34 protein-coding genes and 1 pseudogene (2 of these 35 cut by a window edge) are annotated in these 57,671 nt (G+C 73.6%); 23 read left to right on the forward strand and 12 right to left on the reverse strand.

All coding sequences use genetic code 11. The annotated features are described in order from the left end of the window. The 6 genes from ACQEU6_RS45285 to ACQEU6_RS45310 all read right to left on the reverse strand — a co-directional run. A protein-coding gene (locus ACQEU6_RS45285) for a GMC oxidoreductase (protein ID WP_499339977.1) crosses the window boundary here: on the reverse strand, window positions 1-1,305 show its 5' portion. It extends 1,143 nt beyond the left edge of the window; the window shows 1,305 of its 2,448 coding nt (coding positions 1-1,305); the start codon lies at window positions 1,303-1,305; its stop codon lies beyond the left edge, outside the window. Window positions 1,306-1,308: 3 nt separating this feature from the next. Next, on the reverse strand, window positions 1,309-2,403 hold the full coding sequence (locus ACQEU6_RS45290) for an alpha/beta hydrolase (RefSeq protein WP_499339978.1): 1,095 nt from the start codon (window positions 2,401-2,403) through the stop codon (window positions 1,309-1,311). A gap of 134 nt (window positions 2,404-2,537) precedes the next feature. Continuing rightward, window positions 2,538-5,471, reverse strand: a complete 2,934-nt coding sequence (locus ACQEU6_RS45295) for a helix-turn-helix transcriptional regulator (RefSeq protein ID WP_499339979.1) — start codon at window positions 5,469-5,471, stop codon at window positions 2,538-2,540. A 252-nt stretch (window positions 5,472-5,723) separates the two neighbouring features. Further along, complete coding sequence (locus ACQEU6_RS45300) at window positions 5,724-7,157, reverse strand: rhamnulokinase (protein WP_499339980.1); 1,434 nt, start codon at window positions 7,155-7,157, stop codon at window positions 5,724-5,726. Between the two features lie 103 nt (window positions 7,158-7,260). Then, the gene (locus tag ACQEU6_RS45305; protein WP_499339981.1) at window positions 7,261-7,881 is read right to left on the reverse strand and encodes a LutC/YkgG family protein; all 621 of its coding nucleotides are present in this window, start codon (window positions 7,879-7,881) and stop codon (window positions 7,261-7,263) included. Continuing rightward, window positions 7,878-9,299, reverse strand: coding sequence for a LutB/LldF family L-lactate oxidation iron-sulfur protein (locus ACQEU6_RS45310; RefSeq protein WP_499340564.1), 1,422 nt, complete (start codon window positions 9,297-9,299; stop codon window positions 7,878-7,880). The genes ACQEU6_RS45305 and ACQEU6_RS45310 overlap by 4 nt, the downstream gene beginning before the upstream one ends. A gap of 152 nt (window positions 9,300-9,451) precedes the next feature. Here ACQEU6_RS45310 and ACQEU6_RS45315 point away from each other — a divergent pair, with 152 nt between their 5' ends. Then, window positions 9,452-10,660, forward strand: coding sequence for an RNA-guided endonuclease InsQ/TnpB family protein (locus ACQEU6_RS45315; RefSeq protein WP_499339982.1), 1,209 nt, complete (start codon window positions 9,452-9,454; stop codon window positions 10,658-10,660). A gap of 13 nt (window positions 10,661-10,673) precedes the next feature. Here ACQEU6_RS45315 and ACQEU6_RS45320 read toward each other — a convergent pair whose 3' ends face one another. Both ACQEU6_RS45320 and ACQEU6_RS45325 read right to left on the reverse strand, forming a co-directional pair. Beyond that, window positions 10,674-11,387 (reverse strand): (Fe-S)-binding protein, encoded by a 714-nt coding sequence (locus ACQEU6_RS45320; protein ID WP_499339983.1) that lies wholly within the window; start codon window positions 11,385-11,387, stop codon window positions 10,674-10,676. Continuing rightward, window positions 11,384-12,466, reverse strand: coding sequence for a LacI family DNA-binding transcriptional regulator (locus tag ACQEU6_RS45325; protein ID WP_499339984.1), 1,083 nt, complete (start codon window positions 12,464-12,466; stop codon window positions 11,384-11,386). Before ACQEU6_RS45325 ends, ACQEU6_RS45320 begins: the two co-directional genes overlap by 4 nt. A gap of 301 nt (window positions 12,467-12,767) precedes the next feature. Between ACQEU6_RS45325 and ACQEU6_RS45330 the strand changes: the two genes are divergently transcribed. From ACQEU6_RS45330 to ACQEU6_RS45400, 15 genes are all read left to right on the forward strand, one after another. Then, on the forward strand, window positions 12,768-14,306 hold the full coding sequence (locus ACQEU6_RS45330; protein WP_499339985.1) for a sugar ABC transporter ATP-binding protein: 1,539 nt from the start codon (window positions 12,768-12,770) through the stop codon (window positions 14,304-14,306). 4 nt (window positions 14,307-14,310) lie between these two features. Beyond that, window positions 14,311-15,399 (forward strand): ABC transporter permease, encoded by a 1,089-nt coding sequence (locus ACQEU6_RS45335; protein WP_499339986.1) that lies wholly within the window; start codon window positions 14,311-14,313, stop codon window positions 15,397-15,399. After that, window positions 15,396-16,385 (forward strand): ABC transporter permease, encoded by a 990-nt coding sequence (locus tag ACQEU6_RS45340; RefSeq protein WP_499339987.1) that lies wholly within the window; start codon window positions 15,396-15,398, stop codon window positions 16,383-16,385. Before ACQEU6_RS45335 ends, ACQEU6_RS45340 begins: the two co-directional genes overlap by 4 nt. A gap of 81 nt (window positions 16,386-16,466) precedes the next feature. Next, window positions 16,467-17,552: a rhamnose ABC transporter substrate-binding protein gene (rhaS, locus tag ACQEU6_RS45345; RefSeq protein WP_499339988.1), complete on the forward strand. Its 1,086-nt coding sequence runs from the start codon at window positions 16,467-16,469 to the stop codon at window positions 17,550-17,552. A gap of 7 nt (window positions 17,553-17,559) precedes the next feature. Then, entirely contained in the window at window positions 17,560-17,889 is a 330-nt protein-coding gene (locus ACQEU6_RS45350) for an L-rhamnose mutarotase (protein WP_179847793.1), read from the forward strand. Window positions 17,890-17,918: 29 nt separating this feature from the next. After that, complete coding sequence (gene rhaI, locus ACQEU6_RS45355; RefSeq protein ID WP_499339989.1) at window positions 17,919-19,085, forward strand: L-rhamnose isomerase; 1,167 nt, start codon at window positions 17,919-17,921, stop codon at window positions 19,083-19,085. Further along, complete coding sequence (locus ACQEU6_RS45360) at window positions 19,082-22,315, forward strand: family 78 glycoside hydrolase catalytic domain (RefSeq protein ID WP_499339990.1); 3,234 nt, start codon at window positions 19,082-19,084, stop codon at window positions 22,313-22,315. Before rhaI ends, ACQEU6_RS45360 begins: the two co-directional genes overlap by 4 nt. Window positions 22,316-22,380: 65 nt before the next feature. Further along, complete coding sequence (locus tag ACQEU6_RS45365; protein ID WP_499339991.1) at window positions 22,381-24,432, forward strand: bifunctional aldolase/short-chain dehydrogenase; 2,052 nt, start codon at window positions 22,381-22,383, stop codon at window positions 24,430-24,432. A gap of 147 nt (window positions 24,433-24,579) precedes the next feature. Beyond that, entirely contained in the window at window positions 24,580-27,105 is a 2,526-nt protein-coding gene (locus ACQEU6_RS45370) for an alpha-L-rhamnosidase-related protein (RefSeq protein WP_499339992.1), read from the forward strand. Between the two features lie 11 nt (window positions 27,106-27,116). Further along, the gene (locus tag ACQEU6_RS45375; RefSeq protein WP_499339993.1) at window positions 27,117-29,321 is read left to right on the forward strand and encodes an alpha-L-rhamnosidase-related protein; all 2,205 of its coding nucleotides are present in this window, start codon (window positions 27,117-27,119) and stop codon (window positions 29,319-29,321) included. Window positions 29,322-29,334: 13 nt separating this feature from the next. Then, window positions 29,335-30,753, forward strand: a complete 1,419-nt coding sequence (locus tag ACQEU6_RS45380; protein WP_499339994.1) for an arabinose isomerase — start codon at window positions 29,335-29,337, stop codon at window positions 30,751-30,753. A gap of 163 nt (window positions 30,754-30,916) precedes the next feature. Next, window positions 30,917-32,974 carry a family 43 glycosylhydrolase gene (locus ACQEU6_RS45385; protein WP_499339995.1) on the forward strand — a complete coding sequence of 686 codons (2,058 nt, stop codon included), beginning with the start codon at window positions 30,917-30,919 and terminating at the stop codon, window positions 32,972-32,974. A 59-nt stretch (window positions 32,975-33,033) separates the two neighbouring features. After that, window positions 33,034-36,996: a family 78 glycoside hydrolase catalytic domain gene (locus ACQEU6_RS45390; protein ID WP_499339996.1), complete on the forward strand. Its 3,963-nt coding sequence runs from the start codon at window positions 33,034-33,036 to the stop codon at window positions 36,994-36,996. Next, complete coding sequence (locus tag ACQEU6_RS45395) at window positions 36,993-40,715, forward strand: glycosyl hydrolase (RefSeq protein ID WP_499339997.1); 3,723 nt, start codon at window positions 36,993-36,995, stop codon at window positions 40,713-40,715. The genes ACQEU6_RS45390 and ACQEU6_RS45395 overlap by 4 nt, the downstream gene beginning before the upstream one ends. Before the next feature lie 117 nt (window positions 40,716-40,832). After that, a complete protein-coding gene (locus ACQEU6_RS45400) occupies window positions 40,833-43,556 on the forward strand; it encodes a family 78 glycoside hydrolase catalytic domain (RefSeq protein WP_499339998.1) in 2,724 nt (907 codons plus the stop codon). Here ACQEU6_RS45400 and ACQEU6_RS45405 read toward each other — a convergent pair. After that, window positions 43,531-43,749, reverse strand: a complete 219-nt coding sequence (locus tag ACQEU6_RS45405) for a hypothetical protein (RefSeq protein WP_499340626.1) — start codon at window positions 43,747-43,749, stop codon at window positions 43,531-43,533. The genes ACQEU6_RS45400 and ACQEU6_RS45405 overlap by 26 nt on opposite strands. Here ACQEU6_RS45405 and ACQEU6_RS45410 point away from each other — a divergent pair. From ACQEU6_RS45410 to ACQEU6_RS45435, 6 genes and pseudogenes are all read left to right on the forward strand, one after another. Further along, window positions 43,727-43,948 (forward strand): annotated as a pseudogene (locus tag ACQEU6_RS45410) (glycoside hydrolase family 78 protein); the annotation flags it as partial. The gene ACQEU6_RS45405 and the pseudogene ACQEU6_RS45410 sit on opposite strands and share 23 nt — an antisense overlap. 56 nt (window positions 43,949-44,004) lie before the next feature. Then, window positions 44,005-46,752 carry a family 78 glycoside hydrolase catalytic domain gene (locus ACQEU6_RS45415; protein WP_499339999.1) on the forward strand — a complete coding sequence of 916 codons (2,748 nt, stop codon included), beginning with the start codon at window positions 44,005-44,007 and terminating at the stop codon, window positions 46,750-46,752. Between the two features lie 41 nt (window positions 46,753-46,793). Continuing rightward, window positions 46,794-49,988 (forward strand): family 78 glycoside hydrolase catalytic domain, encoded by a 3,195-nt coding sequence (locus tag ACQEU6_RS45420; RefSeq protein ID WP_499340000.1) that lies wholly within the window; start codon window positions 46,794-46,796, stop codon window positions 49,986-49,988. A 160-nt stretch (window positions 49,989-50,148) separates the two neighbouring features. Continuing rightward, a complete protein-coding gene (locus tag ACQEU6_RS45425) occupies window positions 50,149-50,940 on the forward strand; it encodes an aldo/keto reductase (protein ID WP_499340566.1) in 792 nt (263 codons plus the stop codon). Window positions 50,941-51,071: 131 nt separating this feature from the next. Beyond that, the gene (locus ACQEU6_RS45430; RefSeq protein ID WP_499340001.1) at window positions 51,072-51,245 is read left to right on the forward strand and encodes a hypothetical protein; all 174 of its coding nucleotides are present in this window, start codon (window positions 51,072-51,074) and stop codon (window positions 51,243-51,245) included. Window positions 51,246-51,283: 38 nt separating this feature from the next. Next, window positions 51,284-52,189: a ribokinase gene (locus ACQEU6_RS45435; RefSeq protein ID WP_499340002.1), complete on the forward strand. Its 906-nt coding sequence runs from the start codon at window positions 51,284-51,286 to the stop codon at window positions 52,187-52,189. A gap of 223 nt (window positions 52,190-52,412) precedes the next feature. Here the strand turns inward: ACQEU6_RS45435 and ACQEU6_RS45440 are convergent, their stop codons facing one another. Next, a complete protein-coding gene (locus ACQEU6_RS45440; protein WP_499340003.1) occupies window positions 52,413-52,841 on the reverse strand; it encodes a PH domain-containing protein in 429 nt (142 codons plus the stop codon). A gap of 65 nt (window positions 52,842-52,906) precedes the next feature. On the opposite strand from ACQEU6_RS45440, the gene ACQEU6_RS45445 reads away from it, so the two are divergent. Next, window positions 52,907-53,836 (forward strand): Ppx/GppA family phosphatase, encoded by a 930-nt coding sequence (locus ACQEU6_RS45445; RefSeq protein ID WP_499340004.1) that lies wholly within the window; start codon window positions 52,907-52,909, stop codon window positions 53,834-53,836. Between the two features lie 21 nt (window positions 53,837-53,857). Here the strand turns inward: ACQEU6_RS45445 and ACQEU6_RS45450 are convergent, their stop codons facing one another. Beyond that, complete coding sequence (locus ACQEU6_RS45450; protein ID WP_499340005.1) at window positions 53,858-55,864, reverse strand: protein kinase domain-containing protein; 2,007 nt, start codon at window positions 55,862-55,864, stop codon at window positions 53,858-53,860. A gap of 129 nt (window positions 55,865-55,993) precedes the next feature. After that, window positions 55,994-57,671: the 3' portion of an error-prone DNA polymerase gene (locus ACQEU6_RS45455; protein ID WP_499340006.1), read on the reverse strand. The gene runs 1,592 nt beyond the window's last position; 1,678 of the gene's 3,270 nt are visible here — the last part of the coding sequence; its start codon lies beyond the right edge, outside the window — the gene reads right to left on this strand; its stop codon occupies window positions 55,994-55,996.

Here is a 57,671-nt window from a genome sequence, read left to right on the forward strand (position 1 = left end):
CAGCGGCAGCGAGCTGACCGTCAGCGCCCCGTCGCCGATCAGGTCCGACAGCTCCTTGGACAGGTTGGTGTCCGGCGCGTCCTTGAAGAACTCCCGGAAGCGGCCCCACAGGAACTCGACGGCGCGCTCGAACTCGCCGCGGACGTCGAAGCCGTTCACGATCCAGTCGGTGAACCCGGGGTAGCCGCCGTCCTGGATGTAGGCGCCGCGGCCCGCGCCGGGCACGCCGTCCAGGTCGTCCGGCAGCCGGATCGCCGTGGTGATCACCGGTCCGCGGCTGGCGTTCAGCGGCCGGACCCGGTTGCGGTCCTTGGCGCGCAGCAGGAACGTCAGCAGGTCGCCGTTGCCGCAGAACCGGGTGCCGAGCGCGGAGCTGAGGCCGGGGAACGCCTTGCGCGACTTCAGCAGCAGGTACGTGGTGCCGTAGGTGCCGGCGCCCAGCACCAGCCGGTCGCACGTGATCGTCCGGACGGGCGGCCGGCGCTTCTTGGCGGTCAGGTCGGTGTGGTGGACGTAGTCGACCTCGTACCCGCCGCCCGGCCGCGGACGGATCGCCTTCACCTCGTGGGAGGTGCGGATGTCGGCGCCGTGGTGCGCCGCCGCCGACAGGTAGTTGTGGTCGAGGCTGTTCTTGGAGCCCTCGTTGCAGCCGATGTCGCACTCGCCGCACAGCTTGCACGTCCGGCGGCGGGCGCCGTGCAGGTTGCCGTACGCCGGGTCGATGATCGGCAGGCTCACCCCGGGCGCGCCGCCCGGCTCGGCGGCGAAGCTGACCGCGAGCGGCGGCAGCGTGCTGTGCAGGCCGAGCTCGGCCGCCGCGTCCTGCATCGCGTGCGTCTTCGGGGTGTCGTCGTAGGGGACCTGGTCCAGCGGGTACGGCGTCGCGCCCATCATGCGCTCGACGGCGTCGTAGTGCGGGTCCAGGTCGGCGCGCGAGACCGGCCACGGCGCGTGCCCCCCGGCGGCCGCCGGCCGGTCGTGCACGAACCAGTGCTCGTCCTTGCGCAGCAGCACGTTCGCGTAGATCAGGGACCCGCCGCCGAGGCCGGCGGACACGACCGAGTCGCAGCCCTTGAACCCCCACACGTCGTACATCCCGTACAGCCCGGCGGCCGGGTCCCAGAACGCCCGGCCCATCTCGGCGGGGGAGCGGGGGAAGCTGCCGGGCGGGTACGGCTGCCCGCGCTCCAGCAGCACGACCCGCTGCCCGGCCTCCGCCAGCCGGTACGCGGTGACGGACCCGCCGAATCCGGATCCGACCACCACCGCGTCGACGTGCTCGGCCGCGCCGCTGCCTCCGGTCATCGCTCAGCCCGCCTTGCGCTTGAGGAAGTCCACGACCTGCGGGAAGACCTCCGTGGCGGAGGAGGCGCCCATGAACGGGTCCTGGTGGCCGTAGCCGGGCAGGACCGCCAGTTCGTGCAGCCCGGGAGTGATCTTCTCCAGCGTGCGGTGGCAGACGATGTTGGAATCGGTGAACACGTGGTTGCGGTCTCCGGTGAGGAACAGGATCGGCGTCGTGACCGCGGCGGCGCGCGACAGGTAGTCGTCCGGCAGCGCGGCGGAACGGGGATCGCGGGAGCGGTGCTTCACCGCGCGGCCGGCCTTCACCATCGCGTGGAGGTGCCGGTAGTAGTTGACGTTGCAGGCCCCGAACAGGTCGGGCAGCCGCCCGTGCGTGACCGGCGACATCTTGGCGTGCGTGAAGATCGGTTTCCCGCCGCCCCACATGAAGCTGAGCATGTGGCAGGCGGGCTCGCCGCACTCGCGGTGGAACGGGGCGACGGCCTTGGCGAGCATCCAGCCGCGCGTCAGCACCGGAGCGTTCGCGTACCGGGGGTCCAGGTGGCAGGGCCCGAGCACGTACTCCATGAGGGCCGGCCCGTATCCGAGCTTGATCCTCGACCAGCGCGGGGCGCGCGGGGTGAGGGAGACGCTGTTGCAGACCAGGCTGGTGACGCCGGTGACGGTGCCGGCGAACAGCGCCATCGAGAACGAGATCGCGCCCACGCAGTGGGAGATCACGTGGACCCGCCGGTCCCCGACGTGGCGCCGGAGCTCGGCGAGCACCGCCGGATGGTCGTGGAGCGCGATGGCGTCCAGATCGTGGCGCGTGGCCTCGGCGTTGTAGGGGAAGCGGCCGCTGATCCGCAGGTCGACCGCCCAGACGTCGCCGAATCCGGCGTCGTGCAGGTGGTTCACCAGGTTGGCGTGCTCCGGCATGATGTACATGTCGCTGGACGTGGTCAGCCCGTGCACGAGGAGGACGACGTCGTCGCAGTCGCTCCGCCGGAACCGGGTCAGGTTCAGGCCGAGGCCGTCATCGGTCGCGAAGGGGTGCGCGGACACCTCGGCGTCGGCGACGCCCGCGTGCGTGAAGCGCGCGATCCGCTGCTGCTCCATGTCCATCTCCTCCGCTTCCTGACGCTCCAACCCTGCCAAACGCGAATATCGTCGCGGCATCGTGGAGAACCCGTACTTACGGGTGCGGGCGCACCCGCTCGACGTACGGGACGTACGTGAAGTAAGAGTCGGATCTACTCGGAACGGTTCATCGCGGTCGCGACACCGACCCGGGAGGACACGCCGATCTTGCCGAAGACGCGGGAGAGGTGGGTCTCGACCGTCCGGACGCTGAGGTACAGCCGCTCGGCGATCTGCTGGTTGCTGTTGCCCTCGGCGACCAGCAGCGCGATCTCGTGCTCGCGCGGGGAGAGCCCGAACGGCAGGTCCTTCCTGCCCTTGGCGCTCCTCGCCGGCGTCCCGGGGGTGGGCACCCGGACGCCGAGCCGGCGCTGCTCGCGGACGACCTGCGCCAGCAGCCCCTTCATCCCGCACGACTCGAAGACCTCCGCGGCGGCGCGCAGCCGGTCCCGGGCCCGGGCGCGGTCGCCGGCGGCGGCGTGCGCGAGCCCGGCGGCCAGTTCGGCGCGGCCCGCCTCGGGTCGCCGACCGGCCTTGGCGAGCAGGTCGGCGGCCTCCGCCGCCAGCGCCGCCGACCCGGCCGGGTCGGCGTGCCGGAGCGCGTGCGCGCGGGTCAGCCGGGCCAGGCCGGCGTCGCCGGTCAGCAGCGGGTCGGTGATCGCCTCGGCGATGTCGGCCCAGTTCGCGGCGTCGGCGGTGTTCTCCTGCGCGGCGCGGACCGACGCCAGCGCCTCCGCGCAGATCACCAGCGTGCTGAAGTCCAGGCCGAGGGTGCCGTCGCCGCAGGCGGCGATCAGGGCGGTGGCGCCCTCCTCCAGCCGGCCCTCGTTGATCACGGCGATGGCGCGGGCGACGTGCGCCATGTGCGTCCACCACTCGCCCGACCCGGTGTCGTTGGCGACGGCCTCGTCGCCGGCCCGCAGCGCCCGCTCGTGGTCGCCCGTCCAGGACGCGGTCAGGCACTGCTGGATCAGCCCGTAGGCCAGCACCTCCTGCGAGCGCAGGTCGCGGCCGACCGCGGTCGCCTCGTCGGCGACGGCGGCGGCCTCCTCCAGCCTCCCCATCTGGGCCAGGATGCGCGACTGCCCGGACAGCATGTAGCCGAGCACGAACGTCTGCCCGGTCGTGCGGGTGATCGACACCAGCCGCTCGGCGTGCCGCAGCGCCTCGTCGTACATGCCGAGGAACGACTCGGCGAACACCAGCCAGGCGAAGCAGTCCAGGCAGTCGGCGAAGTCGTTGTCGGACGCCGCGGAGAACAGCCGGTCGGCGGTCCGGGCGCGGTCGATCGCCTCCGCGATCTCGCCGCGCCCGTAGGCGACCATCGGGCGCATCGCCGCGACCGCCGCCGTCAGGCCGGGGCCCCACCCGGGGGCGCTGTCGGGGATGGTCTCCAGGATGGCGTGCGAGCCGCGGGTGTCGATCCGCTGGATCCGGTCGGCGACGAGCCGGATCCGCAGCAGCACCGCCTCGGGGGTCTGCCGGTCGGTGCTGCGGCGCAGCTCGTCCAGGACCAGGGCGCGGGCCTCGTGGATCCGGCCGAGCTGCCGCTCCATGATCGCGCACATGTGCACGGTGCGGGCGCGCCGGACGGTGTCGTCCTGGGGCAGCAGCCCCAGCAGCGCGCGGGCGGTCTCGCGGCCCTCCTCGGCGTGCCCGCTGACGGCCTGCACCTGGGCCAGCTCGACCAGCAGCTCCACGCGGTCGGGGTAGGCGGCGTCGCCGGTGCCGGGCATCAGGTCCAGCGCCGCCTGCAGCCAGTACGCGGCGGTCGCGGGCGCCTGCTGCGCGACGGCGCGGGCGGCCTCCAGCAGCGTCCGGATGGCCTCCGCGTCGCCGAAACGCGCCGACCGCACCACGTGGTGGGCGCGCACGGACGCCGAGGCGCCCAGCTCGGCCAGCCGCTCCGACACCCGCGAGTGCGCGGCGATCCGCCAGCCCGCCGCCGTCGAGGCGTAGGCGACGTGCCGCACCAGGGGATGCCGGAACCGGAACCGGCCGCCGGGCGCGGGACGCACCACGTCGTGGCCGGTCAGCACGTCCAGGGCGGCGAGCGCGGCGTTCTGCTCCATCTCCGCCGCGACCGAGGCGAGCGCGGGCTCGAACACGTCCGCGGCCACCGCGGCGCCCTGGGCCATCAGCAGCGCCCGCGGCGGCAGCGCGCTCAGCTCGACCTGCAGCGCCGCCCGCACCGCCGGCGGCACCTCGGTCAGGTTCGCGACGCCCTTCTCCCAGTGCCGGTCCAGGCCGGTACCGGCCGTGGGCGCGGTCCCGCCCGCCATCTTGGCCAGCGCCTCAAGGTAGAACGGGTTGCCGCCGCTGGCCTTGAACAGGGCCTCGCACCGGGCGCGGCCGACGTCCGGGCCGAGGAACTCGCGGACCTCGCTCTGGGAGAGCGGATCGACCGCCACCCGCGCGCCCTGCGGGCCCGCCGCGTCCACCAGCGCCGCGAGCCGCGGCGACGCCTGCGCGGGGCGGTAGGCGACCGCCAGCAGCACCCGGGCCCGCGGCGGATGCCGGACCAGGTGGTCCAGCAGCTCGATCGTCGCGTCGTCGGCCCAGTGGAGGTCGTCCAGGATCAGCACCAGCCCGGACGGCTCGGCCAGCGCCTCCAGCAGGTGCCGGACGGTGCGGTGCAGCTGGTAGCGCGCCACCCGCGACTCGGGTGAGGCCGCGGGCGGGTCGCCGGACAGGTCGGCGAGCGCGGGGAACACCGTGCCGAGCAGGCGCAGCGCGGCCGGCGGCAGGTCGAGGACGTGCTCTTCGAGGCGGTCGTCGAGCGCGTCGACCACGGCGCCGAACGGCATCTCCTGCTCGAACTCGGCCGCGCGCCCCGCCGCGAACGGCAGCTTGCGGGCGTTCGCCCCGTCGGCGAGCTCGTTCAGCAGCCGCGTCTTGCCGGCGCCGGGTTCGCCGACCAGCGCGACGAGGCCGTAGCCGCCCTCGACCGCGTCGAGGGCGCGGTCGATCTTCCGCAGCGCGTCCCTGCGCCCCACCAGCGGAGCGTTGCCGGGACCCTCGGCGGCATGGGCCGCGCGACCCTCCATGTCCACACCCCAACAGCGACAGGCGGCCGATACGCCGTGACCATGCTTCTTGTTGTGGTACCTCTGAACGAGCGGGGTTTACCTTATCGGGTGGAACGTCAATAAGGCAGGACAACACGCCCTGCCTGCGTCTTGCCCGCCCGCGACGGCGTCCTCCGGACCGTATGTACATAGCTATGAACGGCCCTGGCGCGTCCCATGTCAACATCGGGAGGGTAAAGCGTCCCGGGACCGTGACATTCCGCCGCCGGGTCAGCCCTCCAGACCGAGGCGGGCGGCGGCCTCGCTCCAGCGGGCCTCGTCGCCCGACGGGGTGTAGCGCCGCAGGTCCTGGGTGGCGGCGACCAGGCCGCGCGCCTCGGCCAGGTCCGCGACGGCGCCGTGCGCGCGGGCCTGCGCGAGGACGTTGCCGAAAGCGGTCGCCTCGACGGGCCCGGCCACCACCGGCAGCCCGCTGGCGTCGGCGGTCAGCCGGCACAGCAGCTCGTTGCGGCTGCCGCCGCCCACCAGGTGGACGACGTCGATCTCCCGCCCCGACAGGCGCGCCGCCTGGCGGAGCGTGACGCGGTGCGCGAGGGCGAGGCTGTCGAGGATGCAGCGCACGGTCTCGGCGGGGGTGGCCGGCTCGGGCAGGCCGCGGCGGCGGCAGTGCGCGGCGATGCGGCCCGGCATGTCGCCGGGCGGCAGGAACTCGGGGTCGTCGGGGTCGATGAGGCAGCGCAGGCCGGGCACGTCCCCGGCCGCGGCGAGCAGGGCCGGCAGGTCCGCCTCGCCCCAGGTCCGCAGGGACTCCTGGAGCAGCCACAGGCCCATCACGTTGCGCAGGTAGCGGACGGTCCCGTCGAGACCGCCCTCGTTGGTGAAGTTGGCCTTGCGGCTCTCCTCGGTCAGCACGGGGGCGTCCAGTTCCACGCCGACCAGCGACCAGGTGCCGCACGAGATGTAGGCGAAGCGGTCGGTGGCGGCGGGGACGGCGGCTACGGCGGAGGCCGTGTCGTGCGAGCCGACGGCCGTGACGCGCAGGGCGCCGTGGCCGGTCTCGGCCGCCGCGTCCGCGCGGAGGGTCCCGATGTCCGCGCCGGGGTCGTGCAGCGGCGGGAAGATCCGCGCGGGGAGCCCCAGCCGGGCGATGAGGTCCGCGGACCAGCCGCCGCCGCGGACGTCCAGCAGCCCGGTGGTGGAGGCGTTCGTGCGCTCGGCGCCGATCTCCCCGGTGAGCCAGTAGGCCAGCAGGTCGGGGACGAGCAGCAGCGTCGCGGCCCGGGACAGGTCGTCGGCCGCGAGCTGGTAGATCGTGTTGAACGGGAGGAACTGCAGGCCGGAGGACTGGTAGAGGAGGTCCTCGCCCAGTTCGGCGCGCACCCGCTCCATCACGCCGTCGGTGCGGGCGTCGCGGTAGTGGACGGGGTTGCCGAGCAGGGCGCCGCGCTCGTCCAGCAGCCCGTAGTCGACGGCCCAGGAGTCGATGCCGACCGAGGCCAGGCCGCGGGGGGCGGAGCGCAGCCCGTCGAGGACGTTGCCGTAGAGGCCGAGGATGTCCCAGTGCAGGGTGCCGTTGACCCGGACGGGCCGGTTGGGGAAGCGGCGGATCTCCTCTAGGGCGAGGGTGCCGGGCCCGACGCGCCCGGCCATCACCCGCCCGCTGGACGCCCCGAGATCGACGGCCGCGAACATCGCTTCGCTCATGCTGTGTCCTTGTGGGGGGCGACCCCCCACGCCCCCCGGTTCGCTTCGCTCATGCTGTGTCCCTGTGAGGGGGCGACCCCCCACACCCCCCGGTTCGCTTCGCTCATGTGAGGACCAGTACCTCCAGAGTCCGTGGCCCGTGCACGCCCTCCACCCGCGACAGCTCGATGTCGCTCGTCGCGGACGGGCCCGACACGAACGTCAGCGGGCGCCGCGGATCGAGCCGTTCCAGCGCCTCGGGCACGTCGGCGGCCACCTGGCCGGCGAGCACGACGATCAGGTGGTAGTCGGGGACGAGCGACAGGGCGCGCGGCCCCTGCCCGGCGGTGTGGTCGAGCACGATCGTGCCCGTCTCCGCGATCGCGGCCGCGCAGCCGGTGACCGCCCCCGCCAGACCGTCGAGGGAGGCGGCCGACGGGTCGCGCACGAGCTCCGCGCCCGCCGCGGACGTCCACTCCTCCGGCAGGCCGGAGGGGACGCCGTAGGCGCCGGGGCGGGCCGCGAGCCGCTCGGCGACGGTCGCGGCGACCTCGGACGCGGCGACGCGCAGGACGGTCGCGCGGTAGTCGGCGACCCGCTCGGCGAACAGGTCGAGGATCGCGTCCTCGTGGTGGCGGCGCCGGTAGCCGCGGTCGATCCGGCCGTAGGCGGCCGCGACCTCGGCGGCCGGGCGGGCGGGCGCCGCCCGCTCGATCCGGCGCAGGATCTCCTCGCGCGCGTTCACCGTTCCCCCTCCTCGCGCCCGCCGCCGGTCCGGGCCCACCAGGCGCGGAACGACTCGGGCGGCGGCGCGGGCGCGTCCCGCGTCTCGGTCCAGGCGCCGAGCGGCCCGGGCAGCCGGCGGATCCGGCCGCCGCGCGCCACGGCGCGGCGGCTCGCGGACGCGGCGCGCTGCGCGAGGGCGAGCCGGGTGGGGGAGCGCAGCGTCCACCCGGCCGCCGTCATCGCCACCCGCTCCAGCGGGTGGCGGGGACCCTTCTCGACGGCGCGGGCCCGCAGGTGCACGAGCACCTCCGGGATGTCGATGGCGACGGGACACGCCTCGAAGCAGGCCCCGCACAGCGTCGACGCGTACGGCAGCGACGCGTCCACCTCCGAGCCGATGCCCCTGATCTGCGGGGACAGGATCGCGCCGATCGGCCCGGGGTAGGGCGAGCCGTAGGCGTGGCCGCCGGCGCGCTGGTAGACCGGGCACACGTTCAGGCACGCCGAGCAGCGGATGCAGCGCAGCGCCTGCCGGCCGACCTCGTCGGCCAGGGTGGCGGTGCGGCCGTTGTCCAGCAGGACGAGGTGGAAGTCGCGGGGACCGTCGCCGGGGGACACGCCCGTCCAGGTCGAGGTGTAGGGGTTCATCCGCTCGGCGGTGGACGAGCGGGGCAGCAGCTGCAGGAACACCTCCAGGTCCCGCCAGCTCGGCACGAGCTTCTCCACGCCCATCACCGAGATGAGCGTCTCGGGGAGCGTCAGGCACATCCGGCCGTTGCCCTCCGACTCCAGCACGACGAGCGTGCCGGTGTCGGCGACGGCGAAGTTCACGCCCGACACCCCGACCTTCGCCGACAGGAACTTGGCGCGCAGGTGCCGCCGCGCCGCCTCGGCCAGCTCGGCGGGGGCGTCGGTGAGCCCCTCCGGCGCGTCCTCCATCGCGCGCAGGAAGATGTCGCGGATGTCGGAGCGGTTGCGGTGGATGGCCGGGACGAGGATGTGCGACGGCCGGTCGTCCCCGAGCTGGACGATCAGCTCCGCCAGGTCGGTCTCGTAGGCGGTGATCCCCTCCTCGGCGAGGAACTCGTTGAGGCCGATCTCCTGCGTCGCCATCGACTTGACCTTGACGACCTCGGTCTCGCCGGTCGCCTTCACCAGGTCCGCGACGATCCGGTTCGCCTCGGCCGCGTCGCGGGCCCAGTGCACCGTCCCGCCGGCCTCGGCGACCCGCTCCTCCAGCAGCCGCAGGTAGTGGCCGAGGTTCGCCAGGACATGGTCCTTGATCTGCTTGCCCGCCTCGCGGAGCGCGGGCCAGTCGTCCAGCTCCGCCACGGCGGCGGCGCGGCGTCCCCGGATCGTGGTGGTGGCGTGCGCGAGGTTCCCGCGCAGCCGCGCGTCCGCCACCGCGCGGCGCGCCGCCTCCGGAAACGACGGCATCCCGAGATAGGTCGGCATCGCCTGCGGGGTCATCGGTGTCCCTTCATGGATTCCCCCGCCTTCCGGCCAGGGAGGAAGAAACTCCCTGCGGCGCAGGACAAGGAAAGCCGAATGCACTCTTGGATCACGCCGAGGCCGCTAGGGTTTGAAACGTGGCGCGGCAGGTCATGCGGGCGTTCAAGTATCGCTTCTACCCGACCGACGAGCAGGCGGCCGAGCTGTCGCGCACGTTCGGCTGCGTCCGGCTGGTGTACAACAAGGCGCTGGAGGAGCGCACGCGAGCCTGGTGTGGGGAGCGGCGCCGGATCTCCTATGTGCAGTCGTCGGCCACGCTGACGCAATGGAAGAAAACCGCGGAGTTCGCCTTCTTGTCGGAGGTGTCGTGCGTTCCGCTGCAGCAGGCGCTGCGGCATCTCCAGACGGCGTTCGCCAACTTCTTCGCCAAGCGCGCCGCCTACCCGCGGTTCAAGTCGCGCAAGAGGTCGCGTGCGTCGGCCGAGTACACCCGCAGCGCCTTCACCTGGCGCGACGGGCACCTCACCCTGGCGAAGATGGCCGCGCCGCTGGACATCCGCTGGTCGCGTCCGCTGCCCGAGGGGGCCGAGCCGAGTTCGGTGACGGTGTCGCGCGACAGCACGGGCCGCTGGTTCGTCTCGATGCTGTGCAAGGACACCGTCCCCACCGCTCCCGCCACGGACGCGGCGGTCGGGGTGGACGCCGGGATCACTTCGCTGGTGGTCCTGTCGACCGGGGAGAAGATCGCCAACCCCCGGCCCGAGCGCCGTGACCGCGTCCGCCTGGCCAAAGCGCAGCGCAGTCTGGCCCGCAAAGCCCCCGGCTCGGCGAACCGGGACAAGGCCCGCCGCAAGGTGGCCCGCGTGCACGCGCGGATCGCCGACCGGCGCCGCGACCTGCTGCACAAGCTGTCGACGCGTCTCGTCCGTGAGAACCAAACGGTCGTGATCGAAGACCTCGCTGTCGGCAACCTGCTCAAGAACCGCACGCTCGCCCGCGCCATTTCGGATGCGGCGTGGCGGGAACTGCGCTTCATGCTTGAGTACAAGTGCGCCTGGTACGGCCGCGACCTGGTCGTGATCGACCGTTGGTTCCCCTCCTCCAAGCTGTGCGGGGACTGCGGCGCGGTCCGCGGGACGCTGCCGCTCCACGTCCGCGTATGGACGTGCGGCTGCGGCAGTATGCATGACCGCGACGTGAACGCGGCGCGCAACATCCTGGCCGCCGGGCTGGCGGTGTCCGCCTGTGGAGACGGTGTAAGACCTCACCGGGACACCTCCCGGACGAGGCGGTCGTCGGTGAAGCAGGAAACCCAGCGGGCGACCGCTGGAGTTCCCCGGTTATAGGCAGGGAAAGCAGTCAAGCGGGCTCCTCCTCCGTCGAGGCGAGGATCTCGGCCAGGTGGACGGTGCGGACCCCGGCGCGGGTGCGGGTCAGGGCGCCGCCGATGTGCATCAGGCAGGAGTTGTCCGCCGCGCACAGCGCCTCGGCCCCGGTCGCCCGGACGGCGGTGACCTTGTCGGCGCACATCGCGGCCGACACCTCGGCGTTCTTCAGCGCGAACGTCCCGCCGAACCCGCAGCACTCGGCCGCGTCCGGGAGTTCGACCAGGTCGATGCCGCGGACCTCGCGCAGCAGCCGCAGCGGGCGGTCGCCGACGTGCAGCATCCGCAGCGAGTGGCACGTGGGGTGGTAGGTGACGCGGTGCGGGTAGTACGCGCCGACGTCGGTGACGCCGAGGACGTCCACCAGGAACTCCGTCAGCTCGTGGACGCGGGAGGCGACCCCGGCGGCGCGCGGGGCGAGCCGGGGGTGCCAGTCGCGGATCATCGCCCCGCAGGACGCGGACGGCGTCACGATCGCGTCGTAGGGCTCGAACGTCTCCGCGAACCCCTTCACCAGGGGCAGCGCCTGCCGCCGGTAGCCGGTGTTGAGGTGCATCTGCCCGCAGCACGTCTGCGACTCGGGGAACTCGACGTCGTGGCCGAGGCGCCGCAGCAGCCGCACCACCGCCCGGCCCGTCCCCGGATACATCGTGTCGTTGACGCAGGTGAGGAACAGCGCGACTCTCACAGTGCCTGCCTCCCGGGGGCGGGGCCGCCCAGGGCGGAGCGGCTGGACTCGCGGACGACCAGCTCGGGCTGGAACATCACCTGCTGGTGGGCGTGCCCGCCCGTCTCGTCGCACTCCTCCAGCAGCAGCTCGGTCGCGATCCTGCCGAGCTGGTAGGTGGGCTGCCGCACCGAGCTGAGCGGGACGGCGGCCGCGGCCGAGAACTCGATGTCGTCGTACCCGATCAGCGCGACGTCATCCGGCACCTTGATCCCTGCCTGGAGCAGGACGCGCAGCACGCCGAGCGCGAGCAGGTCGTTCGCGCAGAAGATCGCGTCGGGCAGCGGCGGGCCCGCCTCCAGCAGCCGCCGGGCCGCCTCCTGCCCGGACCGGGCGTTCATCGCCCCCACGGCGACCTCGCGCATCGCGTCCCGGGGGAGCCCGGCGGCGCGCACCGCCCGCAGCGCGCCCTTGCGGCGGTCGACGCACTGGCGCAGCACGGCCGGCCCGGTGACCAGCGCCAGCGTCCGGGCGCCCGCGTCCAGCAGCTCGGCGGCCGCGAGCTCGCCGCCCGCGACGTCGTCCACGGCGACCGAGCACTGGTTGGCGCGCGGCGTCGGGTGGTCGAGCAGCACCACGGGGACGTTCCGCTCGCGCAGCCGGTCGGCGGCCTCGCCGTCGTCGCCGACCGGGGTCAGCAGGACGCCCCGGACGCGCTGCTCGGCGAACACCCGCAGGTTGCGCTGCTCCCGCTCGTCCGACTCGCCCGAGGAGGACAGGATCACCGCGTAGCCGCGCTCGCTGGCGATGTCCTCCACGCCGCGCGCCACGTCGGTGAAGAACGGGTTGGCGAGGTCGAGGACCATCAGCCCGATCGTGCTGCTGTGCCCGGCGCGCAGGGTGGACGCGGAGCCGTTGCGGACGAAGCCGAGATCGCGGATCGCCTGCTCGACGCGGGCGCGGGTGGCCTCGGCGACGCGTTCGGGCCGGTTGAGCACGTTGGACACGGTGCCCGGCGAGACGCGGGCGTGCGCCGCGACCTGCTTGATGCCGACCGTCCGGCCCGGCGGCGCGGAGCGGCCGGTGTCGTCTGCGCCCAATCTGTGTGCCCCCGAGTCGTCCGCTGGTGTGTCGCCGCTCACTTTGGGTCATCCGATTAAAACGTGTCAACCCGAAGGCGGGGGCCATCGGCGGCGAGACCGGGACGGCCGGTCCCGGCCGCGAGCGGATTCTGAATGTCCCCGGCCCTTGTGGGGAAGGGCTTTCCGCAGCATTGGGCGGGGGTGTGGGCGAGGTCACCTCTTGACGGGTGCTCCGGGTCACATCTAGCGTCCTCCGCAACATCTAGTTAAAACGTTTTTCATCTGTTCGTTACGGACGTCCCCCGCGAGGAGGGCCGCGATGGGTGCACCGGGCCGGTCGGCGCCGCCGACATTGGCACTGGTCAACGTGAGTAAGTCGTTCGGCGCGGTCCGCGCGCTGCAGGGGGTCACCCTGGAGCTCCACGCGGGCGAGGTCCACGCCCTTGCGGGGGAGAACGGCGCCGGCAAGTCCACGGTCGTAAAAACGTTCGCAGGCGTGCACCGGCCCGACGCGGGCGAGGTGCGGGTGGACGGCGAGCCGGCGGCCTTCCACGGCCCCGCCGACGCGCAGGCCGCCGGCGTCGCGGTGATCTACCAGGAGCCCACGCTGTTCCCCGACCTGTCGGTCGCGGAGAACATCTTCATGGGGCGCCAGCCGCGCGGCGCGCTCGGCCGCATCGACCGCCGCGCCATGCACGCCGAGACGGCTCGGCTGTTCGAGCGGCTCGGCGTCGCGCTGGACCCGCAGCAGCCCGCACGCGGGCTGTCGATCGCCGACCAGCAGGTCGTCGAGATCGCCAAGGCCATCTCCCGGGACGCCCGGGTGCTGATCATGGACGAGCCGACCGCGGCCCTCACCGGCCAGGAGGTCGCCCGCCTGTTCGCCGTCACCCGCAACCTCCAGGAGCACGGCTGCGCGGTGCTGTTCATCTCACACCGGCTGGAGGAGATCTTCGAGCTGTGCCGGCGGGTGACGACGCTGCGCGACGGCGCCTACGTCGGCACCGACATGGTCGCCGACATCACCCCCGACGACCTCGTCCGCCGGATGGTGGGCCGCGACCTCGACGCGCTCTACCCCAAGCAGGACGTGACGCCCGGCGAGGTCGCGCTGAAGGTGAGCCGGCTGACCCGCGAGGGCGCCTTCACCGACGTCTCCTTCGAGGTCCGCCGCGGCGAGATCGTCGCGCTGGCCGGGCTGGTCGGGGCCGGCCGCAGCGAGGTCGCCCGCGCCGTCTTCGGCGTGGACCGCTGGGACGCCGGGACCGTCGAGGTCGGCGGGCGCGCGCTCCCGGCGGGCAGCCCCACGGCCGCGATGTCGGCCGGGCTGGCGCTCGTCCCCGAGGACCGCCGCCAGCAGGGCCTCGTCATGGACATGTCCATCGAGCGGAACATGGGCCTGACCCAGCTGCGGACGCTGCGCCGCGAGAGCGGGCGCGGGGGCCTGATCTCCCGGAGGGTGGAGCGGGACCGCGCCGCCGACTGGGGCCTGCGCCTCCAGCTGAAGTACGCGCGGCTCGGCGACGCCGTCGGCGTCCTGTCGGGCGGCAACCAGCAGAAGGTCGTGCTCGCCAAGTGGCTGGCCACCGAGCCGGCCGTGCTGATCGTGGACGAGCCGACCCGCGGCATCGACGTCGGCACCAAGGCCGAGGTGCACCGGCTGCTGTCGGAGCTGGCCGCGCAGGACCTGGCGGTGCTGATGATCTCCTCCGACCTGCCGGAGGTGCTCGGCATGGCCGACCGGATCCTCGTCATGCACGAGGGGCGGCTGACCGCGCAGATCGCCCGCGCGGACGCGACCGAGGAGAGCGTGATGGCCGCCGCGACCGGCCGCCCCGGCAACGGAAAGGCGGCCTGAGCCGATGACCGTCCTCACCCAGTCCCCGGCCAGGCCGGAGTCGGGCGGCCCGCCGGGCGGCGGGCGCCGCCTCGTCGAGATGGTGCTGCGCGCCCGCGAGATGAGCATCCTCGGCGCGCTGGTCGTGCTCGTGCTCGGCACGACGATCGCCAACCCGCGGTTCCTGTCCGGCCAGGGCGTCAAGGACATCTTCCTCAACGCCTCGATCCTGGTGCTGCTCGCCGTCGGGCAGAGCATGGTCGTCGTCACCCGCAACATCGACCTGTCGGTCGGGTCCGTCGTCGGGCTCGTCGCGTTCAGCGCCGGGAAGTTCGCCTCCGGCGGCGACCGCAACGTCGTGCTGGTCGTGCTGGTGGGCGTCGGCATCGGCCTGGTCTGCGGGCTCGTGAACGGGCTGCTGGTCAGCTTCTGCCGCGTGCCCGCCCTCGTCGTCACCCTCGGCACGCTGTACGTGATCCAGGGGCTCGACTACCGCGTCGCGCACGGCGACCAGATCGGCGCGGCGGACCTGCCGTCCTCCGTGCTGAGCCTCGGCAACGACGGGATCCTCGGCGTCCCCTACCTGCCGATCATCACGGTGGTCGTGATGCTCGGGGTCGGCTACTACCTGCGCTCCTACTCCTCCGGGCGCGAGTACTACGCGATCGGGTCCAGCCCGGAGGCCGCGATGCTCGCCGGCGTGCCGATCCGGCGCCGCGTCCTCACCGCCTACCTGGTCAGCGGCGCCCTCGCCGGGCTCGCCGGGGTGCTGTGGCTCGCCCGGTTCGGCACCGTCGTCGCCGACGCCGCGCACGGCTGGGAGCTGAAGGTCGTCAGCGCGGTCGTCGTCGGCGGCGTCGCCATCACCGGCGGCGTCGGCACCGTGTACGGGGCCGCGCTCGGCGCGCTGCTGCTCACCACCATCGGCAGCGTGCTGGTGGTGCTCAAGGTCAACTCGTTCTGGCAGGACGCGATCACCGGTGTCCTGCTGCTGCTGGCCATCAGCGTCGACCGGCTGCTGGCGCTGCGCGTCACCCGGGCGCTGAAACAGCGGTCCCTGGCGTCGGCCGCGCACCGCGCCGCCGCGCCGCAGAGCAAGGAGGGACGGTCATGAGCCGCCTGATGCGGTGGGAGACCGCCGTCACCGCGCTGCTGGTCCTGGTCTTCGCGGGCGGCGCGGGGTTCTCGCCGGACTTCGCCAACAACGACAACCTCTCGTTCGCCTTGGACGACCTCAGCGAGATCGCGCTGATCGCGCTGCCGATGACGCTGCTGGTCGTGTGCGGGCAGGTGGACCTGTCGGTCGCCTCGATCCTCGGGTTGTGCAGCGCCCTCACCGGCAAGCTGTGGGACGGCGGCATGTCCATCGAGATGATCATCCCGCTGGTGCTGGTCGTCGGGATCGTCTGCGGGCTGGTGAACGGCCTGCTGGTGACCAGGCTCGGGCTGCCGTCCCTCGCCGTGACGATCGGCACGCTGACCCTCTACCGGGGCCTGGCGTACGTGACGCTCGGCACCGGCGCGATCTCGGAGTTCCCCACCGCCTACACCGACCTCGCGACCTCCTCCATCCCCGGCACCCCGATCCCGTACCCGGTCGCGCTGTTCGCCGTGCTCGCCGCCGTCACCGGCGTCGTCCTGCACGCCACCGGCGTCGGGCGGTCGCTGTTCGCGATCGGCGCGCAGGAGGACGCCGCCTACTTCGCCGGCATCCGGGTCAAGCGGCTCAAGCTGATCCTGTTCGCGGTGTCCGGACTCGTCGCCGGGTTCGCCGGGATCGTCTACACGCTCCGCTACGGCAGCGCCCGCGCCGACAACGGCCTCGGCCTGGAGCTCGCCGTCATCGCGGCGGTGCTGCTCGGCGGCGTCGACTTCGACGGCGGCAAGGGCACCCTCGGCGGCGTCATCGCGGCCGTGCTGCTCATCGGCCTGCTCCGCAACCTGCTGATGCTCAACGACGTCTCCACCGAGGTCCAGTCGATCGTCACGGGCCTGCTGCTCATCATCAGCGTCCTCACGCCGCGGCTGATCGCCGTGGCGCGCGAGGCCCGAGGCCGGCGGCGGGGCGCGAGACCCGCGGTCCCCGCCGCCGCACCCTGACTCCCACCGCACGCCCCCTGAGACCCCCCGCCGCACGTCCACCCACCCCGTAGCACGACCAGAACTGTGAAAGGCACCCTGATGACCATTCGTATGCGCGCCCCGCGCCGGCTTGCGGCCGTCGCCACGGCGAGCGCCCTGGCCCTCAGCCTGGCCGCCTGCGGCGGGACCACCAAGGACTCCGCGTCCGGCTCGGGGGACGCCAAGGCCGGGGGGAACGCGTCCGCGGACCCGAACGCGCCGCTGAAGAAGGGCCTGAAGCTGGCGTTCCTGCCCAAGCAGGTCAACAACCCCTACGAGACGATCGTCGACAACGCAGGCATCGCGGCCGCCAAGGAGTTCGGCGGCGAGGCCAAGGAGGTCGGCCCGTCCGACGCCTCGGCGTCCTCGCAGGTCTCCTACATCAACACGCTGATCCAGCAGCGCCACGACGCGATCCTCATCGCCGCCAACGACGAGAACGCGGTGTGCGGGCCCCTCAAGCAGGCGAGGTCCAAGAACATCAAGATCGTCGCCTACGACTCCGACACCAACCCCGCCTGCCGGGACGTGTTCATCAACCAGGCCAGCTCGGAGGAGATCGGCCGCAGCGAGGTCAAGCTGCTCGCCGAGCAGATCGGGAGCGAGGGCGAGATCGCGATCCTGTCGGCGACCGCGAACGCCACGAACCAGAACACCTGGATCAAGTTCATGCAGGACGAGCTGAAGAAGCCCGAGTACTCCAAGATGAAGCTCGTCAAGGTGGCCTACGGCGACGACGACGACCAGAAGTCGTTCCAGCAGACCCAGGGCCTGCTCCAGGCGTACCCGAACCTGAAGGGCATCATCTCGCCCACGACGGTCGGCATCGCCGCCGCCGCCCGCTACATCTCCGGCTCCAAGTACAAGGGCAAGGTCGCGCTGACCGGCCTCGGCACCCCCGACCAGATGCGCAAGTTCGTCAAGGACGGCACGGTCAAGGGATTCGAGCTCTGGGACCCGAAGAACCTCGGCTACCTCGCCGCGTTCGCGGCGGCGGCGCTGTCCTCGGGCCAGATCACCGGCGCGCAGGGCGAGAAGTTCAAGGCCGGCAAGCTCGGCGAGCGCTCGATCGGCGCCAACGGAGAGGTGATCCTCGGCCCGCCGACGGTGTTCGACGCCAAGAACATCGACCAGTACCACTTCTGATTCTGAGATGTCCGGAAGCACGAAGCGCGTCTGCTTCCTGCTGAAGGTCAGGCAGGACCGCCTGGAGGAGTACAAGCTGCGCCACCAGGCGGTCTGGCCCGACATGCTCAGCGCTCTGCGCGACACCGGCTGGCACAACTACTCGCTGTTCCTGCGCGAGGACGGCCTCCTCGTCGGCTACCTGGAGACCGACGACTTCGAGGCCGCGCAGGAGGCGATGGCCCGCACCGAGGTGAACGCGCGGTGGCAGGCGGAGATGGCGCCGTTTTTCGAGGACCTCGACGGCCGCCCCGACGAGGGGATGCGGACGCTCCCCGAGGTCTTCCACCTGGACTGACCAGGTGACCGGAAAGAAGAGAGGCAAGCGTGAACGACACCAGCGCGGTGAAGGACGCCCTGCGCCGCCAGCAGATCGAGACTCCCTCGTGGGCGTACGGGAACTCGGGGACGCGGTTCAAGGTCTTCGCCCAGCGGGGCGTGCCGCGCACGCCGCGGGAGAAGATCGACGACGCCGCGCAGGTGCACCGGTTCACCGGCGTCGCGCCCCGGGTGGCGATCCACATCCCTTGGGACCGGGTGGACGACTACGCCGCGCTGGCCGCCCACGCCGAGGATCGGGGCGTGCGGATCGGGGCGGTGAACACCAACGTCTTCCAGGACGACGACTACATGCTCGGCAGCGTCACCAACCCCGACCCCGCCGTCCGCCGCAAGGCCCTCGACCACCTCCTCGAGGCGGTCGACATCATGGACGCCACCGGGTCCCGCGACCTGAAGCTGTGGTTCTCCGACGGCACGAACTACCCGGGGCAGGACGACATCCGCGACCGGCAGGACCGGATGGCCGAGGCTCTCGCCGCCGTCTACGAGCGGCTCGGCGACGACCAGCGGTTCCTGCTGGAGTACAAGCTGTTCGAGCCGGCGTTCTACACGACCGACCTCCCCGACTGGGGCACCTCCTACGCGCACTGCCTGAAGCTCGGCCCGAAGGCGCAGGTCGTCGTGGACACCGGCCACCACGCGCCCGGCACCAACATCGAGTTCATCGTCGCCTTCCTGCTGCGCGAGGGGAAGCTCGGCGGGTTCGACTTCAACTCCCGCTTCTACGCCGACGACGACCTGATGGTGGGCGCCGCCGACCCGTTCCAGCTGTTCCGGATCATGTACGAGGTGGTGCGCGGCGGCGGCTACGACGCCGAGACGGGCGTGGCGTTCATGCTCGACCAGTGCCACAACATCGAGCCGAAGATCCAGGGCCAGATCCGCTCGGTGATGAACGTCCAGGAGGCCACCGCCAAGGCGCTCCTGGTGGACGCCGCCGCCCTGCGGTCGGCGCAGGCCTCCGGCGACGTCCTGGAGGCGAACGCCGTGTTCATGGACGCCTACAACACCGACGTCCGGCCGCTGCTCACCGAGCTGCGCGAGGAGATGGGCCTGCACCCGGACCCGGTCTCCGCCTACAAGGCGTCCGGCTACTACGAGCGGATCGCCGAGGAGCGCAAGGGCGGCCAGGCGGCCGGTTGGGGCGCATGAGCACGCCGCGCCGGCCCGCCGTCCTCGCGGCGGCCTCCGGGCTCGTCCTGGTCGCGGCCGTCCCCGCGCACGCGGTGGAGAGCGCCGCCCTGCGCGTCGGCGGCCTGGAGACCGAGCACGCCACGACCCCGAACGCGGTCTCGGCCGCGCAGCCGCGCTTCGGATGGGTGCTGAGCGCGGGGGAGCGCGGCCAGCGGCAGACGGCCTACCGGCTGTCCGTCGCCGCCGACGGGGGCCGCGCCGTCTGGGACTCGGGCGCGGTCGCCTCGGCGCGCGGCTACGACGTGCGCTACGGCGGCCCGGCGCTCAGTCCCGCCACCCGCTACACCTGGCGGGTCAAGGTCGCCGACGCCCGCGGGCGCTGGACGCGCTGGAGCGCGGCGACCTGGTTCGAGACGGCGCTCGGCGCGGGCGGCTGGCGCGGCTCCTGGATCGGCGCCCCCGAGAACGCCGCCTCCACCCCCGACCTGCGCGGCACCAGCTGGATCTGGTACCCCGAGGGCGACCCCGCGACCGGGGCGCCCGCCGGCTCGCGCTACCTGCGCGGCGCGTTCGACCTGGCCGCCGTCCCGGACGGCGCCCGCCTGGTCATGACCGCCGACGACGGGTTCACCGCCTGGGTGAACGGCGCCGAGGTCGGGGGACGCGACCCCGAACCCACGGCGGAGAACTGGCGCCGCCCCATCGTCGTCGACGTCGCCGGCCACCTGCGGGCCGGCCGCAACGTCGTCGCCGTCAAGGCGACCAACGGCAAGGCCAGCCCCGCCGGGCTCCTCGGACGACTCGAACTGCCCGGCCAGGACCCGAAGCAGTTCGACACCGGCGCGGCCTGGCGGGCCGCGAACGAGGAACCGTCCGGGGACTGGAAGGCCGCGGACTACGACGACGCGGCCTGGCCCCAGGCGAAGGTGCTCGCGGCCTGGGGCGGCGCTCCCTGGGGCGAGGTGAACCCCGAGAAGCCCACCCTCCCCGAGCCGCTCCTGCGCCGCGACTTCACCGTCGCCGGCAAGAAGATCGCCAAGGCGCGGCTGTACGCGGCGGCCGGCGGCTACGCCGAGCTGAGCCTGAACGGCCGGCGCGTCGGCGACGAGGTCCTCCAGCCCGGGTTCGTCCGCTACGACAAGCGCGTCGAGTACGTCACCCGCGACGTGACCCGCATGCTGCGGCGCGGCGGCAACGTGATCGGGGCGCGGCTCGGCCGCGGCTTCTACGGCATGACCCAGAAGAACGCCTGGAACTGGAACGCCGCCCCGTGGACCGGCGAGCCGCGGCTGATGGCCCAGCTCGTCGTCACCTACGACGACGGCGCCACCCAGACGATCGCGACCGACGGGGGCTGGCGCTACGCCGAGGGCCCCGTCCGCTACGACTCCCTCTACGGCGGCGAGACCTACGACGCCCGCGAGGAGGAGCCCGGCTGGGACCGCCCCGGCTTCGACGCCTCATCCTGGAGGCGGGCGGCGACCGTCTCCGCCCCGACCGCCACCGTGGTCCCCGAGGAGCACGAACCGATCAAGGTCGCCCGCACCCTGCGGCCCGTCGCGGTCACCAACCCCAAGCCCGGCGTGTACGTCTTCGCGATGCCGCACAACACCGCCGGGTGGGCCCGCATCCGGACCCGCGGCCCGAAGGGCGCGACCGTCGGCCTCAAGTACGGCGAGCGGCTCAACGCCGACGGCACCGTCCTGTCCGCCAACGGCCTGGTCACCGGACGCTTCCAGACCGACGAGTACGTCCTGGCCGGGCGCGGGACGACCGAGACGTGGGAGGCCCGCTACAGCTACAAGGGCTTCCAGTACGTCCAGGTGACCGGCTGGCCGGGGGAGCCGCCCACCGCCGACGACCTCGACGGCCGCGAGGTGCACAGCGACCTGCGCTCGAACGGCGCGTTCCGCAGTTCCAACGACCTGTTCAACACGCTGGAGACCATCACCCGGCAGACCGTCGTGAACAACTGGCACGGCATCCCGACCGACACTCCGATGTACGAGAAGAACGGGTGGACCGGCGACGCGCAGCTCATGGCCGAGATGGAGATGGGCCGCTTCGACCTGCGCCGGCTGTTCGCCAAGTGGATGACCGACCACCGCGACAGCCAGGGCCCCGACGGGACCGTCCCGGGGATCGTGCCCGACAACGGCTGGGGCCTCGGCTCCTACGGCCAGGCGCCGCCGTGGCACGCCTCCCTCACCGAGATCCCCTGGCAGATGTACCAGCGGTACGGCGACCGCGACGTCCTCGCCGCGAGCTACCCGGCGATGCGGGCGTACCTGGACGGGTGGCTCAAGCGCGCCGACGGCGAGGGGCTCTACCCGAGCAGCCTCAACGACTACCTCGCCCCCGGCTACAACGGCAACACCCCCGAGGACGGGCGCCTGCACGGCACCGCCTACACCTACTCCAACGCGATGATCATCGCCGACGCGGCGGAGGTCCTCGGGCACGGTGACGACGCCGCCCGGTACCGGGCCGCCGCCGCCCGCGCCAAGGACGCCTTCAACAAGGCGTTCCTGCGCGGCGACGCCTACGTCACCAGGTCCGACCCCGGCTACCGGCAGACCAGCGCGCTGCTCGCCCTGGCCCTCGGGCTCGCGCCGCAGGAGGCGCAGAAGGCCGTCACCGACCGGCTCGTCCGGGACGTGGAGGAGCGCGGCGGCCACCTCAACACCGGGGCGCTCGGCTCCAAGTACCTGCTGACCGAGCTGACCAGGCGCGGCCACGGCGACCTGGCCTACCGCGTCGCCGACCAGCGCACCTACCCGGGCTGGGGGTACTGGGCCGCGAACGGCGCCACCACGCTGTGGGAGCGCTGGGACCTGGACTCGCGGTCCCGCGACCACGTCTTCCTCGGCGGCGCCATCGGCGAGTGGTTCACCGAGGACCTCGCCGGGATCACGCCCGCCGCGCCCGGATTCGACCGGGTGAGGGTCGCGCCGCAGCCGGTCGGCGACCTGACCTCGGTGACCGGCTCCACGCCCACCCCGCACGGCCCGGTCGCGGTCCGCTGGACGAGGTCCGGCTCCGGATTCGACCTGCGCGTGAGCGTCCCCGTCGGCGCCACCGCCGAGATCGAACTGCCCGCCGCGGCCGCGGACCGGGTCAGCGAGAGCGGCCGGCCGCTGACCGCCGCCCGCGGCGTGCGCGTCCTCGGCGCCGGGCAGGGCCCGGCCGGGAGCGTCGTCCGGGTGGAGGCCGCGTCCGGCGCCTACACCTTCCACGCACGTCCATGAGGCCACGCACGCCCATGACCCCACGCACGTCCACGAACCCGCGCACCCACATGAGGAGATATCCGATGACCGCCACTCCACCCGAGGTGGAGCACCTGCTGGAACGCGCCAACACCCTTGGCTCGGACCCGCGCAACACCAACTACGCGGGCGGGAACGCGTCCGCGAAGGGCACGGTCACCGACCCCGTGACGGCCCGCGACATCGAGCTGATGTGGGTGAAGGGCTCGGGCGGCGACCTCGGCACCCTCACCGAGCAGGGCCTGGCCGTCCTGCGGCTGGACCGGATGCGCGCCCTCGTGGACGTCTACCCGGGCGTCGAGCGCGAGGACGAGATGGTCGCCGCGTTCGACTACTGCCTGCACGGCAAGGGCGGCGCCGCGCCGTCCATCGACACCGCCATGCACGGCCTCGTGGAGGCCGCGCACGTCGACCACCTGCACCCCGACTCCGGCATCGCGATCGCGACGGCCGCCGAGGGCGAGGAGCTCACGCGGCAGATCTTCGGGGACCGGGTGGCGTGGGTGCCGTGGCGGCGCCCCGGCTTCCAGCTCGGCCTGGACATCGCCGAGATCAAGCGCGCCAACCCCGGCGCCATCGGGGTGGTCCTCGGCGGGCACGGCATCACCGCGTGGGGCGAGACGAGCGAGGAGTGCAAGGCCAACTCCCTCGACATCATCCGCACCGCGGAGGCCTACATCGCCGAGCACGGCAGGTCCGACCCGTTCGGCGAGGTCGTCCACCCGGCGCTGCCCGAGGACGAGCGGCACGCACGCGCCGCCGCGCTGTTCCCGCTCGTCCGGGGCCTGGCGTCCACGGACCGGCCGCAGGTCGGGCACTACACCGACGGCGAGGCGGTCCTGGACTTCGTGTCCCGCGCCGAGCACCCCCGGCTCGCCGCTCTCGGCACGTCCTGCCCGGACCACTTCCTGCGCACCAAGGTCGCGCCGATGGTGCTGGACCTGCCGCCGGACGCGCCTCTCGACGACGCCAAGGCGCGCCTGAGGGAACTGCACGCGGCCTACCGCGAGGAGTACGCCGCCTACTACGACCGGCACGCCGGCCCGGACTCGCCGCCGATGCGCGGCGCGGACCCGGCGATCGTGCTGGTGCCGGGCGTCGGAATGTTCTCCTTCGGGGCGAACAAGCAGACCGCGCGGGTCGCCGGCGAGTTCTACGTCAACGCGATCAACGTGATGCGCGGCGCGGAGGCGCTGTCGTCGTACGCGCCGATCGACGAGGCGGAGAAGTTCCGCATCGAGTACTGGGAGCTGGAGGAGGCCAAGCTGCGCCGGATGCCGGCGAGCAGGCCCCTCGCGGCCCGCGTCGCGCTCGTCACCGGCGGCGGCTCCGGCATCGGCGCGGCCACCGCCCGCCGCCTCGCCGCCGAGGGCGCCTGCGTCGTCGTCGCCGACCGGGACCTCGCGGCGGCCGAGAAGGTCGCCGCCGAGATCGGCGCCGCCGCGCTCCGCGCCGCCGACGTCGCCGTCGCCGCCGGCGCGGACGTGACCTCCGAGGACGAGATCGCCGCGGCCGTCCGGGCGGCGGTCCTGGCGTTCGGCGGCGTGGACCTCGTCGTCAACAACGCCGGCCTGTCCATCTCCAAGCCGCTGCTGGAGACGACCGCCGCCGACTGGGACCTCCAGCACGACGTCATGGCGCGCGGCTCGTTCCTGGTCTCCCGCGAGACCGCCCGCGTCATGGTCGAGCAGGGGATGGGCGGCGACATCGTCTACATCTCGTCCAAGAACGGGGTGTTCGCCGGGCCGAACAACATCGCCTACGGCGCGACCAAGGCCGACCAGGCGCACCAGGTGCGGCTGCTGGCCGCCGAGCTCGGCGAGCACGGCGTCCGCGTCAACGGGGTCAACCCGGACGGGGTCGTGCGGGGCTCCGGGATCTTCGCCGGCGGCTGGGGCGCCAAGCGCGCCGCCGTGTACGGCGTCGAGGAGGAGAGGCTCGGCGAGTTCTACGCCCAGCGGACGCTGCTCAAGCGCGAGGTGCTGCCCGAGCACGTCGCCGCCGCCGTCTTCGCCCTCACCGGCGGGGACCTGACCCACACCACCGGCCTGCACGTTCCCGTCGACGCCGGCGTCGCCGCCGCGTTCCTGCGCTGAGGAGGACCCGCTCGTAAGAAGAAGGCCGGCCGGCGGCCCGGACCGCGCGGCCGCGGCGCTCACCCCGCCGCGTCCGCGCCGTCCCCACCCGGGCCGCCGGCCGTCCCTGTTGGGCCCGCTCGACCAAGTGAACCCGAAGGGATAACGATGCCGCCGACCGAGAAGTTCGCGCGCTCCTACGTGTCCGTCGTCACCTCTCTGGCCCTGGGCGCCGCCGCCCTGGCCGCCGTCCAGCCCGCGCCCGCGTCCGCTGCCGAGCGGGACCCGCTCGGCCTTCCGCCCCTCGCCCGCGCCGACCGCTACGTCCTCGCCCCCTCCGGCCGGAACGTCCCGCCCGTCCGGGCCGCGGAGTCGTACGGGGTCAACGGCGACCACGTGACCGCCGCCTCCGGGACGTCCGAGAAGGCGCACGACCTCGACGCCGGCTCGTCCACCGCCGCCAAGGCCGACGGCGTCATGACCCGCCAGACCGGCGGGGACGCGGGCGCGGCCTTCGGCTACCGCCTGCGCGTCACGCCCGGACACGCGGTCACCCTCCGGGTCGAGGAGGCCGGCAGCGCCACCGCGCACTACGAGGTGCTCGTGAACGGCGCGGTCGTCCACGAGCGCGCACCGGACCCGGCCCAGGCCGGGGTGTGGAGCGGCGACAAGGCGGGCCTCGTCCACTACGACGTGACCGTCCCGGCGCACCTCGTCGGTTCGTCAAAGGACATGCGGGTCACGTTCCGCAACACCGGCAAGCCAGGGCCCGGCGCGCGCGTCCACGCCGTGTGGACGCTCTACAAGGACGGCCAGGCCCCCGCGGCGCCCTACGGCGGGACGGTGCGGAACCCGTCCGGCGCCTTCCGGAACGGCACGACCACGCTCAGCTCCAACGAGTACGGCCGCCCCTACGTCGTCTACGACTTCGGGAAGGAGGTCGGCGGGCAGATCCAGGTCACCGCCGACGCCCGCAAGGGCTCGCCCAGGCTCGGCCTGGCGTTCAGCGAGAGCCCGCAGTACCTCACGACCGCCTCCGACTACAGCCAGGACCCGGTCGGCCTCGCCACCGAGACCCACTACCTGGAGACGAGGAGCGGGCGTTCCGCACTCACCGATCCCGTCATCCGCGGCGGGTTCCGCTACCTCATGGTCTTCCTGGACGGCCCCGGCGAGGTGCGGCTGTCCGACCTCCGGCTCCGGTTCACCGCCGACCCCGCCAACCCCGACCTGGACGGCTACAAGGGCGCGTTCCTGTCCAGCGACGACACCCTGAACCGGCTCTGGTACTCCGGCGCCTACACCGTCCAGATGGCGACGATCGACCCGGCGACCGGTCGCCCCTACCCGGGCCAGGAGGGCCCGGTGCGCAACGACGCCATCGTCGGCGAGGGCGACAGCGTCGTCAGCGACGGCGCCAAGCGCGACCGGATGATCTGGGGCGGGGACAACGCGGTCGCCGACCCGGTCGCGTACCTGTCCACCGGGCAGGCGGGTCCGGCGGCGAACGCCGTCGGGTTCATGGCCAAGGGGCAGGCCGCCAGCGGCCAGATCCCCGGCCTCTACCTGACCGACAAGCTCGGCTACAACATGGGCTGGGGCGAGTACGCGGCCTGGTGGGTCCACAACTACTGGACGCACTACCTGTACACCGGCGACCAGGCGTTCTTCGACAAGTGGTACGACGCCATGAAGAGGAACGTCGCGTGGCTGGAGTCGAACGCGGGTGACGACGGCCTCCTGACCATGAAGGGCGCCGGCGGCACCTGGGGCTACGGCAACGACGCGGGCGGCGCCTACGTCTCCTCCCTCTACGTCAAGGTGCTCGGCCAGGCGGCGCAGGCGGCCGAGGCCAAGGGCGACACCGGGCTCGCCGGGACCTACCGGGAGCGCGCGGCCCGCACCGCCAAGGCGGTGAACGACCGTCTGTGGGACCCCGCCGCGGGCGCCTACAAGGTCAGCCCGTCCGACGGGAACCACCCCCAGGACGGCAACGCCATGGCGGTCGTCGCGGGCGTCGCCACGGGCGACCGCGCCGCGTCGGTGCTGAGGTTCTTCGGCGACAGGCTGGCCGACCCGCACGGCGACCTCACCGTGGACAAGGCGGGCGGCGCCGTCCCGCAGTACATCAGCCCGTTCGTGTCCGCGCAGTCGCTGCTCGCCCACTCCTCCCAGGGCGACGCGGCCGGCGCGATGTCGCTGCTGCGCCGCACCTGGTACCCGATGCTCGGCAAGGCCCAGCCCGGCACGCTCTGGGAGAACGTCAGCCGGGCGGGCGCGCCGCAGCTCGGCTCGTACACGAGCCTGGCGCACGGATGGGCCGCCGCGCCGACCTCCTTCCTCACCAACCAGGTCCTCGGGGTCGCCCCCGCCTCCGGCGGCTTCGGGACGTTCACCGTCCTGCCGCATCCGGCGAGCGGGCTCCGCTGGGCGCAGGGACGCGTGCCGACGCCGCACGGCGACATCACCGCCGCCTGGAAGCGGGAGGGCGGCAGGTTCACGCTGCGCGTCGCCGCACCGCGCGGAACGACCGCGACGGCCGGCGTCCCCTCGCAGGGCGCGTCCGAGGTCCGCGTCGGCGGGACGGTCGTCTGGCGGAACGGCGCCGCCGTGAGACCCGGCGTCACCGTCCGGGACGGCCTCGTCCAGGTGCCCGGCCTCACCGGCACGTCCGTCCTGACCGCGTCCCGCTGACTGGAGTGATCATGGTTCCCCCCACTGCCCGGCGCTCCCTCGCCCGCGCCGCCGCGGCCGCCGCCCTCTCGGTCACGAGCACCCTCGCGCTCGCCGTCCCCGCCGTCGCCTCACCTCCCGCCGGGGACCCCTGGCAGGACTCCTCCTACACGCCGCGCCCCGGCCAGTGGCGGCCGTACGTCCTGGCCCCGTCCGGCCGGGAGGTCCGTCCGGCCGGGGTGTTCAGGGCCGACCCGCGCCAGGGCGCGATCGACGGCGACCCGCGCGGCGCGCTGCGGCGGGGAGGCGGCACGGTCCGCCTCACCGGCGCCGCCGACCGGACGGGCTCCCCGCTGCTGATCGTCGACTTCGGCAAGGAGGTCGCCGGGCACCTCAGGGTCCGGGTGAAGGGCGCCTCCGCCGACCGGCCGAAGCTGCGCGCCTGCTTCTCCGAGTCGGTCGAGTACATGGCCCTCGCCCCGGACGCCAACGACGGCCAGGGGAAGATCGCGCCCGGCTGCGACACCGCCAACATCTGGAACGGCTTCCCAGGCCAGCCCTACACCGCGGACACCGACAGCCACGACCTGCCGCTGGACGGGGTTAGCCTGCCGGGCACCGTCCGCGACAAGGAGCTGCGCGGCGGATTCCGGTACGCGACCCTCTTCCTGGACGGCCCCGGGCACGTCGACGTCGACGAGATCTCCCTCGACTTCACCGCCGCGCCCGACCAGCGGGACCTGGACGGCTACCGCGGCCACTTCCTGTCCAGCGACGACCGGTTGAACAAGATCTGGTACGCGGGCGCGTACACCGTCCAGATCAACACGGGCGCGTCGAACACCGCGAAGAAGTGGCCCTACCAGCCGGGGGAGGGCGACCACGCCGACGCGCAGGTCCCGCACGCCGACCCGCGCACCTCCGTGATCTACGACGGCGGCAAGCGCGACCGGATCGTCTGGCAGGGCGACCTCGCCGTCCAGGCCCCCGTCGCCTACGTCAGCACCCACGACCTGGGCTCGGTCGCCAACTCGCTGTCGTCGCTCGCCGCCCAGCAGCTCCCGGACGGCTACATGCCCGCCGCGAGCCTCGTCGGGCAGCACAACCAGAACGAGCTGCGCACCTACGGCGAGTACGTCACCTGGTTCGTGTCCAACATGTACGAGCACTGGTGGTACACCGGCGACCGCGCCTACCTGGACCGGTGGTGGCCCCAGCTCACCCGGGCGACCGCCTGGCTGGAGTCCGTCCGCGCCGCCGACGACGGCGGCCTGATCGGCTTCAAGGACTCCGGGTCGTGCGGCCACTACGGGTACTCCGACTGCGGCCACGAGACCTACGTCAACGCCCTCTACGCCCGCAACCTCGACCAGATGGCCGCGATGGCGAAGGCGCGGGGCGACGCCTCCGCCACGGCCTACGCGGACCGGGCCGCCGCCGTGAAGCGGGCCGTCAACGAGCAGCTGTGGGACGAGAAGGCAGGCGCGTACCGCCTGTCCAGGGAGATCCCCGGCGCCTACCCGCAGGACGGCAACGTCACCGCCGTCCTCACCGGCATCGCCGGCGGCGACCGCGCCAAGCGGGCCCTCGCCTACCTGCGCGCCCGCAACTGGACGGACATCGGCTCGCTCACCGTCTCCCAGTCCACTCCCAATGCCAGCCTTCCGCCCTTCTACGCTCCGCTGCCGAGCGGGTTCGAGGCCGACGCGCGGCTGGAGACCGGCGACGCGTCCGGCCTGGAGCTGATCCGCCGCTTCTGGGGCCACCAGCTCAGGCAGGACCCGGGCTCCACGTTCTGGGAGCACCTGCAGCCGGACGGCACGCCCAACCTCAAGCAGTTCTCCAGCCTGGCGCACGGCTGGGCCGCGCAGCCGACCGTCACGCTCAGCACCAGGGTCCTCGGCGTGCGGCCCGCCGCCCCGGGGTACGAGTCCTGGTCCGTGGTCCCCTTCACCGGGGACCTGGCGTGGGCCGAGGGCACGGTCCCGACGCCCCACGGAGACATCGCCGCGTCCTGGCGCAGGACGGGCCGCGGCTTCGAGTTGAAGGTCACCGCGCCGCGCGGCACGCACGGCCGCCTCGCCGTCCCGATCACACCGTCCACCCGCCGGGTCACCCTCGACGGCCGGACGGTCTGGGCCGGCGGGAAGGCGACCGCGCCCGGCGTGTCCGGCGACGGCGGCCACGTCTACGTGGACGGGGCGCCCGCCGGGCGCCACACCCTCACGGCCCGTTAGGAGAGGACAAGCAATGGCAGACACCACAGCGCCGCCGCCGGTGAAGGTCGGCCTCGTCGCCGGCGGGCTCGGCGCCTACTGGCCGCAGTTCCCCGACCTGCTGCCGCAGCTCAGGCGGTCCGCGGAGCGCGTCTCGGAGCGGATGCGCGGGCTCGGCGCCGAGGTCGTCGACGTCGGGTTCATCTCCGACGCGCAGGAGGGCGCGGCGGCGGCCGAGCGGCTGCGGGCGGCGGGCTGCGACATCATCGTCGGCTTCCTCACCACCTACATGACCGCGACGATGCTGGTCCCGGTCGCGCAGCGGGCCGACGCGCCCGTCCTGCTGATCAACCTGCAGCCGACCGAGTCGATGGACCACGCCTCCTTCGACACCGGGCAGTGGCTCGCCTACTGCGGCGCCTGCCCGCTGCCGGAGATGGCGAACGCGTTCGCGCGCTGCGGCGTGCCGTTCCGCTCGGTGTCGGGCTACCTGGAGGACGAGCGCGCCTGGGAGCGGATCGGCCGCTGGGTGCGCGCCGCCGGGGTCCGCGCGGCCCTGCGGCGGGGCAGGCACGGGCTGATGGGCCACCTGTACCCGGGCATGCTCGACGTCTCCACCGACCTCACGCTCGTCAGCGCCAACTTCGGCGGGCACGTGGAGGTGCTGGAGTTCGACGACCTGCGGGTGCGGGTCGAGAAGGTCACCGACGCCGAGACGGCCGCCAAGAAGGCCGAGGCGGAGAAGACCTTCGAGCTGGACGCGTCCGTCAACGACGACGACCTGACCTGGGCGGCCCGCGTCTCGGTCGGCCTCGACCGCCTCGTCGAGGACTTCGGGCTCGACAGCCTCGCCTACTACCACCGCGGACTGGACGGCGAGGTGCACGAGCGGCTCGGCGCCGGGATGATCCTCGGCGCGTCGCTGCTCACCGCGCGCGGGATCCCGGCGGCCGGGGAGTACGAGCTGCGCACCTCCCTGGCCATGCTGATCGCCGACCGGCTCGGCGCGGGCGGCTCCTTCACCGAGTTGCAGGCGCTCGACTTCCACCGCGGCCACGTCGAGATGGGCCACGACGGGCCCGCGCACCTGGCGATCAGCGCCCGCCGCCCGCTGCTGCGCGGCCTCGGCGTCTACCACGGCAAGCGCGGCTACGGCGTGTCCGTCGAGTTCGACGTCAGGCACGGCCCGGTCACCGCGTTCGGGATCATCCAGCGCCGCGACGGCCGGTTCGCGTTCGCCGCGTCCGAGGGCGAGACCGTGGACGGGCCGCTGCTGCGGATCGGCAACACCACCTCCCGCGTCGACTTCGGCTGCGACCCCGGCGAGTGGACCGACGCGTGGTCGGCCACCGGCATCTCCCACCACTGGGCCCTCGGCACGGGCCACCGCGTCGCCGACCTGAAGGCCCTCGCCGACCTCCTGGAGATCGAACTGGTCGAAGTGAACCCCTGACGGTACGACTCTCTCTGGCGTGATCGGGGGATCCGCTCCCAGGCGATGACGGGCGAATGCCCATGGCCGTCCCGCGCGGCCATCGGCTCTGCTCGCCATGCCCGGAAAGGGACGCGCCTCATCCCACCCCTCCCCGCGCAGTTTCGAAAGGGCGTTCCTGTCCATGCGCAGAATCCCCCCGAGCCGCGCCGTCCTCCTGGCGGCGCTCACCTCCCTCCTGCTCGCCCTCCTGACGGCCCTTCCCGCGCGGGCCGAGGTCGTCAGCGACCTCGTCAACTTCGGCCCGGGAGGGGAGCAGACGGTCCGGTTCGACACCGACGGCAACGCCGTGGACGCCCACGACGGCGCGATCCAGCGGTTCGGCGACACCTACTACCTGTACGGGACGAGCTACGACTGCGGTTACCAGTGGCAGGTCAACACCTCGTTCTGCGGCTTCAAGGTCTACTCGTCGCCGGACCTCGTGCACTGGACCGACCGCGGAAACGTGGTCCAGCCCCGGGACTGCAAGTTCTGCTTCCGCCCGCACGCCGTCTACAACGAGACGACGCGCAAGTACGTCCTGTGGGTCAACGACCAGGAGGCGGCGGACAGGTTCCGGGTCTACACCGCCGACCGTCCGACCGGGCCGTTCACCGAGCAGCCGGTTCCCGACCTCCCCGGGGGGACGCACTGCACCGCCGACCTCGACGTGTTCGTCGACGACGACGGCAGCGGCTACCTGGCGTGCAGCAACGCGGGGTGGCACGTGGCGGTCATCAAGCTCACCTCCGACTACCTGCGCGCCGCCGGGCCCTACGACGTCACCGGCGTGACGCGCGTCGAGGCGCCCTCGATCTTCAAGCGGAACGGCGTCTACTACCTGACGATGTCCGACCCCAACTGCGGGTACTGCACCGCGACCGGCACGTCCTACCTCACCGCCACGAGCCCGCTCGGCCCGTGGACGGGCCGTGACGCCTGGTCGGCCGCCGACGGCGTCCTCACCGCCAAGGGCGGCCTCTACGGCCTGTCGCAGCAGGGCGAGGACTGGACCGACTACACCTACTCGTTCGACGTCGCCCCGCTGCCGGCGGCGTCGGGGACGTTGACCCAGGCCGGGTTCTCGGTCCGGATGAACCGCGACGACTACGGCTACCTGTTCCTGCTGAGCGGGACGGGCACGGCGAACGGCAAGCTGACCGTCCTGCGACGCGCGGGCAAGACCACGGCCAGCCACACCGTCACCCTCGACAAGCCCATCGTCGCGGGGGAGTGGCACCACGTGTCGGTCGCCGCGGCGGGCTCGACGCTGACGACCTCGATCGACGGCGTGCAGGTCGACACCTACACCGACACGACCTACCCGGCGGGCAAGGTCGGCTTCCGCGAGTGGAACGGCGCCAACCTGGAGACCGCGAAGTTCGACAACGTGCGGGTCACCTCGCCCGCCGGGCAGGAACTGCTCGGCGACGACTTCTCCGGTGACCTGTCGAAGTGGGTCGTGCCGACCGCCGGGACCCCGATCACCGACGACTCCTGCGGCGGCCAGCCCGCACATGTCGCGACGCTGCGGCAGCGGGACGGCGAGCCGACGTACCTGTACTTCAGCGACCTGTGGAACTTCCACACCAACGAGGCCCTCGCCAACTACTACTGGCAGCCGCTGGAGTTCGGCGACGACGGCGCGATCGCGCCGATCGAATGCGGCAACGCGCGGGTGCGGCTGGACCCGGGTCATCCGGGGCACCAGCGGGCCGTCCCCGGCCTCGACCAGAGCAGCGGCGTGACCGGGTTCCGCACCGGCTGCGACATCGCTGGCGTCGTCCACCGGGAGCAGTCGTTCACCGTGGGCCGCCGCGGCCGCCTCGGCTCGCTCGCCGTGACCGTCTTCAAGGACGGCACCGAAGAGGGACGGGTCGAGCGCACGCCTCCCACCGGACCGCTCACGATCGAGATCGCCGACGAGACCCGGACCGTGTGGTCGGAGTCGATCCCGGCGGACCGCATCGGCTGGTCGGCGCGGAACCTGACCGTCCACCCGGACATCCGGGTCGAACGGGGCGGCCGGTACACGGTCCGGCTCGGCTCCACGACCGGCCAGGGCTGCTACGGCGTCGCCTACTCCGACCACGACCCGTACCGGGGCGGGACGTCGGCCGTCAGCCGTGACGGCGGAGCGACGTTCACTCCCGAACCCGGCCGCGACCTGAAGTTCCTGACCAGCGTACGGAAGGCCTGAAACGCGTGGAAACCGTGCGATGCGCGGTGTCGCGCCCGACGACTAGGACGTTCCCGTCCATGCGCAGAATCCCCCCAAGACGCGGCGCCGCGTGCGCCGTGGCCCTGTCCCTGGCGTTCACCGCCGTCGCCGCACCGCCCGCCCGCGCCGACACCTCCGGGCTGCGGGCCACCGGGCTGCGGACCGGCGCGCTCGACGCCCCCATCGGCATCGACGACGTCGCGCCCACGCTGAGCTGGCGCCTGTCGGCCGCCCGGCGCGACTCCGCGCAGACCGCGTACCAGGTGGTCGCGGCAACGTCCCGCGGCAACCTCGGCAGCGCCGACCTCTGGGACTCCGGCAAGGTGCCCTCGGCCGCCGCGAACGCCGTCTACCGGGGCGCGGCGCTCGCCTCCCGCCGCCAGGTGTGGTGGCGGGTCCGGGTCTGGGACGGCTCCGGGCGCCCGTCCGGCTGGAGCGACCCGGCCCGGTTCGAGACGGGCCTGCTCGCCAAGGACGACTGGTCCGCCAAGTGGATCGGCGACGAGCGCTGGCTGAACCGGGCGCCGACCCCCGCCGCCGTCGCGCTGCCCGCCGGGACCAGGGCCCGCTATCTGCGGCTGGACGTGACGAAGCTGGGCCTGCCGGTCAAGGAGGGCGGTTCGCTGCTGTCCAGGCTCCAGCTCGCCGAGATCGAGGCCCTTGACCCGTCCGGCGCGAACGTGGCGAAGGGAGCGAAGGTCACCGCCTCCGAGGTCCGCGAGTACCCCGGCAAGTGGATGCCCGAGTTCGTCACCGACGGAGCGCTCAGCACGCAGCAGGCGCCGTTCGGATACACGAGCCCGGCCTACGGCTCGCAGGACCCCGGCCACCACATCTGGCTCCAGCTCGACCTCGGGGCGGTCAAGGACCTCGCGTCGGTCAAGCTGTACCCGCGCACGGACCTGATGACGAGCGACGGCAGGACGCCCAACTTCCCCGTCGACTACACGGTGCAGACCTCCGACTCGGAGGACGGCCCGTTCGCCGCCGCCAAGACCGTCACCGGCCAGGAGCCGCCGCCCGCCTACCAGACGGACCTGCCCCGGCTTCCCCTGCTCGCCCGGCAGTTCTCGCTGAAGGACAAGGTGCGGTCGGCGCGGCTCTACATCACCGCGCTCGGCATCTACGACGCGACCGTCAACGGCCGCCCGGTCAGTGAGGCCGTCCTCGAACCGCCGAACACCGACTACCGCAAGCGCGCCGAATACGCCGCCTACGACGTGACCGGGCTGCTGAGGCGCGGCGGCAACGCGATCGGCGTCCGGCTCGGCAACGGCGCCTACAACGTCACCTCCACCAGCGACCGCTACACCAAGTACGTCGGGGCGCAGGGCGCGCCGAAGCTGCTCGCCCAGCTGGAGGTCACGCTCGCGGACGGGACCACCGCCCGGGTCGCCACCGACTCGTCCTGGCGCACCGACCTCGGCCCGACCACGTTCACCCACTGGTACGGCGGTGAGGACGAGGACGCCCGCCTCGCGCGCGAGGGCTGGGACACGCCGTCGGCGGACCTGGCGTCCTGGCGCCCGGCCGCCGAGGCACCCGACCCCGGCATCGCGCTCACAGCGCGCATGTCGCCCGCGATCGTGCCCGTCGGCCGCCGCGCGACCGTGAAGGTCACGCAGCCGAAGAAGGGCACCTACGTCTTCGACCTCGGCGAGAACATCGCGGGCTGGCCGCAGATCCGGGTCCGCGGCCCCCGCGGGACGGAACTGGCGCTCAAACCGGGGGAGCGGCTCGGCGCGGACGGCCTCGTCGAGCAGGGCACGATGATCGCCGGCGGCGCGCAGCGCCCCCCGACCGAGGACCACTACACCCTCGCCGGGAAGGGCACGGAGACCTGGCACCCCCGCTTCGTCTACCACGGCTTCCGCTACCTCCAGGTGACGGGCCTGCCCTCCGCGCCGGACGCGGACGCCGCGTCGGCCGTCGTGCTGCGCGCGGGCAACGCCTCCGCCGGATCGTTCGAGAGCTCCGACCTGCTGCTGAACGGCATCCACACGATCATCGACCGGTCGATCCAGGGCAACATGTTCAGCATCCTGACCGACTGCCCCGACCGGGAGAAGCTCGGCTGGCTGGAGGAGACCCAGCTCGTCCAGGGGTCGGTCACCCGCAACTACGACGTCGCGGCCTACTACCCGGCGCTGCTGCGCAACATGGCCGAGGCGCAGACCTCCGACGGGCTCGTGCCCGACATCGCGCCCGAGTACGTCCAGTTCTCCGGCGGCGTCCGCGACGACCCCAACTGGGGCAGCGCCATCATCCTGGCCGCCTGGCAGCACTACCGCACCTACGGTGACACCCGCCCGCTGCGCGACTTCTACCCGAACATGCAGCGCTACCTGGACTACCTGACCTCCAAGGCGAAGGGGAACCTGCTCGACTACGGCCTCGGCGACTGGGCCGCCGTCGACAAGACCACGCCGCGCGGGATCGCCGCCACCTACGGCTACCAGCGCAGCGCCGCCGCGCTCGCCTCCATCGCCGGGCTGCTCGGCAAGGACGACGACGCCGCCCGCTACCGCGAGCTCGCCGCCGGCATCGCCGGCGCCTTCAACGCCGAGTACCTGGACGAGGCCGGGCACACCTACGGCTCGGGAAGCCAGGCCGGGGACGCGTTCGCGCTCGACCTCGGCATCGTCCCCGCGGCGCAGCGGCAGGCCGTCCTCGACCACCTCGTCGCCTCGGTCAAGAGCAAGGGGTACCACCTCACGGTCGGTGAGATCGCCCTGCCCGCGCTGTTCCGGGTGCTGTCGGCGGCCGGGCGCGACGACGTCATCCTCACCGTCGCGCAGCAGGTCACCGACCCCAGCTACGGCTACCAGGTCGTGCACGGCGCGACCGCGCTCACCGAGTACTGGGACGGCCCGACCGGCTACGGCTCCCAGAACCACTTCATGCTCGGCGCGATCGACGAGTGGTTCGGCGCGGGCCTCGCCGGGATCGGCCAGGCCGGCGACTCGGTCGCCTTCGGCAAGCTCGTGATCCGGCCCGCCGTCGTCGGTGATCTGACCCGCGCGTCCTCCTCCTACCGCACGCCGCGCGGCACGGTCTCCAGCGCGTGGCGCCGATCCGGGAACGACCTGCGGCTCGACGTGACCGTCCCGCCGGGCGCCCCCGCGCGCGTGGAGGTGCCGCTGCTCGGCGCGTCCGGCGCCACGGCCCCGGCCGGCGCCGAGCCGCTCGGCGTCCAGGACGGGCGGGCCGTGTACGAGGTCGGATCCGGGGCCTGGACGTTCACCGTCCGCACCCCCGGCTCCGTGCGGCAGGACCCGGCGCAGCTCGCCGTCGAGCCGCCGTTCGGCGCCGACATCCCCCTCGTCGAGGGAGAGTCCGCGAAGACCCGGTTCCGCGTCACCAACCTGGAGCGCCGCGCCGTCACCGTCCCGGTGAAGGCCGCCGCGTCGGACGGCTTCACCGCCGCCGCCCCGGGACGGGTCACGATCCCCGCGGGCGGCTCCACCGAGGTCCCGGTCACGATCGGGCGCACCGGCGCCGCGACGGACGGCGCCGTCACCCTCACCGTCGACGACGAGAGCGTGCGGGCGCCGGTGCGCGTGACCGGCGATCTCGTGCGCGTCGCCGAGATGTCGGCCTCCAGCACCCACAGCGGCTCGTCGCCCGCGTGGACCAACGACGGGGGCACCGACTCCGGCGTCTGGCTCAACGGCGTCGGCGGCTGGAACGACGACACCGCCGGGGACTTCCCCGACACCCTCACCGCCACCTGGGACGAGCCGCGCCGCGTCGGCCGCGTGAAGGTCTTCACGCTCGACGACCCGGCGCACCCGGCCGCCAAGACCGGCATCCGCGACTACGACGTCCAGGCCCGGGTCGACGGGACGTGGACCACGGTCGCGACCGTCACCGGCAGCACCGCCGGGACGGTCGAGAAGACCTTCGCGCCCGTCCAGGCGTCGGCGCTCCGACTCCTCGTCCACGACTCCAACGACCACAACTACAGCCGCGTCATCGAGCTGGAGGGCTACTCCTCATGACTCATTCCAAGGCCCGGCTCCTCGCGGCGCCGGCGGCCGCGCTCCTGGCCCTGTCCGGGCTCGCGGTCGCCGGGGCGGCGGAGGCCGCCCCGGCGTCCGGGCCGGACGTCCCGGCCCTGACCGCCGGAACCTTCGCCGACCCCCCGGCGTCCGTTCGGCCCAAGTACCGCTGGTGGCAGCCGCTCGCCCACACCGACGACAAGGAACTCGCGGCGGAGCTCGAACAGATCAGGAAGGCGGGCGGCGGGGGAGCCGAGGTCGCGCCGTTCAGCGTCGAGGGCACCGGGAACAACTCCCCGGAGTTCCTCAAGACCTACGGCTGGGGCACCCCGCTGTGGGCCCAGAAGACCCGGACGATGCTCGCCGCGGCCAAGGCCAACGGGCTCGGCCTGGACTTCACCATCGGCCCGCGCTGGCCCGCGACCGTTCCCACCGTGAACGACGTCAACGATCCGAGCGCGCAGCAGCAGGTCGTCTTCTCCCACGAGTTCCACAAGGGCGGCACCAGCAGGTCGGGCGCGCTTCCGGCCAACTTCAACGTCGCGCCGCCCGCCGGCGCCGAGAAGACGCTCATCGCCGCGCTCGTCGCGAAGTGCTCCGACGCGGACTGCGCCGCCTCCGGCGGGCCGCGGATGCTGGAACGCTCCGACGTCACCGACGTCACCGCGAAGGTGGACGAGCGGGGCGGCCTCACGGTCGACTTCCCCGGCGACGACGCGAGCACCTACGCGCTGATCGCCTTCTACCAGACGCCCAGCGGGCAGTCCCTGTCCGGCTACACCGCGACCGGCACCAACTACGCGCTCGACCCGTTCAGCGAGGCCGGGGCGAAGGCGACCACGGACTTCTACGACGAGCACATCCTCACCCCCGACGTGCGCAAGCTGCTCGCCCAGATGGGCGAGTCCGACCTGTTCGAGGACTCGCTCGAACTGGGCACCACCCAGAAGTGGACGTCCGAACTCGTCGACCAGTGGACGAAGCGGCGCGGCTACTCCCCGGTCGAGGTGCTCCCCGCCCTGGCCGGCGCCGGCGACCAGGGCATCACCGACCGGCCGTTCTTCGACTTCGGCGGCGGCGTCGGCGCCCGGGTGCGCACCGACTACCGGCAGACCCTCAGCGACCTCTACATCCGCAACCGGCTCGACGTGCTGCGCGAGTGGGCCCACAAGCACCACATCAGCACCCGCATCCAGCCCTACGGCATCCCGGTGGACGTCGCGGAGGCCGCCTCCCACGTCGACGTTCCCGAGGGAGAGTCCCTGGCGTTCGGGCAGTCGGTCGGGGCCTACAGCAACGTGCAGGACTACCGGGTCGTCGCCACGGGCGCGCACGTGTCCGGCCGGGCGGTGGTGTCCGACGAGTGCTGCGCCTTCTCCGCCTCGGTGTGGGGCTCGACGGCCGGCGCCGGATCGGACGCCTCGAACCTCCAGGCGGTCTACCGGGGTCTCGCCGGCGGCGTGAACCAGGTCGTCTGGCACGGCTTCCCGTACCTGAGCAGGGGACCCGCGGGCGCCGGACCGCAGTCGGCCTGGCCCGGCATGACCTACGGCGGCAACACCTCCTACTCGGAGGCGTTCGGCGACAAGGGCGGCCCGAACTGGGCCGACTACCGTGCGGTCAACGACAACCTGGCCCGGATGCAGCTCGTGCTGCGGCAGGGCAAGCCCCGCTTCGACCTGGCCGTGTACTGGCAGGACTTCGGCATGAACGGCACCGGCACCACCGGGAGCGGGGCGAACAAGCTGATCCAGAGCTCCTCGGCGCTGGCGTCGGCCGGCTACACCTACGAGTACCTCAGCCCGGCGCTGCTCCGCCGCAAGGACGCCTCCTTCTCCGGCGGCGCCCTGTTCGGCGACCGCTCCGCCTACCACGCGGTGCTGCTGAACGACCAGAAGACGATGCCGGTCGACGCCGCGGAGAAGCTGCTGCGGCTGGCGCGGCAGGGGCTGCCGGTCGTCATCGTCGGGGACGTGCCGAGCGCGGTGCCCGGCAACGGCGACACCGCGCGGCAGGACGCGCGGCTGAAGTCGGTCGTCTCCGAACTCGTCCGGCAGCGCGGCGTGGTGCGGGTGGCGAACGAGGCGGACGCGCCGGACGCGCTGCGGCGCCTGCGCGTCACGCCGGCCGCCGCGCCGCACGACGGCTCGGGCGCGATCCTCGACGTGCGCCGCCAGGCGGGCTCCACCGACTACTACTACCTGTACAACCAGACGAACACGACGACCGCGCAGAAGGTCACCCTGACCGGCGACGGCGTCCCCTACCGGCTGGACACCTGGACCGGGAAGATCACTCCGATCGACGACTACACGTCGGGCCACGGGACCGTCACCGTCCCGGTCCGGCTGGCCGCGAACGACGCCGCGGTCATCGCGGTCACGCCGCGGCACGACTCCACCTTCACCGGCCGCCCGCACGGCGCCCGCCCGGCGGGCGGGCAGCGCGCGGCGGCCGTCCCGCAGCCGGTGAGGCTCGACGAGTGGTCGCTGTCGGTCGACGCGTGGGGCCCCGGGCCCTCCGGCAGGCCCGGCGACACCGCGCACAGGGCGCTCGGCCCGGTCACGGTGAAGGCCGGGGCGGGCGGCGCGCTGCCCGCCTGGTCGGCGATCACCAAGGCCGGCGGGTACCCCGTGGACCTCGCGGACGTCTCGGGCGTGGGCACCTACACCGCGCACGTCACCCTGGACGACGGCTGGAAGGGCGTCGACGGGGCCGAACTCGACCTCGGGACACCGGTGGACACCGTCCGCGTGAACGTCAACGGGCACGACCTGCCCCCGCTGAACCAGGCCGACCTGCGGCGCGTCCAGGTGGGCCGGTACCTGCGGCCCGGCGACAACACGATCACCGTGCGGGTCGCCTCCACGCTGCTCAACGCGGTCCGCGCCGCGCCAGGCACCGGGGCCTCGTCGCGGGCGCCGATGGACTACGGGCTGTTCGGCCCGCTCACCCTCACCCCGTCCGGCGGCGACCGGCCGGTGCTGACCGTCGAGGCCCTCGAACGGGAGCTGCCGCTGGCGGACGGCGGCTACAACCGCGCGACGGTGCTGGTCACCAACGCCTCCGGCCGCGCGGCGAACGTGACGGTCGCGGCGTCCGCCGCCGACGGGATCGGCGCCGAGCCGGAGCGGGGCCGCGTCACGGTGCCCGCCGGAGGATCGGTGACGGTGCCCGTCGGGCTCCGCGACAAGGGCGTCGCGTCCGGCGCGACCACCCTGAAGGTGACCGCGCGCAGCGACGCCGGGCCGTCCGCCGCCGCGGAGGTGACCCTGCGGCACTCCGGCGACCTCGCCCTCAACCCGGGCGGCACGCCGTTCCCGCGGGTGGTCGCCGACGCCGGCCAGGACCGGTACCCGGCCAAGCTGGCCGTGGACGGCTCGCCGAGCACGTTCTGGGTGTCGTGGGGCCGCGCCGCCGGCCAGGGGCCGACGCCCGCCGACCCGGTGCGCTACGGGGTCGACTTCGGCGCTCCCGTCGAGTTCGGCTCGGTCGTCGTGGGCGGGCGCTCCAACTACGGGCCGCGCGACTACGGCGTCCAGGTCTCCTCGGACGGCCGGACCTGGCGCACCGTGGCCACCGCCGCGGACACGCCCAAGGAGGGCGGGACGACGTCCTTCGCCAAGGTCAGCGCCCGCTACGTGCGCCTCGACATCACCAGGAGCTGGGACGGCGTAGGCGCCAACGTCCAGATGAGCGGGTTCTCCGTACGGCCATAGGCCGGAGGGGCCGGGGCGGACGACGCCCAGGGCGGGCGCTGCCCGCCCCGGCCCCTCCGGCGGGTCCTGGAAGCCGCAGTAACGAACTGGAGGTCGCTTCACATGATTCGCCGTGACATGACCCGTTCTTCCGAGCGCCGTACGGTCCTCGTCGCCGCGGCCACCGTGGCGGCGACGGTCGTCGCCGGACTGCCGGGGACGGCGCAGGCCGCGTTGGAGGCCGGGCACGCCCCGCGGTCCCCGGCCGGGCTGACCGTGGGAGACCAGGCCCGCCCGTTGAGCGTGGAGGGGGCGCCGCTGTTCGGCTGGACGCCCCGCGACCGCGACCCGGGCGAGGTGCAGACCGCCTACGAGATCGTCGTGCGGGAGCCGTCCGGCAGGACGCTCTGGGACAGCGGGCGGGTCCGGTCGGGGAGCCAGGAGTACGTGCGGTACGCCGGGCCGTCGCTCGCGCCGGAGACGTCCTACACGTGGACGGTCCGGACCTGGGACGGCTCCGGAAAGCGCTCTCCGTGGGCGCGGCCCGCCGCGTTCGACACCGGGCTCTCCGACCGGGACTGGCAGGCCACCTGGATCCGGCGCACCACCGCGGAGGCCGACGACTACACGCTCGCCCGCAAGGACTTCACGGTCGGGGGGTCGAAGGTCGTGCGGGCCCGCGTGCACGTCGCGGCCGGTCAGCAGTACGCGCTGCACCTGAACGGCGAGACCGTCGACCGCGGCCCCGCCTTCGAGTACGCCGACGACGGCTTCTACAAGACCGTCGACGTCACCTCGAAGGTGAAGGCCGGGCAGGCCGCCACGATCGGCGCGCTCTACCACTGGTACGGGTCGGGGCAGGGACGCCCGAAGGGCGAGCCGGGCCTGCTCGTCCGTCTGGTCGTCGACCATGCCGACGGGACGCGGCAGGTCGTCGTCACCGACGGGACGTGGAAGGTGACGCGCGCCCCCTGGAAGAAGGCGCCGAAGCGCAACGGGGACGCCGGCGACTACGTCGAGGACATCGACGGCACCGCCGACCCGCTCGGCTGGGACGCGCCGGGGCACGACGCGTCCGCCTGGCAGGACCCCCAGGTCGTCGGGGTCCATCCGACGTCCGGGTTCAAGCACCTGCACGGCCAGGAGACCGCGCTCACGTACGGGGCCGTCCGGCCGGTGAAGGTCACGCGGCTGGACTCGGGCGCGCTGGTCGCCGACTTCGGGAAGGTCGTCCCGGCCGTGCCGGTGGTGCGGTTCCGGAACGGCGTCGCCGGCCGCCACGTCGGCATGCACGCCTCCTACGCCCTCAACGAGGACGGAACGGTCTCCCGCTCCAAGGACGACAACCAGGACACCGATCTCAGCTACGGCTACACCCAGCGCGACGGCGACCAGACCTTCCGGCCCCTCACCTACGTCGGCTTCCGCTACCTGGAGATCGCGCCGGACTCCGGGGCCGACGCCGACGGCGTATCCGCCGTCCTCCAGCACGACGAGGTGACCCGCCGCGGCGGCCTCCGCACGTCCGACGCGGGGGTGAACGCGGCCTACGACCTCATGGCGCGGTCGGCGCTGTACGGGTCGCAGTCCCAGTTCCTCGACACGCCGACCCGGGAGAAGGGGCAGTTCCTCGGCGACTCGGTCGACACCTCGATCGCCATGATGGGCGCCTACGGGGAGCGGCGGCTGACCCGGCAGGCGATCCGCGAGTTCATCGCGTCGCAGGCGCGGTACTGGCCGGACGGGCGTCTCAATGCCGTCTACCCCAACGGCGACGGCAAGCGCGACATCCCCGACTACACCGAGATGTTCCCCGGCTGGATCTGGGACTACTACGAGCAGTCCGGCGACGCGTCCACCCTGGCGGAGGCGTATCCCGTGATGAGCGCGGTCGCCGGATACGTCCGCCGCTACATCGCGGAGGGGACGGGCCTGGTCACCGACCTCGAAGGGGGCTCCGGGCAGTACAGGTACGGCATCATCGACTGGCCCGCGACCATGCGCTACGGCCACGACATGGACACCGCCGCCCGCACGGTCGTCAACGTGCTCGGCGTGGACGTCCTGAACGCCACCGCCCGCGCCGCCGACGCGCTCGGCAAGACCGGTGACGCGGCGGCCCTGCGCGAGGACGCCGGGACGCTCACCGGCAACATCAACTCCAGGCTCCGCCGCCCGGACGGCGTCTACGTCGACGGCCTGAAGAGCGACGGCGCCCAGAGCGCGCACGCTTCCCAGATCGCCAACGCCTACGCGCTCGCCTACGGCGTCGCCCCCGCCGAAGGCCGCGGCGAGGTCGAGGCGTACGTCGCCGGGCTCGGCATGCAGATGGGGCCGATGACCGCGCACCGGCTCCTGGAGGCGCTCGGCGGCCGCCCCGCGGACGTCGTCACCCGCCTCACCGACACGAAGGGCCCGGGCTGGGGCGACATCCTCGCGCGCGGCGGCACGTTCACCTGGGAGTCCTGGGACGCCCCCGAGACAGGCCAGAGCTTCTCCCACCCGTGGGGCGCGACGTCGCTGGTCGAGGTGCAGCGGACCCTCCTCGGCGTCTCCGTGACCGCCCCGGCCTCGTCCGCCGTCCGGATCAGGCCGCCGCTGACCGGGCTGGACCGCGCGTCCGGCGCCGTCCCGCTGCAGCGCGGTGACGTCGGCGTCGCGTGGAAGCGGGCCGGCCACGGCTTCTCGCTCGACGTCGACGTCCCCGTCAACGTGCGCGCCGAGATCCACGTCCCCGCGCGTTCGGCCGGCGACGTGCGCGTCTCCGGACCGGGCGGCGCCCGCTTCACCGGCATGGGGGACGGCTACGCCGTCTTCGAAGCCGGCTCCGGCCACCTCACCTTCCGTTCCGACCGCCCCTGAGGAGCACGGCGATGACCGAGAGATCGAGCGGGATGAGCCGGCGGGGCTTCCTCGGGGCGTCGGCGGCGGGGGTGGCGGGCACGGTCGTGCTCGGCCCCGCCGGGGGCACCGCGTCGGCGGCCCCGGTGGCCCCGGCGGCCCGGACGCCGTCCGGGCTGCTGACCTCCCTGATGCCGGACGGGCTCGGCGTCACGGCCCGGCCGAGGCTGAGCTGGCAGGTCGCCGACCTCGGCCCGGGGACGAGGCAGACGCACTATCAGGTGCAGTTCGCCGCCACCCCGGCCCGCCTGGAGCACGGCCCGCGCACGTGGGACAGCGGGAAGGCCGCGTCCGCGGCGTCGGTCGCCGTGCCGTACGGCGGCCCGGCGCTGTCGCCGCGAACGGCGTACTGGTGGCGGGTCCGGACGTTCGACGGCCCCGGGCGTCCCGCTGGTCGGAGCCCGCCCTGGTGGCCACGGGCGTCGGCGCGTGGTCCGCCGAGCCGATCTGGGCGAAGGCCGCGCGGGCGCCCGGCGACGGCGTCCTCCGGGTCCGCGTGCAGATCACCTCGGTCGCGGCGAGCCTCTGGTTCCGGGCGTCCGGGACGAGCGCCAACTACCTGTGGCAGCTGCGCGCCGGATCTCCGGGCGTCCTGAAGAAGCACGTCTGCGTGAACGGCGCCTATCAGGTGCTGGAGGAGAAGCGGCTGCCGATCCCCGTCGAGACGGGACGCTGGTACGACGTGGCGGTCGAGATGGCGGGCTCCACCTTCCGGACGTCGATCGACGGCGCCGAGGTCGACACCGCGACCGACGCCACGTACCGGACGGGCACGGTCGGGATGCGCAACGGCTCCACCGAGGCCAACGTGTGGGACCGCGTCACCTTCACCGGACCGGACGGCGAAGCGGTCATCGACGAGGACTTCGCCGAGGGCCGCGGCACCTTCGGCGCCGGCACGGTCGCGGGCGGCGCCCTGACCCTCGCCAGGTGGCAGTCGACCCTGTCCTCGGCCGGATCGCCCGACGACGACTGGGCGCTGCTGCGCACCGAGTTCGTCCCGGAACGCAAGCCGATCGCGGCCGCCGTGCTCCATGTCGCCGCCCAGTCGCCCGCGGGCATCCGCCAGTACCCGGCCAAGATCTGGGTGAACGGCGAGGTGGCGGGCTTCGCCTCCATGCGGGGCGGGGCGGGGGCGCCGAAGTACCACTCCTTCGACGTGACGGGCGCGCTGGAGCCGGGCCGGCGCAACGCGCTCGCCGCCCTGGCGTACACCACCGAGGACAAGCGCTTCCTCGCCGAGATCGTCGTCACCTACGCCGACGGGACGTCCACCACCGTCCGGAGCGGCCCGGCGTGGAAGGCGCGCCGCCAGGCCGGGCTGCTGCGCGACGGCGGGACGATCGGCTCCGGCTTCTACACGGGCCCCCAGGAGTACTGGGACATGCGGCAGGAGCCGGCCGGCTGGACGCGCCCCGGCTTCGACGACTCCGGCTGGGAACCGGCGGTGGCGAAAGCGGCCGTCGCCGGGCTGGAGCCCGCGCTCGTCGAACCGGTCGGGCTGCACGACGCCGAGCCCGCGTCGGTGCGGAAGGTGTCGTCCGGCACCTGGCTCGTCGACCTCGGACGGGAGATCGCGGGCGGTCTGCGCCTGTCCGTGCGCGGCGAGGCCGGGCAGACCGTCGAGGTCCGACTCGGCGAGGAGCTGAACGGCGACGGGACCGTCAGGCACGCGCTGCGCGCCGGCGTCACCTACCGGGAGGTCTGGACGCTCCGCGACGGACTCCAGACCATCGAGCACTGGGGCTACCGAGGGTTCCGCTACGCGCAGCTCATCTGCGACGACGCCCTCGACCTGTCGGGGGCCGTCACCGGACGCGCCTGGCGGGCCGCCTGGCGCGACTCCGACGCCTCGTTCTCCAGTTCCAGCCCCGACCTCGACCGCGTGTACGAGCTGTGCCGGTACTCGATCGAGGCGACGCGCGGCGACCTCTACACCGACACGCCGACGCGCGAACGCGGCCCCTACGAGGGCGACGCGCTCGTCAACCAGGCGTCCGAGTACGCGGTGCAGCGCTCGTTCGCGCTGGCCCGCGCATCCGACGCCTACCTCGCCCGCAACCCCACGTGGCCGACCGAGTACCGGCTGATGAACGTCATGTCGGCCTGGCAGGACTACCTGCACACCGGCGACCCGGACCAGCTCGCCGCGGACTACGGCGTCCTCGCGGGCAAGCACCTGACGGCGCACCTCGGCGACGACGGGCTCGTCCGCAAGGACCCCGCCAAGCCCACCCAGGACCTGGTCGACTGGCCCGCGTCCAATCGGGACGGGTACGTGTTCACCGAGGTCAACACGGTCGTGAACGCCTGCCAGTACGCCGCGTTCAGCGCGATGGCCGACATCGCGGACGCCCTCGGCAGGACCGCCGACGCGAAGAGCTGGCGGGGGCGCGCCGACACGCTGGCCGAGGCGATGCGGGAGAAGCTCCTCGACGCGTCCGGCGGTCGCTTCTTCGACGGGGCGGGGACCGCCCACAGCGCGCAGCACGCCACCGTGTACCCGGTCGCGCTCGGAGTGGCGGGGCCCGGCACGGTCCCCGACGCGGTCGTCCGCGCCTTGGGGAAGACGCTCGCGGACGGCGGCATGAAGGTCAGCGTCTACGGCGCGCAGTTCCTCCTGGACGCCCTGTTCGCCACCGGCCAGGCCAAGGCCGCGATCGGGCTGATGACGGCCGCCGGCATGAGTTCCTGGCTGCACATGATGGACGACCTCGGCGCGACCGTCGTCGCGGAGGCGTGGGACCCGTCCCTCAAGCCCAACATGACGTTCTCGCACGCCTGGGGTTCGGCGCCCGCGAACGTCATCCCGCGCCACGTCCTCGGCGTGCGGATCACCGCACCGGGCGCCGCCGGGATCGAGATCCGGCCGCGCCCCGGCGACCTGACCCGGATCTCCGGACGGGTCCCGACGATCCGCGGCCCGGTCTCCGTCGCGCTCGACCGCGGCGAGCGGTACCGCCTGGACGTGGACGTGCCGCCCGGCGCGTCCGCCCGCGTGGTCGTCGAGCTCGGCGACGACGACCCGCGCGCGTTCCACGTCACCGGACCCCATGCCCGCGCGCCCCGCGCCACGGGCGGGGACGCCACCGGCCGGCTCCTGTTCGTCGGCCCGGTCGGCTCCGGCCGCACCACGGTGATCAGGAGCAGGCCGTGAACGAGGCCCCCCGCTCCACCCACCCCCCTGAGGAGCCCAGCATGAACGAGTTGTCACGGAGAAGGTTCGTCCAGGCCGGCGGCGTCGCCGCCGCGGCGGTCACGGCGAGCGGCGCGGTCGCGTCGCCGGCCCTCGCGGCGCCCGCGGCCGCGCCGCACCGGTCGCTGCACCCCACCGACCTGCGGGTCGACCACCTGCCGTCGCCCCTCGGCATCGACGACACGGCGCCGACGCTCTCCTGGCGGTTCGCCGCCGGGCCGCGCGACGCCGTCCAGACCGCCTACCAGGTGCGGGTGGCGAGCGCGGACGCCCGCCTCGCCCGCGCCGACCTGTGGGACTCCGGCAAGGTCGCCGGGGGCGCCGTCTCGGCCGTGTACGCGGGACGCGCGCTGACGTCCCGGCAGCGCGCCTCGTGGCAGGTCCGCGTGTGGGACGGGCAGGGCCGCGCGTCCGCGTGGAGCGACCCGTCCCACTTCGAGATGGGCCTGCTCGCCCCCGCCGACTGGACGGCCGCGTGGATCGGGAACGCGGTGTGGTCGTCCGACCCGGAGCCCGCGCCCGCGACGGTCGCGTTCGCCGCCCGCACCGCCCGGTACGTCCGGCTGGACGTGACCCGGCTCGGGCTGCCCATCAAGGAGGGCTGGCCCTACAAGGTGTCGCGGCTCCAGCTCGCCGAGATCCAGGTGCTGGACGGGGCGTCCGGTCCGAACCTGGCGGCGAAGGCGCCGGTCACCGCGTCGGAGAGCTACACCGTCGGGGGCCAGTGGGAGCCGAAGGCCGTCACCGACGGCCACCTCACCAGCGACGCCGCGCCCTTCGGCTACACGAGCCTGGAGCGCAGGGACCAGGCCCTCGACACGCCGATCTGGGTCCAGATCGACCTCGGCCGGGAGCAGCGGTTCGACCGGATCCTGCTCTACCCGCGCACCGACGAGACGACCGACGACGGTAGGACCCCCAACTTCCCGGAGGACTTCACGGTCCGGACCTCCGCCGACGGCGCGGCCTTCGACACGGCCGCCGCGGTCGAGGGCCAGGAGGCGCCGCCGCCGCTGCGCCGCCAGCCCGAGGCCCTGCCCGTCCTCAGGCGCGAGTTCACGATCGGCAGGCGCGTGCGCTCGGCCCGCCTCTACGCCACCGCCCTCGGCGTCCTGGACGTCACCGTGAACGGGCGGCCCGTCAGCGACGCCGTCCTCGAACCGCCCTACAGCAAGTACAAGGAGCGGATCGTCTACACCACCTACGACGTGACCAGGCTGCTCCACCGGGGCGGCAACACCGTCGAGGTGGAGCTGGGCACCGGCATGGCGCACGTGCCGCCGACGCCCGGCCGCTACGAGAAGCTGACCCGCTCGGACGGCAAGCCCGCGTTCCTGGGCCAGCTGGAGATCACCTACACCGACGGGTCGCGCGAGGTCGTCGGGTCCGACGCGTCCTGGCGCACGGCCCTCGGCGCCACCACGTTCACCAACTGGTACGGCGGCGAGGACCACGACGCGCGCCGCACCCGGCGGGACTGGACGGCGGCGGTGCGCGTCGCCGCGCCCACCGCCCGGCTCGCGGCCCGGGCGGCGCCGCCGATCGTCCCCGTCGAGACCCTGCGCACCAAGAAGATCACGAGCCCGAAGGACGGCGTCCACGTCGTGGACCTCGGCGTCAACTTCGCGGGCTGGCCGCTGCTGCGCGTCAGCGGCCCGGCCGGGACGAAGGTGACGATGCGCCCCGGCGAGCTGCTCGCCGCCGACGGGACCGTCAGCCAGCACACCACCGGCTCGCCCATCTGGGACACCTACACCCTCTCCGGCGCCGGCACCGAGACCTGGCACCCCCGGTTCTGCTACCACGGCTTCCGCTACCTGCAGCTCGAAGGGCTGCCCGGGGAGCCGGACGAGGGCACCGTCACCGGGATCGTCCTGCGCGCGGGCAACGCCAGGGCGGGCTCGTTCACCAGCTCGCACGGCCTCCTCAACGACATCCACAAGATCATCGACCGGGCCGTGCAGAGCAACATGTACTCCGTCCTCACCGACTGCCCGCACCGCGAGAAGCTCGGCTGGCTGGAGCAGGCCAACCTCGTGTTCCCCGCCGTCGCCCGCAACTACGACGTCGCCGCCTACTACGGCGAGCTCGTCCGCGACATCGCCGAGGCCCAGACCGAGGACGGGCTCGTCCCCGACATCGCGCCCGAGTTCACGGTGTTCTCCGGCGGGTTCAGGGACGACCCCAACTGGGGCAACGTCATCGTGTTCGCGCCCTGGCAGATGTACCGCGCGTACGGCGACGAGGCGACGCTGCGCACCTACTACCCGAACATGGTCCGCTACGTGGACTACCTGTCCGGGAAGGCGAAGGGGCACCTGCTCGACTACGGCCTCGGCGACTGGATCACCTTCGACGACAGCACCCCGAAGGGGGTGACCGCGACCTTCGGCTACCACCGCGCCGTCACCGCCCTCGCGCGGATCGCCGCGGTCCTCGGGAAGGGCGCCGACGCCGCCCGGTACGAGGCGCTCGCGGGCGAGATCGGCTCGGCGTTCGACGCGAAGTACGCCACCGGCGACACCTACGGGTCCGGAAGCCAGGCCTGCGACGCCCTCGCCCTCGACATGGGGGCCGTCCCGGCGGGCCGGAGGGACGCCGTCCTCACCCACCTGGTGAAGAGCATCGAGGCGAAGGGCTACCACCTGACGGTCGGCGAGATCGCACTGCCGTCGCTGTTCCACGTGCTGTCCGCGGCCGGGCGCGACGACGTCATCCACGCGGTCGCGACGCAGACCGGCAACCCCAGCTACGGCTACCAGGTCGTCCACGGCGCGACCTCGCTGACCGAGAACTGGGACGGCCCCACCTCGGGCGCCTCCCAGAACCACTTCATGCTCGGCGCGATCGACGAGTGGTTCCACGCCGCCCTCGCGGGGCTCGGCCAGACCGACGACTCGATCGGGTTCGCGACCCTCCTCGTCCGGCCGGCGGTCGTCGGGGACGTCACCCGCGCGTCCGCGACCTACGAGACGCCGCGCGGGCGCGCTGCGTCCTCGTGGCGCCGCGCCGGCAGGAGGCTCCGCCTGGACGTCACCGTCCCGCCGGGCACGCGGGCCCGCGTCGAGTACCCGCTCCTCGGCGGGTCCGCCAAGCCGAAGGCCCCGGAGGAGGCCAGGTGGATCGGCGTCCAGAACGGCCGCGCCGTCTTCGAGGTCGGCTCCGGCGACTGGACGTTCGAGGGGAGCGCGCCGTGACGGCCGGATGACCCCGCGGGCCGGGCCGCCCGGCCCCGGCCCGCGGTCGTCCCGGCCATGTTTGACGGCACGTCGCTGGGCAGGAGAGCGCACGGCACACAGTCGAGGAAGGAGGGACGCCGTGACCGTACCGAACGTGGACCTCATCGACGGGACCGCGATGCCGCAGCTCGGCTTCGGGGTGTTCCAGGTGGGGGACGAGGAGGCCGAGAACGCGGTGACGGTCGCCCTGCGGAACGGCTACCGCAGCATCGACACCGCCAGCGCCTACGGCAACGAGGAAGGCGTCGGACGCGCGCTGCGCGCGTCGGGCCTGCCGCGCGAGGAGCTGTTCGTCACCAGCAAGCTCTGGAACAGCGACCAGGGCTACGACGACGCCATGCGCGCCTACGACGCGAGCCTGCGCCGCCTCGGCCTGGAGTACCTGGACCTCTACCTGATCCACTGGCCGATGCCGGGCCGCGACATGTACCTGGAGACCTGGCGGGCGCTGGAGCGGCTGAAGCACGACGGGCGGGTGCGGTCGATCGGCGTCTCCAACTTCACCGTGGAGACGCTGCGGCGCGTCATCGACGAGGCCGGCGTCGTCCCCGCCGTCAACCAGATCGAGCTGCACCCGTACTTCCAGCAGGACGGGATGCGCGCCTTCCACCGGGACCACGGCATCCGCACCGAGGCGTGGGCGCCGCTCGGGCAGGGGCACGGGCTGCTGGACGACCCCGCGCTCGACCGCATCGCCCGGCTGCACGGCCGCACCGCCGCGCAGATCGCGCTCCGCTGGCACCTGGAGATCGGGAACGTGGTCATCCCGAAGTCGGCGACGCCGTCCCGGATCGCCGAGAACATCGACGTCTTCGGCTTCGAGCTGACCCCGGACGACATGGAGACGCTCGGCGAGATGGACAAGGGCGTCCGCTTCGGGCCCGACCCGGCGACGTTCGAGACGGACTAACCGGGCCCCGGGACCAGCGCGGCACGCCGGCGCCGCGGGAGACCCCAAGATCGTAACGTTGAGCTGCCGAGCGTAACGTTCCGTGTATGGGGGAGAGGCGGGGAACCTGGACGGGGCCCGGCGGTTTACGGGTGACGGCGGTGCGGCTGACCGGCGCGCACCGCGCGTGGGCGGACTTCGCCGGCGTGCGGGGGGAGAGCGCGCTGCTGGTGACGCGGGACGGCGTGCCCGTCGGCCGCGGCTACTACCCGTCCGTCGAGGACCTGGCCGAGGTCGTCGACCTGGCGGAACTGCGCGCGGGGTAGTGGTTGCGCCGACGCCTCCGCGCGTGTAGTCGTAACGGGTGGAACAGCGCGGATGTGACGTCGTCGTGGTGGGATCGCTCAACGCCGACCTGGTGGTGGGCGTGGGACGGAGGCCCGCGCCGGGGGAGACCGTGTTCGGGTCCGACCTGGCCACGCACCCGGGCGGCAAGGGCGCCAACCAGGCGGTCGCGGCGGCGCGGCTCGGCGGTCGGGCCGCGATCGTCGGCCGGGTCGGCGACGACGGGCACGGCGCCCTGCTGCGCGGCGCCCTGGCCGCGGACGGCGTCGACCTCGCGCACCTGGCGACCACGCCGGGCGTCCCGACCGGCGTCGCGCTGATCACGGTCGGGCCGGACGGCGACAACAGCATCATCGTCTCGCCCGGCGCCAACGCCAGGCTCGGCCCCGCCGACGTCGAGGCGGCCCGCGCGCTGATCGAGAGCGCGCCGGTGACGTCGTTCCAGCTGGAGGTGCCGCTGCCCGCGGTGGAGGCCGCCGCGGGCCTCGCCGCCCGGGCGGGCCGCCGGGTCGTGCTGAACCTCTCGCCGGCCGCGCCCGTCCCGGACGGGCTGCTCGCCCTCTGCGACCCCCTCGTCGTCAACGAGCACGAGGCCGCCTTCCTCCTCGGCGGGGACGGCGCCCCCGCCGAGATGGCGGCGGAGCTCGCCGGGGCGGGCCCGCGCTCCGTCGTGATCACGGTCGGCGCCGACGGCGTCGTGGTCGCCGACGGCCGGGGCGCGGACGCCGTCCCGTCCCCGCGGTCGGAGGCGGTCGACACCACGGGCGCCGGGGACGCCTTCACCGCCGGGCTGTGCCTGCGCCTCGCACGCGGCGACTCGCTGCGGGACGCGGCCCGCTACGCCACCCGCGTGGGCGCCGCCGCGGTCCGCCGCCCCGGCGCGCAGAGCTCGTTCCCCGCGCACGGCGACCTCCCCGTCCACTAGGGATCCTGTCTCGAAATGGTCTTGGCCATGCGCGCGAACGCGTGAACTGCCCGGTGGAGCGAAGCCGGAGGCGAGCGGAACCGGGCAGATCGCGAAGCGATGCCGCGTTCGCCCAGGCCCGGTCACGTAGCGAGCCGCCAAGGCGAGCGAAGTGGGCCGGGACTGAATGAACACAGCCGCCAAGGCGAGCGAAGTGGGCCGGGACTTTGAGACGCAGCCAGGGTCAGCGGTCGGTGCGGGCGCGGAGCCGGTACAGCTCGTCGGCGGCGTCGTGGACGTCCGAGCCCAGGTCGTACGCGCTGAGCAGGAACAGGTCGTCGGCGGTCTCGATCTCCAGGATCCGCGTGTGCAGCAGGAGCCGGCGCCGCTCGTCGACCCGGATGGAGACCACCTCGTCCCAGCGCAGGCGGTGGCGCCTGGCGTAGCCGGTCACGACGGTCAGGCCGTCGCCGTCGGCGGCGAGCCGGACCGGGGCGATCAGGTCGCGCAGCGCGAGCACGTTCAGCCCGAGCGCCGCCGCGCCCGCCAGGAACCGGAACTGGGGGTCGTGGGAGTACAGCACGAGCAGCGCCGTGACGGCCGCCGCGGCGGCGCACTTGACCACCACATGACCTGGCGGTACGCGCCACCGCCGCTCCTGACCCGGCTCCATGCCGCCGACCATAGCCGCAGCCGGGGCCTGCCCGCGCCATGGATCGGTCCGATAGCGTCGGGGCCATGCGACTCGGTGTGCTGGACGTGGGTTCGAACACGGTGCATCTCCTGGTGGTGGACGCCCACCAGGGCGCGCGGCCCCTCCCCGCCTACTCCCACAAGGCGGACCTGAGACTCACCGATCACCTGGAGGACGGCGAGCGGCTCTCCGGCGAGGGAGAGGCGCTGCTGCGCGACTTCGTCGACGAGGCCCTCCAGGTCGCCGAGGACAAGGGCGTGGAGAACCTGGTCGCGTTCGCCACCTCCGCCGTCCGCGACGCCGCCAACGGCGAGGACGTGCTGGCGCGCATCCGCGAGGACAAGCGGATCGACATCCGGGCGCTGTCCGGCGAGGAGGAGGCGCGGCTGACGTTCCTCGCCGTCCGGCGCTGGTTCGGCTGGTCCTCGGGGCGGCTGCTGGTGGTGGACATCGGCGGCGGCTCGCTGGAGATCGCCTCCGGCCTCGACGAGGAGCCGGACGTGGCGTTCTCCCTGCCGCTCGGCGCCGGGCGGCTCACCCGCGACCGGTTCACCGCGGACCCGCCGCCCGCCGAGGAGGTCCGCAACGTGCGCCGGCACGTCCGCGCGGAGATCGCGCGGCGGGTCGGGGACGTCGCCCGGTACGGGGCGGCCGACCACGCGGTCGCCACGTCCAAGACGTTCAAGCAGCTCGCCCGGATCGGCGGCGCCGCCTCGACGGCCGACGGCCCCTACCAGCGGCGCGTCCTCGCCGGCGGGGCCCTCACCGACTGGACCGACAAGCTCGCCGCGATGCCCGCGGCCGAGCGCGCCGAGCTGCCCGGCGTGTCCGAGCGGCGGGCCCCGCAGCTGCTCGCCGGCGCGATCGTCGCCGACGCCGCGATGGACCTGTTCGAGCTGCCGGAGCTGGAGATCTGCCCGTGGGCGCTGCGCGAGGGCGTCATCCTCCGCCGCCTCGACATGATCACCGGCTGAGCGCGGGGCCCGGTCCGGCCGTCACGACCAGTTCGGGTGGCCGAACACCCGGCCCTCGGGCGTGACCGCGCGGTCGCCGGTGCCGTCCGCGCGGACGGCGCGGATCAGCGGGTCGGTGACGGCGCCGCGCACGTAGGCGAGCCAGCGGCCGTCGCCCGACCACGCCGGGTCCATGTCGCGCGCGGCCCCGGACGTCAGCGCGTGCGCGCCGGACCCGTCCGCGTTCATGATCCAGATGTCGCTCCCGGCGGCGGGGCCCCGCACGAAGGCGACCCTGGAGCCGTCGGGGGACCACTCCGGGTCGACCGCGCGCACGCCGTCCCCGCTCAGCCGCGTCCAGGCGCCGCCGGGCCGGCCGGCGTCCATGGTGTAGATCTGCTCCACGTCGGAGTCCCGCTCGCTCCAGAACACGATCTTGCCCGTGGACGACCACATCGGATCGTCCTTGAGGGAGCCGTCGGTGGTCAGCTGGGTGGCCGGGCCGCCGTCCACGGCGACCGCGAAGATCTGCCGGACGCCGTCCTTCTCGGCCATGTAGGCCAGCCGGGCGCCGTCGGGCGACCACGTCACGCGGGTGCCGCGCACGATGCCGGCGACCTTCCGGGCGCCGGACCCGTCGGCGTTCACCACCCAGGCCTCGCCGCTCCGCGGGCCCATCCTGGTGAAAGCGACGCGCTTGCCGTCCGGTGACCGCTCGGGGAGGACGTCGCAGGTCGGCCCGCCCACCAGCGTCGTCGCGGACGCGTCGCCGGGCCTGTAGACGCCGATGTCGGCGTTGCACGACGCCGGCCACCCGGGCGCGGTGTCGATGCGGACGAACATCGGGGCGGTGGGGAACGCCGCCGAGCCCGCCGCCGCGTTCCGCGCGTCGCCGGAGTCCCGGCCGTTGAGGTAGACGGCGCCCGCCACGATCCCGGCGACCAGCAGTCCCACCGCGGTCGACGCGGCGAGCACGCCGCGCCGCGACGAGCCCCGGCCCCCGGCCGGAGGCGCCGGGAACTCCCGCGCGGTGGGCGGGTCGGTGCGGCGCTCGTACACGGGTTCGGTCCGCGGCTCCGGCTGGGGCGTCGGCTGCGGCTGAGGTTGAGGGAGGGGCCGCGGGACGTCCTGGGACGTGGCCGACGGGTCGGCGGCGCGGGTGACCGCCGGGGCGCCCGCGGGCGGGGCGGTCCACGACTCGCCCAGCTCGGTCGTCACGGCGGCCTCGCCGGAGCCGCCGACCAGCGCCAGGAGCAGGTCGCGGGCGCTCGGCCGCTGCGCGGGGTCCTTGCGCAGCGACGCCTGGACGAGCCCGGCCAGCGACGGCGGCAGATCGCCGATCTCGGGGTCGGCGTGCACGGCGCGGGCCGCCATGATCTGGAACGAGCCCTGCCCGAAGGGGTTGCGGCCGCTGGCGGCGAACGCCACCAGGCAGCCCCAGGCGAACACGTCCACGGCGGGGGTGACCTGCTGCGTGGTGATCTGCTCGGGGGCGATCCAGCCGGGCGTGCCGACGACCTGCCCGGTCCGGGTGTGGGAGGAGGCCATGTCCAGCGCGCGGGCGATCCCGAAGTCGATCACGCGCGGGCCGGAGATGGACAGCAGCACGTTGCTCGGCTTCAGGTCGCGGTGCACCAGGCCCGCGCTGTGGATGGCGACGAGCGCGGCGGCGACGCCGACCGCGACGCCGTGCAGCATCCCCGGCGACAGCGCCCCGTTGGCGCTGACGTGCTGGAGCAGCGACGGCCCGTCGATGTACTCGGTCACCATGTAGGCCAGCCCGAGGTCCTCGCCGTGCTCCAGGACCTGCGCCGTGCAGAACGACGCGACGCGCTGGGCGTTGGCGGCCTCGTCGTGGAAGCGCGCGAGGAACGTCCTGTCGCCCGCCAGCTCGGCCCGGACCACCTTCACGGCCACGGCCCGCCCGTCGGCGTCGCGGCCGAGGTAGACGGCGCCCATCCCGCCCTCGCCGATCTTGGCCTCGATGCGGTACCGGCCGATCCGGGACGGATCGTCCGGACGCAGCTCACCCAGAGAGGTCGCGTCCATGGAGTCTCACCTTCCGCCCCCACGGAGCCACGTCTTGGCGGCCGCCACCACGGCGGCACGCGGCCCCAACGCCTCCATACGATGACAGAGGAGGGCGCGAGGTTCTAGCGAGAGCCGCCCGATCTCGGCTCAGTGGAAGTTGCGGGCCCGGACGCGGCCGGGGACCGGCAGCCGGCGCAGCCGGGTCGCGCGCACGTTCACGACCCCGTCCACGCGCTCCAGGCGGCCGCTGACCAGCAGCGCCTGCGAGTCGACGGCGAGGGCGCGGTGCCGCTGGAACACCTGCGGCGGGCACACCACGTTGATGATGCCGGTCTCGTCCTCCAGGGTCATGAACACGATGCCGCCGGCCGTCGGCGGGCGCTGCCGGTGGGTGACGAGCCCGGCGACGACGACGTTGGTCTCGCCCGGCGTCCCCGCGAGCCGCGCGGACGGCAGCGCGCCCAGCTCGTCCAGCGCCTCCCGGACGTGCGCGACCGGATGGGTGTGGGAGACGCCGGTCGCCCACAGGTCGGCGAGGGTCTCCTCGATCGGCGTCATCGCCGGGAGGGCGGGGGCGGACGCGCCCGGCGTGACGCCCTCGATCCGCCCCGGGCCGGAGCCCGCCAGCGCGCCCGCCGCCCAGAGCGCCTCGCGCCGCGACAGGCCGAACCGGTCGAAGGCGCCCGCGGTGGCGAGGGCCTCCAGGGCGCCGGCCGACAGCGGCACGCGGCGGGCGAGGTCCTCCATGCTCGTGTAGGGGCGTCCGGCCGCCACGGCCTCCGCGGTGTCGTCCCCCAGGTTGCGGATGCCCGCCAGCCCCAGCCGTATCGCCGGCTGCGGCGCCGCGGGCGCGTGGGGATGGCCGGAGGCGACCTCGACGGGCCCCTCCAGGGTGGGGTGGACGTCGCTGGCGTCGATGTCCACGGCCCGGACCTCGACACCGTGCCGCCGGGCGTCGGCGAGGAGGCTCTGCGGGCTGTAGAAGCCCATGGGCTGGTTGCGCACCAGGGCCGCGGTGAACGCGGCGGGGTGGTGGCGCTTCAGCCAGGCGCTGGCGTACACCAGATGGGCGAAGCTCTGCGCGTGCGACTCGGGGAACCCGAAGCCGGTGAAGCCGAGGATCTTCTCGTACACGCTCTCCGCGATCGGGGCCGGGATGCCGCGCCCGGCCATCCCGTCGAGCAGCCGCCGCCTCAGCCGCTCGACGCGCTCGGGGGCCCGCTTGGCGCCCATCGCCTGCCGGAGCCGGTCGGCCTCCGCCGGGGTGAAGCCCGCGCAGTCGACGGCGAGCTGCATCATCTGCTCCTGGAACAGCGGGACGCCGAGCGTCCGGGACAGGGCCGGCTCCATCAGCGGGTGCGGGCAGTCGGCGGGCTCCAGGCCCTTGCGCCGCCGCAGGTAGGGGTGCACGGACCCGCCCTGGATCGGCCCCGGCCTGATCAGCGCCACCTCCACCACCAGGTCGTAGAACTCGCGGGGCCTCAGGCGGGGCAGCGTCGCCATCTGCGCCCGCGACTCGACCTGGAACACCCCGACCGTGTCGGCGTCGCACAGCATGTCGTAGACCTCCGGGTCGTCCGGGGGGATCGACTGGAGGTCGTGCCGCCGGCCGTGGTGCTCGGCCACCAGGTCGAAGCAGTCGTGCAGCGCCGCGAGCATCCCGAGGCCGAGCAGGTCGAACTTGACGAGCCCGGCCGCCGCGCAGTCGTCCTTGTCCCACTGCAGGACGCTGCGTCCCGGCATCGACGCCCACTCGATCGGGCAGATCTCCCCGACGGGCCGGTCCGCGATGACCATGCCGCCGGAGTGGATGCCGAGGTGGCGC

The sequence above is a fragment of the Spirillospora sp. CA-108201 genome (genome assembly GCF_050936235.1).
Taxonomy (GTDB): domain Bacteria; phylum Actinomycetota; class Actinomycetes; order Streptosporangiales; family Streptosporangiaceae; genus Spirillospora.

What these genes read in the sequence shown, in the direction of transcription:
- ACQEU6_RS45290 (WP_499339978.1), bottom strand. Translation starts at nt 2,403, where the DNA reads ATGGAGCAGCAGCGGATCGCGCGCTTCACGCACGCGGGCGTCGCCGAC.
- ACQEU6_RS45295 (WP_499339979.1), bottom strand. Translation starts at nt 5,471, where the DNA reads ATGGAGGGTCGCGCGGCCCATGCCGCCGAGGGTCCCGGCAACGCTCCG.
- ACQEU6_RS45300 (WP_499339980.1), bottom strand. Translation starts at nt 7,157, where the DNA reads ATGAGCGAAGCGATGTTCGCGGCCGTCGATCTCGGGGCGTCCAGCGGG.
- ACQEU6_RS45310 (WP_499340564.1), bottom strand. Translation starts at nt 9,299, where the DNA reads ATGCCGTCGTTTCCGGAGGCGGCGCGCCGCGCGGTGGCGGACGCGCGG.
- ACQEU6_RS45330 (WP_499339985.1), top strand. Translation starts at nt 12,768, where the DNA reads ATGGGTGCACCGGGCCGGTCGGCGCCGCCGACATTGGCACTGGTCAAC.
- ACQEU6_RS45335 (WP_499339986.1), top strand. Translation starts at nt 14,311, where the DNA reads ATGACCGTCCTCACCCAGTCCCCGGCCAGGCCGGAGTCGGGCGGCCCG.
- ACQEU6_RS45340 (WP_499339987.1), top strand. Translation starts at nt 15,396, where the DNA reads ATGAGCCGCCTGATGCGGTGGGAGACCGCCGTCACCGCGCTGCTGGTC.
- rhaS (WP_499339988.1), top strand. Translation starts at nt 16,467, where the DNA reads ATGACCATTCGTATGCGCGCCCCGCGCCGGCTTGCGGCCGTCGCCACG.
- ACQEU6_RS45350 (WP_179847793.1), top strand. Translation starts at nt 17,560, where the DNA reads ATGTCCGGAAGCACGAAGCGCGTCTGCTTCCTGCTGAAGGTCAGGCAG.
- ACQEU6_RS45360 (WP_499339990.1), top strand. Translation starts at nt 19,082, where the DNA reads ATGAGCACGCCGCGCCGGCCCGCCGTCCTCGCGGCGGCCTCCGGGCTC.
- ACQEU6_RS45365 (WP_499339991.1), top strand. Translation starts at nt 22,381, where the DNA reads ATGACCGCCACTCCACCCGAGGTGGAGCACCTGCTGGAACGCGCCAAC.
- ACQEU6_RS45370 (WP_499339992.1), top strand. Translation starts at nt 24,580, where the DNA reads ATGCCGCCGACCGAGAAGTTCGCGCGCTCCTACGTGTCCGTCGTCACC.
- ACQEU6_RS45375 (WP_499339993.1), top strand. Translation starts at nt 27,117, where the DNA reads ATGGTTCCCCCCACTGCCCGGCGCTCCCTCGCCCGCGCCGCCGCGGCC.
- ACQEU6_RS45380 (WP_499339994.1), top strand. Translation starts at nt 29,335, where the DNA reads ATGGCAGACACCACAGCGCCGCCGCCGGTGAAGGTCGGCCTCGTCGCC.
- ACQEU6_RS45385 (WP_499339995.1), top strand. Translation starts at nt 30,917, where the DNA reads ATGCGCAGAATCCCCCCGAGCCGCGCCGTCCTCCTGGCGGCGCTCACC.
- ACQEU6_RS45390 (WP_499339996.1), top strand. Translation starts at nt 33,034, where the DNA reads ATGCGCAGAATCCCCCCAAGACGCGGCGCCGCGTGCGCCGTGGCCCTG.
- ACQEU6_RS45395 (WP_499339997.1), top strand. Translation starts at nt 36,993, where the DNA reads ATGACTCATTCCAAGGCCCGGCTCCTCGCGGCGCCGGCGGCCGCGCTC.
- ACQEU6_RS45400 (WP_499339998.1), top strand. Translation starts at nt 40,833, where the DNA reads ATGACCCGTTCTTCCGAGCGCCGTACGGTCCTCGTCGCCGCGGCCACC.
- ACQEU6_RS45420 (WP_499340000.1), top strand. Translation starts at nt 46,794, where the DNA reads ATGAACGAGTTGTCACGGAGAAGGTTCGTCCAGGCCGGCGGCGTCGCC.
- ACQEU6_RS45425 (WP_499340566.1), top strand. Translation starts at nt 50,149, where the DNA reads ATGCCGCAGCTCGGCTTCGGGGTGTTCCAGGTGGGGGACGAGGAGGCC.
- ACQEU6_RS45440 (WP_499340003.1), bottom strand. Translation starts at nt 52,841, where the DNA reads ATGGAGCCGGGTCAGGAGCGGCGGTGGCGCGTACCGCCAGGTCATGTG.
- ACQEU6_RS45445 (WP_499340004.1), top strand. Translation starts at nt 52,907, where the DNA reads ATGCGACTCGGTGTGCTGGACGTGGGTTCGAACACGGTGCATCTCCTG.
- ACQEU6_RS45450 (WP_499340005.1), bottom strand. Translation starts at nt 55,864, where the DNA reads ATGGACGCGACCTCTCTGGGTGAGCTGCGTCCGGACGATCCGTCCCGG.